This window comes from Thermus sp. 2.9 (genome assembly GCF_000794385.1).
Taxonomy (GTDB): Bacteria; Deinococcota; Deinococci; order Deinococcales; family Thermaceae; genus Thermus; species Thermus thalpophilus.
In genome coordinates, this window is sequence record NZ_JTJB01000036.1 from 106,109 (window position 1) to 149,723 (window position 43,615).

General features: G+C 67.2%; 51 protein-coding genes, 1 tRNA gene, 1 rRNA gene and 6 pseudogenes (2 of these 59 cut by a window edge). 34 read left to right on the forward strand and 25 right to left on the reverse strand.

Annotated features, from left to right (window positions below; all coding sequences use genetic code 11):
* Window positions 1-25: the final stretch of a type 1 glutamine amidotransferase domain-containing protein gene (locus QT17_RS09950; protein WP_039459629.1), read on the forward strand. 473 nt of this gene lie to the left of the window's left edge; the window shows 25 of its 498 coding nt (coding positions 474-498); its start codon lies beyond the left edge, outside the window; the stop codon is at window positions 23-25.
* Here QT17_RS09950 and argB read toward each other — a convergent pair.
* Window positions 1-761 carry the 5' portion of an acetylglutamate kinase gene (gene argB, locus QT17_RS09955; RefSeq protein WP_039459632.1) on the reverse strand. 7 nt of this gene lie to the left of the window's left edge, so only the first 761 of its 768 coding nucleotides appear in the window; it begins with the start codon at window positions 759-761; the stop codon falls past the left edge of the window. The genes QT17_RS09950 and argB overlap by 32 nt on opposite strands.
* Complete coding sequence (locus QT17_RS09960) at window positions 754-1,245, reverse strand: hypothetical protein (RefSeq protein WP_152607377.1); 492 nt, start codon at window positions 1,243-1,245, stop codon at window positions 754-756. The genes argB and QT17_RS09960 overlap by 8 nt, the downstream gene beginning before the upstream one ends.
* Here QT17_RS09960 and dnaX point away from each other — a divergent pair.
* The 7 genes and pseudogenes from dnaX to QT17_RS09985 form a co-directional block, all read left to right on the forward strand.
* Window positions 1,134-2,276, forward strand: a pseudogene (gene dnaX / locus QT17_RS13085) (DNA polymerase III subunit gamma/tau); the annotation flags it as partial. The gene QT17_RS09960 and the pseudogene dnaX overlap by 112 nt on opposite strands.
* A gap of 164 nt (window positions 2,277-2,440) precedes the next feature.
* Window positions 2,441-2,644, forward strand: a pseudogene (locus QT17_RS15040) (DNA polymerase III subunit gamma/tau); the annotation flags it as partial.
* A gap of 90 nt (window positions 2,645-2,734) precedes the next feature.
* Window positions 2,735-2,872, forward strand: coding sequence for a hypothetical protein (locus tag QT17_RS14540; RefSeq protein WP_235283898.1), 138 nt, complete (start codon window positions 2,735-2,737; stop codon window positions 2,870-2,872).
* Between the two features lie 7 nt (window positions 2,873-2,879).
* On the forward strand, window positions 2,880-3,161 hold the full coding sequence (locus tag QT17_RS09970) for a metal-sensitive transcriptional regulator (RefSeq protein ID WP_039459634.1): 282 nt from the start codon (window positions 2,880-2,882) through the stop codon (window positions 3,159-3,161).
* A 1-nt stretch (window position 3,162) separates the two neighbouring features.
* A complete protein-coding gene (locus tag QT17_RS09975) occupies window positions 3,163-3,645 on the forward strand; it encodes an HD domain-containing protein (protein WP_152607378.1) in 483 nt (160 codons plus the stop codon).
* A 67-nt stretch (window positions 3,646-3,712) separates the two neighbouring features.
* Window positions 3,713-5,563, forward strand: a complete 1,851-nt coding sequence (locus QT17_RS09980; RefSeq protein WP_039459637.1) for a 2-oxoacid:acceptor oxidoreductase subunit alpha — start codon at window positions 3,713-3,715, stop codon at window positions 5,561-5,563.
* A 1-nt stretch (window position 5,564) separates the two neighbouring features.
* Window positions 5,565-6,479: a 2-oxoacid:ferredoxin oxidoreductase subunit beta gene (locus tag QT17_RS09985; RefSeq protein ID WP_039459639.1), complete on the forward strand. Its 915-nt coding sequence runs from the start codon at window positions 5,565-5,567 to the stop codon at window positions 6,477-6,479.
* Here QT17_RS09985 and QT17_RS09990 read toward each other — a convergent pair.
* Window positions 6,476-7,744 (reverse strand): FAD-binding oxidoreductase, encoded by a 1,269-nt coding sequence (locus tag QT17_RS09990; RefSeq protein WP_039459642.1) that lies wholly within the window; start codon window positions 7,742-7,744, stop codon window positions 6,476-6,478. The genes QT17_RS09985 and QT17_RS09990 overlap by 4 nt on opposite strands.
* 26 nt (window positions 7,745-7,770) lie before the next feature.
* Here QT17_RS09990 and moaC point away from each other — a divergent pair.
* Together moaC and QT17_RS10000 are read left to right on the forward strand one after the other, a co-directional pair.
* Window positions 7,771-8,243: pseudogene (gene moaC / locus QT17_RS09995) on the forward strand (cyclic pyranopterin monophosphate synthase MoaC).
* A 29-nt stretch (window positions 8,244-8,272) separates the two neighbouring features.
* Window positions 8,273-8,602, forward strand: a complete 330-nt coding sequence (locus QT17_RS10000) for a NifB/NifX family molybdenum-iron cluster-binding protein (RefSeq protein WP_039459645.1) — start codon at window positions 8,273-8,275, stop codon at window positions 8,600-8,602.
* Here the strand turns inward: QT17_RS10000 and QT17_RS10005 are convergent.
* From QT17_RS10005 to rtcB, 3 genes are read right to left on the reverse strand one after another with little or no spacing between them, the layout of a single operon-like run.
* The gene (locus QT17_RS10005; RefSeq protein WP_039459647.1) at window positions 8,574-9,479 is read right to left on the reverse strand and encodes a hypothetical protein; all 906 of its coding nucleotides are present in this window, start codon (window positions 9,477-9,479) and stop codon (window positions 8,574-8,576) included. The two genes, QT17_RS10000 and QT17_RS10005, sit on opposite strands and share 29 nt — an antisense overlap.
* Window positions 9,480-9,486: 7 nt before the next feature.
* Window positions 9,487-10,944, reverse strand: coding sequence for a phosphodiester glycosidase family protein (locus QT17_RS10010; RefSeq protein ID WP_039459648.1), 1,458 nt, complete (start codon window positions 10,942-10,944; stop codon window positions 9,487-9,489).
* Window positions 10,945-10,978: 34 nt separating this feature from the next.
* Window positions 10,979-12,409, reverse strand: coding sequence for an RNA ligase RtcB (gene rtcB, locus QT17_RS10015; RefSeq protein ID WP_039459650.1), 1,431 nt, complete (start codon window positions 12,407-12,409; stop codon window positions 10,979-10,981).
* A 103-nt stretch (window positions 12,410-12,512) separates the two neighbouring features.
* Between rtcB and QT17_RS10020 the strand changes: the two genes are divergently transcribed.
* Complete coding sequence (locus QT17_RS10020; RefSeq protein WP_039459652.1) at window positions 12,513-13,442, forward strand: PP2C family serine/threonine-protein phosphatase; 930 nt, start codon at window positions 12,513-12,515, stop codon at window positions 13,440-13,442.
* Between the two features lie 23 nt (window positions 13,443-13,465).
* Window positions 13,466-13,879, forward strand: coding sequence for a nucleoside-diphosphate kinase (gene ndk / locus QT17_RS10025; RefSeq protein ID WP_018110318.1), 414 nt, complete (start codon window positions 13,466-13,468; stop codon window positions 13,877-13,879).
* Here the strand turns inward: ndk and QT17_RS10030 are convergent.
* Window positions 13,876-14,424 (reverse strand): NYN domain-containing protein, encoded by a 549-nt coding sequence (locus tag QT17_RS10030; protein WP_039459654.1) that lies wholly within the window; start codon window positions 14,422-14,424, stop codon window positions 13,876-13,878. The genes ndk and QT17_RS10030 overlap by 4 nt on opposite strands.
* 194 nt (window positions 14,425-14,618) lie before the next feature.
* Window positions 14,619-14,864 carry a hypothetical protein gene (locus tag QT17_RS14075; protein ID WP_052155199.1) on the reverse strand — a complete coding sequence of 82 codons (246 nt, stop codon included), beginning with the start codon at window positions 14,862-14,864 and terminating at the stop codon, window positions 14,619-14,621.
* Window positions 14,865-15,126: 262 nt separating this feature from the next.
* Here QT17_RS14075 and QT17_RS14545 point away from each other — a divergent pair, with 262 nt between their 5' ends.
* From QT17_RS14545 to QT17_RS13890, 3 genes are read left to right on the forward strand one after another with little or no spacing between them, the layout of a single operon-like run.
* Window positions 15,127-15,249, forward strand: coding sequence for a transposase (locus QT17_RS14545; RefSeq protein ID WP_235283900.1), 123 nt, complete (start codon window positions 15,127-15,129; stop codon window positions 15,247-15,249).
* A gap of 8 nt (window positions 15,250-15,257) precedes the next feature.
* A complete protein-coding gene (locus QT17_RS15045) occupies window positions 15,258-15,437 on the forward strand; it encodes a transposase (protein WP_369792388.1) in 180 nt (59 codons plus the stop codon).
* Window positions 15,365-15,601, forward strand: a complete 237-nt coding sequence (locus QT17_RS13890) for a transposase (protein WP_255347465.1) — start codon at window positions 15,365-15,367, stop codon at window positions 15,599-15,601. The genes QT17_RS15045 and QT17_RS13890 overlap by 73 nt, the downstream gene beginning before the upstream one ends.
* Before the next feature lie 275 nt (window positions 15,602-15,876).
* On the opposite strand, the gene QT17_RS10045 is transcribed toward QT17_RS13890, so the two are convergent.
* The 4 genes and pseudogenes from QT17_RS10045 to QT17_RS14080 all read right to left on the reverse strand — a co-directional run bounded on the left by QT17_RS10045 (window position 15,877) and on the right by QT17_RS14080 (window position 16,660).
* A tRNA-Val gene (locus tag QT17_RS10045) sits at window positions 15,877-15,951 on the reverse strand.
* 58 nt (window positions 15,952-16,009) lie between these two features.
* Window positions 16,010-16,333: pseudogene (locus QT17_RS10050) on the reverse strand (hypothetical protein); the annotation flags it as partial.
* Window positions 16,261-16,428: a hypothetical protein gene (locus tag QT17_RS15050; protein ID WP_369792390.1), complete on the reverse strand. Its 168-nt coding sequence runs from the start codon at window positions 16,426-16,428 to the stop codon at window positions 16,261-16,263. The gene QT17_RS15050 and the pseudogene QT17_RS10050, both read right to left, overlap by 73 nt.
* A gap of 55 nt (window positions 16,429-16,483) precedes the next feature.
* Entirely contained in the window at window positions 16,484-16,660 is a 177-nt protein-coding gene (locus tag QT17_RS14080; protein ID WP_200883394.1) for a hypothetical protein, read from the reverse strand.
* 102 nt (window positions 16,661-16,762) lie between these two features.
* Here QT17_RS14080 and QT17_RS10060 point away from each other — a divergent pair, with 102 nt between their 5' ends.
* The 4 genes from QT17_RS10060 to QT17_RS10075 are packed head-to-tail and all read left to right on the forward strand — an operon-like array spanning window position 16,763 to window position 19,333.
* Complete coding sequence (locus tag QT17_RS10060) at window positions 16,763-17,425, forward strand: response regulator transcription factor (protein WP_039459656.1); 663 nt, start codon at window positions 16,763-16,765, stop codon at window positions 17,423-17,425.
* Complete coding sequence (locus tag QT17_RS10065) at window positions 17,422-18,312, forward strand: ATP-binding protein (protein ID WP_039459658.1); 891 nt, start codon at window positions 17,422-17,424, stop codon at window positions 18,310-18,312. Before QT17_RS10060 ends, QT17_RS10065 begins: the two co-directional genes overlap by 4 nt.
* A 15-nt stretch (window positions 18,313-18,327) precedes the next feature.
* Window positions 18,328-18,990 (forward strand): phosphate signaling complex protein PhoU, encoded by a 663-nt coding sequence (gene phoU / locus QT17_RS10070; RefSeq protein ID WP_039459660.1) that lies wholly within the window; start codon window positions 18,328-18,330, stop codon window positions 18,988-18,990.
* A gap of 1 nt (window position 18,991) precedes the next feature.
* Window positions 18,992-19,333, forward strand: coding sequence for an iron chaperone (locus QT17_RS10075; protein ID WP_039459662.1), 342 nt, complete (start codon window positions 18,992-18,994; stop codon window positions 19,331-19,333).
* Here QT17_RS10075 and prfB read toward each other — a convergent pair.
* A protein-coding gene (prfB, locus tag QT17_RS10080; RefSeq protein WP_152607380.1) for a peptide chain release factor 2 occupies window positions 19,330-20,428 on the reverse strand; the annotation gives its coding sequence in 2 pieces (ribosomal slippage) (window positions 19,330-20,376 and window positions 20,378-20,428; 1,098 coding nt in all). The two genes, QT17_RS10075 and prfB, sit on opposite strands and share 4 nt — an antisense overlap.
* Before the next feature lie 78 nt (window positions 20,429-20,506).
* On the opposite strand from prfB, the gene QT17_RS10085 reads away from it, so the two are divergent.
* Window positions 20,507-20,953, forward strand: a complete 447-nt coding sequence (locus QT17_RS10085; protein ID WP_039459664.1) for a hypothetical protein — start codon at window positions 20,507-20,509, stop codon at window positions 20,951-20,953.
* On the opposite strand, the gene murA is transcribed toward QT17_RS10085, so the two are convergent.
* On the reverse strand, window positions 20,950-22,242 hold the full coding sequence (gene murA / locus QT17_RS10090; RefSeq protein ID WP_039459665.1) for a UDP-N-acetylglucosamine 1-carboxyvinyltransferase: 1,293 nt from the start codon (window positions 22,240-22,242) through the stop codon (window positions 20,950-20,952). The genes QT17_RS10085 and murA overlap by 4 nt on opposite strands.
* 88 nt (window positions 22,243-22,330) lie before the next feature.
* On the opposite strand from murA, the gene QT17_RS10095 reads away from it, so the two are divergent.
* The 4 genes from QT17_RS10095 to meaB are packed head-to-tail and all read left to right on the forward strand — an operon-like array spanning window position 22,331 to window position 25,727.
* Window positions 22,331-22,552: a hypothetical protein gene (locus tag QT17_RS10095; protein ID WP_039459667.1), complete on the forward strand. Its 222-nt coding sequence runs from the start codon at window positions 22,331-22,333 to the stop codon at window positions 22,550-22,552.
* 1 nt (window position 22,553) lies between these two features.
* Window positions 22,554-24,371, forward strand: coding sequence for a PQQ-binding-like beta-propeller repeat protein (locus QT17_RS10100; RefSeq protein ID WP_039459669.1), 1,818 nt, complete (start codon window positions 22,554-22,556; stop codon window positions 24,369-24,371).
* A gap of 4 nt (window positions 24,372-24,375) precedes the next feature.
* Window positions 24,376-24,750, forward strand: coding sequence for a RidA family protein (locus tag QT17_RS10105; RefSeq protein WP_039459670.1), 375 nt, complete (start codon window positions 24,376-24,378; stop codon window positions 24,748-24,750).
* Window positions 24,751-24,782: 32 nt separating this feature from the next.
* Window positions 24,783-25,727, forward strand: a complete 945-nt coding sequence (gene meaB, locus QT17_RS10110; RefSeq protein WP_039459672.1) for a methylmalonyl Co-A mutase-associated GTPase MeaB — start codon at window positions 24,783-24,785, stop codon at window positions 25,725-25,727.
* On the opposite strand, the gene QT17_RS10115 is transcribed toward meaB, so the two are convergent.
* The 4 genes from QT17_RS10115 to QT17_RS10130 form a co-directional block, all read right to left on the reverse strand.
* Window positions 25,724-26,119: an NUDIX hydrolase gene (locus QT17_RS10115; RefSeq protein ID WP_052155202.1), complete on the reverse strand. Its 396-nt coding sequence runs from the start codon at window positions 26,117-26,119 to the stop codon at window positions 25,724-25,726. The genes meaB and QT17_RS10115 overlap by 4 nt on opposite strands.
* A gap of 142 nt (window positions 26,120-26,261) precedes the next feature.
* Window positions 26,262-27,784: ribosomal RNA gene (locus QT17_RS10120) — 16S ribosomal RNA — on the reverse strand.
* A gap of 104 nt (window positions 27,785-27,888) precedes the next feature.
* On the reverse strand, window positions 27,889-28,350 hold the full coding sequence (gene nrdR, locus QT17_RS10125) for a transcriptional regulator NrdR (protein ID WP_039459674.1): 462 nt from the start codon (window positions 28,348-28,350) through the stop codon (window positions 27,889-27,891).
* Window positions 28,347-29,054: an SDR family NAD(P)-dependent oxidoreductase gene (locus QT17_RS10130; RefSeq protein ID WP_152607381.1), complete on the reverse strand. Its 708-nt coding sequence runs from the start codon at window positions 29,052-29,054 to the stop codon at window positions 28,347-28,349. Before QT17_RS10130 ends, nrdR begins: the two co-directional genes overlap by 4 nt.
* A 28-nt stretch (window positions 29,055-29,082) precedes the next feature.
* Here QT17_RS10130 and QT17_RS10135 point away from each other — a divergent pair, with 28 nt between their 5' ends.
* Entirely contained in the window at window positions 29,083-29,562 is a 480-nt protein-coding gene (locus QT17_RS10135; RefSeq protein ID WP_039459675.1) for a macro domain-containing protein, read from the forward strand.
* A gap of 68 nt (window positions 29,563-29,630) precedes the next feature.
* Here QT17_RS10135 and QT17_RS10140 read toward each other — a convergent pair whose 3' ends face one another.
* Window positions 29,631-30,488, reverse strand: coding sequence for a putative Ig domain-containing protein (locus QT17_RS10140; RefSeq protein ID WP_039459677.1), 858 nt, complete (start codon window positions 30,486-30,488; stop codon window positions 29,631-29,633).
* A gap of 30 nt (window positions 30,489-30,518) precedes the next feature.
* Here QT17_RS10140 and dcd point away from each other — a divergent pair, with 30 nt between their 5' ends.
* The 5 genes from dcd to trmH are packed head-to-tail and all read left to right on the forward strand — an operon-like array spanning window position 30,519 to window position 33,925.
* Window positions 30,519-31,064, forward strand: a complete 546-nt coding sequence (dcd, locus tag QT17_RS10145) for a dCTP deaminase (RefSeq protein ID WP_039459679.1) — start codon at window positions 30,519-30,521, stop codon at window positions 31,062-31,064.
* A gap of 3 nt (window positions 31,065-31,067) precedes the next feature.
* Complete coding sequence (locus tag QT17_RS10150) at window positions 31,068-31,670, forward strand: peptidylprolyl isomerase (protein ID WP_039459681.1); 603 nt, start codon at window positions 31,068-31,070, stop codon at window positions 31,668-31,670.
* Window positions 31,667-32,746 carry an ATP phosphoribosyltransferase regulatory subunit gene (locus QT17_RS10155; RefSeq protein ID WP_039459682.1) on the forward strand — a complete coding sequence of 360 codons (1,080 nt, stop codon included), beginning with the start codon at window positions 31,667-31,669 and terminating at the stop codon, window positions 32,744-32,746. Before QT17_RS10150 ends, QT17_RS10155 begins: the two co-directional genes overlap by 4 nt.
* Window positions 32,743-33,366 (forward strand): ATP phosphoribosyltransferase, encoded by a 624-nt coding sequence (gene hisG, locus QT17_RS10160; protein WP_039459684.1) that lies wholly within the window; start codon window positions 32,743-32,745, stop codon window positions 33,364-33,366. Before QT17_RS10155 ends, hisG begins: the two co-directional genes overlap by 4 nt.
* A complete protein-coding gene (trmH, locus tag QT17_RS10165) occupies window positions 33,350-33,925 on the forward strand; it encodes a tRNA (guanosine(18)-2'-O)-methyltransferase TrmH (RefSeq protein ID WP_039459686.1) in 576 nt (191 codons plus the stop codon). The genes hisG and trmH overlap by 17 nt, the downstream gene beginning before the upstream one ends.
* On the opposite strand, the gene QT17_RS10170 is transcribed toward trmH, so the two are convergent.
* Both QT17_RS10170 and QT17_RS10175 read right to left on the reverse strand, forming a co-directional pair.
* Window positions 33,915-34,868, reverse strand: coding sequence for a branched-chain amino acid transaminase (locus tag QT17_RS10170; protein WP_039459687.1), 954 nt, complete (start codon window positions 34,866-34,868; stop codon window positions 33,915-33,917). The genes trmH and QT17_RS10170 overlap by 11 nt on opposite strands.
* Window positions 34,855-35,803: pseudogene (locus QT17_RS10175) on the reverse strand (LysR family transcriptional regulator). The gene QT17_RS10170 and the pseudogene QT17_RS10175 overlap by 14 nt, the downstream one beginning before the upstream one ends.
* Before the next feature lie 107 nt (window positions 35,804-35,910).
* Between QT17_RS10175 and QT17_RS10180 the strand changes: the two are divergent.
* Window positions 35,911-36,819, forward strand: coding sequence for a manganese catalase family protein (locus QT17_RS10180; protein ID WP_039459689.1), 909 nt, complete (start codon window positions 35,911-35,913; stop codon window positions 36,817-36,819).
* A 3-nt stretch (window positions 36,820-36,822) separates the two neighbouring features.
* On the opposite strand, the gene dprA is transcribed toward QT17_RS10180, so the two are convergent.
* Complete coding sequence (gene dprA, locus QT17_RS10185) at window positions 36,823-37,824, reverse strand: DNA-processing protein DprA (RefSeq protein WP_039459690.1); 1,002 nt, start codon at window positions 37,822-37,824, stop codon at window positions 36,823-36,825.
* 82 nt (window positions 37,825-37,906) lie between these two features.
* Here dprA and era point away from each other — a divergent pair, with 82 nt between their 5' ends.
* The 3 genes from era to QT17_RS10200 are packed head-to-tail and all read left to right on the forward strand — an operon-like array spanning window position 37,907 to window position 40,548.
* A complete protein-coding gene (gene era, locus QT17_RS10190) occupies window positions 37,907-38,812 on the forward strand; it encodes a GTPase Era (RefSeq protein ID WP_039459692.1) in 906 nt (301 codons plus the stop codon).
* A 44-nt stretch (window positions 38,813-38,856) separates the two neighbouring features.
* Window positions 38,857-39,738, forward strand: coding sequence for an acyltransferase (locus QT17_RS10195; RefSeq protein ID WP_039459693.1), 882 nt, complete (start codon window positions 38,857-38,859; stop codon window positions 39,736-39,738).
* Complete coding sequence (locus QT17_RS10200) at window positions 39,739-40,548, forward strand: molybdopterin-synthase adenylyltransferase MoeB (protein ID WP_039459695.1); 810 nt, start codon at window positions 39,739-39,741, stop codon at window positions 40,546-40,548.
* Window positions 40,549-40,587: 39 nt separating this feature from the next.
* On the opposite strand, the gene QT17_RS10205 is transcribed toward QT17_RS10200, so the two are convergent.
* The 3 genes and pseudogenes from QT17_RS10205 to QT17_RS13895 all read right to left on the reverse strand — a co-directional run.
* Window positions 40,588-41,718: a citrate synthase/methylcitrate synthase gene (locus QT17_RS10205; RefSeq protein ID WP_039459696.1), complete on the reverse strand. Its 1,131-nt coding sequence runs from the start codon at window positions 41,716-41,718 to the stop codon at window positions 40,588-40,590.
* Between the two features lie 52 nt (window positions 41,719-41,770).
* On the reverse strand, window positions 41,771-42,916 hold the full coding sequence (locus tag QT17_RS10210; RefSeq protein ID WP_039459698.1) for a class I SAM-dependent rRNA methyltransferase: 1,146 nt from the start codon (window positions 42,914-42,916) through the stop codon (window positions 41,771-41,773).
* A gap of 252 nt (window positions 42,917-43,168) precedes the next feature.
* Window positions 43,169-43,615, reverse strand: a pseudogene (locus tag QT17_RS13895) (transposase); the annotation flags it as partial.

Genomic DNA, 43,615 nt, shown 5'->3' on the forward strand with positions numbered 1-43,615 from the left:
GGCTTTTCTCCGGCTCCTAGGGTGAAGCGGGTCCCCGCCTGGCCCAGGCGGACCCCCTCCAAGACCCCAGGCCCCCCCTTGGCGATGGCCGCCCAAGGAGCCCCGGCCCGAAGGGCCGCCAGGGCCGCTTCCACCTTGGGGATCATCCCCCCTTGGATGACCCCTTGCCGCTTTAGGGCCTCCACCTCTTCCGGGGTGAGGTGGGGAAGGCGGGTCTTGGGGTCCGTGGGGTCGCGGTACACCCCTTCCACGTCGGTGAGGAAAAGGGCGGGCCAGCCCAAGGCCCCAGCCACCGCCGCGGCGGCGGTGTCGGCGTTGACGTTTAGGGGGCCCTCCTCGTCCAGGGCGATGGGGGCGAGGAGGGGGGTGTAGCCCTTTTCCAGAAGGTCCAAGAGGAGCCCCGCCTCCACCCCCACCACCTCCCCCACCCGGCCCAGCTCCGGCAAGGCCCGGCCCCGAAGGCACAAGGCGTCCCGGCCGGAAAGGGCGATGGCCTTCCTGCCCCTTCTGGAAAGCCCCTCCGCCAGGCGCTTGCCCGTGAGGTAAAGGGCCATCTCCACCGCCTCCACCTGCTCCTTGGGGGTTACGCGGAGGCCCCCCACGAAGCGGCTCTCGTACCCCAGCCGGGCGAGGAGGGCCCCGATCTCGGGGCCGCCCCCGTGAACCAAAACCAGGGGCCCGGGGTAAGCGGCGAGCTCGTTCAAAAGGGCCTCAGCCCCCCTTAGGCTTCCTCCCACCTTCACCAGCAAGGCCTCACTCAAGGTAGACCACCTCCTCGGGCAAGCCTCCTTCCTCCTCCGCCTCCAGAAGGTCCAAGAATCCCAGAAGGGCGTGGTCGGGGTGGAGGCCGAAGTGGGCGGCCAGGGCCTGAACGGCGTTTAGGGGGGGCATCCGCGCCGCCCCTTGCAGAAGGGGAAGGAGGGCCTCGGGGGCCAGGAGAGCCTCCCCCAGCTCCGGGCCCCGCCGGAGCTCCGCCACCCCCTTGCCCTCTTCCGCCAGGAGGAAGAGGAGGTCCTCCTCGTTTAGGACCATAAAGGCCAGGGCGGGCCCCAGATGGGAAAGCGCCTCCAGGAAGGCCCTTATGGCCTTTGGATCTTCGTCGGCCTCGAGGGCCTCGTGATAGAGGCTCACCCATGGGCTGTCGGGCACCACGTAGACCCCGGCCCCCCGGGTTTCGCTTTGGGCCCAGGCCACCACCCGCTCTGGGGGGGCCTCCACATGGAAGGAGAGGAAGCTCCGCACCACGCCCTATACTAGCCCTTGTGAGCGCCCTCTACCGCCGGGTGCGCCCCCTCACCTTCGCCGAGGTGGTGGGCCAAGAGCACGTGAAGGAACCCCTCACCCGGGCCATCCGGGAAGGGCGGCTGGCCCAGGCCTACCTCTTCTCCGGCCCCCGGGGCGTGGGGAAGACCACCACCGCCCGCCTCCTGGCCATGGGTGTGGGCTGCCAAGGGGAGGAGCGCCCCTGCGGGGCCTGCGCCCACTGCCAGGCGGTGCAAAAAGGAGCCCACCCCGACGTGGTGGAGATTGACGCCGCCAGCAACAACTCGGTGGAGGACGTGCGGGAGCTTAGGGAAAGGATCCTCCTCGCCCCCCTTGTCGCCCCCAAGAAGGTCTTCATCCTGGACGAGGCCCACATGCTCTCCAAAAGCGCCTTCAACGCCCTCCTCAAGACCCTGGAGGAGCCCCCGCCCCACGTCCTCTTCGTCTTCGCCACCACGGAGCCGGAAAGGATGCCCCCCACCATCCTCTCCCGCACGCAGCATTACCGCTTCCGCCGCCTCACGGAGGAGGAGATCGCCGCCAAGCTCACGCGCATCCTCGAGGACCTGGGCCGGCGGGCGGAACGGGAAGCCCTTCTCCTGGTGGCCCGCCTGGCGGACGGGGCCATGCGGGATGCGGAAAGCCTCCTGGACCGCCTCCTCCTCCTGGAGGACCCCCTCACCCGGGCCAAGGTGGAGGAGGCCTTGGGCCTTCCCCCCAAGGAGGCCCTTTTCAGCCTCGCCCAGGCCCTGGGAGAGGGCCGGATGAAGGAGGCCCTGGAGGAAGCCCGCAGGCTCTACGGCCAGGGCTTCGCCCCCAGGAGCCTGGTGGGGGGGCTCATGGAAGCCTTGCGGGAAGCGCTCTACGCCGCCTACGGCCTTCCGGGAAGGTCCCTTTCCCTTCCCCCCGAGGCCCTCCTCGCCGCCCTCACCCGGCTGGACGAGGCCCTGGAGCGCCTGGCTCGGCGCTCCGACCTCCTGGCCCTGGAGGCGGCCCTCCTCGCCGCCTTCGCCCCCACCCCCAAGGCCCCGGCGGAACCCGCCCAGGCCCCGCCCCCGGAACCCCCCTTGCCCGAGTTTGACCCCTTGGCCCCCCCACCCCGCCGCGCCGGGGTGAGGGCGAGGCCCAACCGAAGCCCAGTGGGGAAGAAGCCTTGGCTCCCCGCTTCCGCGCCTTTTTGGAGGCCCTTCGGCCCACCCTGCGGGCCTTCGTGCGGGAGGCCAGGCCCGAGGTGGTGGGGTCCGCCCTCTACCTCCGCTTCCCCGAAGGCAAGGCCTTCCACCACAAGCGGGCGGTGGAGCAAAAGGCGGCCCTTTTGCCCTTGGCCCAAGCCCACTTCGGGGTGGAGGAGGTCCATTTCGTTCTGGAAAAAAAAACCCCTGAGCCGGTAAGCCCCAAGCCTAAACCCCCTCCCCCGGCCCCGGAACCTCCCCCTCCGGCCCCGCGGGAGGCTCGGCCTCCGGAAGGAGAGATGGGAAAAGACCCCGAAACCCGCCTTCACCAGATCGCCCGCCTCCTGGGGGGGAAGCTCCTTTGGGTGCGCAAACCCAAGGCCCCGGAGCCCGAGGAACCCGTGAGCGAGGACAACATAGGGGGTAGTGGTATATAATGCCCCCATGACCAAGACCACCGAGCTGGGACAAGACACCGTGGAAAACATCCTGAAGCGTCTTCGGCGCATTGAGGGCCAGGTTCGGGGCCTGCAGAAGATGGTGGCGGAAGGCCGCCCCTGCGACGAGGTCCTCACCCAGATGACCGCCACCAAGAAGGCCATGGAGGCGGCGGCCACCCTAATCCTCCACGAGTTCCTAAACGTCTGCGCCACCGAGGTTTCCGAGGGCAAGGTGGACCCCAAGAAGCCCGAAGAAATCGCCAACATGCTGAAGAAGTTCATCTAGGATGGCAGGCCGGCTCGCCCGGCTGAAAAAGCGGCTTTTTCGCCTTTTCCTGGCCTTCTTCCCCCAAAGGGCGGCGCCGGAGGATGGCTTCGCCTTGGCCTTCTTGAAGGAAGGCGAAAGGGCCCTTTACCTGGCCATGGACCCCCGGGACCGGGCCCACGCGGTGCGGGTGGCCCGCCGCCTCCTCCAAGCCCACCCGGAGGCCCCACCGGAGGCGGTGCGGGCCGCCCTCCTTCACGACGCCGGCAAGGCCCTAAGGCCCTACCGCCCCCTGGAACGCATCCTCACGGGGCTTTTCGCCCCGCCCCTTCCCCCCTACCCCTTGCGCTCAGGGCTTCTTGGGGCCTTCCAGGTGCGCCGCCACCACGCCCTCTACGCCGCCGAGCGCATAGAAGACCCCCTCGTGCGGGCCCTGGTCCTGGAGCACCACGCCCCCAAGACCCTCTGGGGCAAAAGGCTCCACCAAGCGGACCAGGAGGAGTGATTCGGGCAAATGCCCCTAGCCAACCCGAGGCATAAGGAGTAGCGTAGTCCTGGACCAAGGAGGGCTTATGGAGGAGTTCACTTGGCGCGTGGGCGGCCCCCAAGGGGGCGGGATAGAGACGGCGGCCACCCTTTTCGCCCGGGCCGTGGCCAAGGGGGGGTGGTGGGTGGCCACCAAGCGGGAGTACCACTCCAACATCATGGGGCGGCACTCCTACCTGGACGTACGCCTGGGGCGAAAACCCGTGGGGGCCTTCCGGGACAGGGTGGACTTCCTGGTGGCCCTGGACGGGGAAACCCTAGCCCGCCACCTGGGCGAGGTGCGGCCTGGGGGGGTGCTCCTTTACGACCCCAAGGTGCTGGACCTTTCGGTGCACAAGCTCCCCATGTTGGACCACCGGGTGCAGGAGGCCCTGGCCGAGCGCTTTGGCAAGGGCGACCCAAGCCTTAAGGAGATCCTCGCCGCTTACGCCGAGGCGGGCGTCCAACCCCTCCCCTACCCCTATGAGGAGGTGGCGGACCGCATTGGGGCGGAGCTCGGGGTGCCCTCGTTGCAGACCCGGCGCACCCTGAACACCATCGCCGTGGCGGCGAGCCTCCACCTCCTGGGCTTTCCCCTAGAACCCCTGCTGGAGGCCTTGGCCCTGCAGTTTAGGGGGAAGGTGCTGGAGCTCAACGAGAAGGTGGCCCAGGCAGTCTACCGGGAGGAGGTGCCGAGGCTTTCCCTTTCCCTCCGCCTAAACGGCTACGAGCCGGGCCGGGTCTACCTCACCGGGGCCCAGGCCGCCGCCCTTGGCAAGCTCGCCGGGGGGCTTCGCTTCCAGACCTACTACCCCATCAGCCCGGCCACGGACGAAAGCGTTTACCTCGAGGCCCACACCAACTTCCAAGGAGCGGACGTGGCCGTGGTGCAGACGGAGGACGAAATCGCCGCGGTGACCATGGCCATTGGCGCCGCCCTCACCGGGGCCAGGGCGGCCACCGCCACCAGCGGCCCCGGCTTCAGCCTCATGGCCGAGGGGATGGGCTTCGCCGGGATGATTGAGGCCCCCTTGGTGGTGACCCTCTACCAGCGGGGCGGGCCCTCCACGGGGCTTCCCACCCGCACGGAGCAGGGGGACCTCCTCTTCGCCATCCGGGGCGGGCACGGGGAGTATCCCAGGCTCGTCCTCGCCTCCGGCGACATCCTGGACGCCTTCTTGGACGCCCAGAAAGCCCTGGCCTGGGCCTGGCGGTACCAGACGGTGGTGGTCCACCTCCTGGACAAGTTCCTGGCCTCCATGGCGCAAAGCCTCCCCAAGGAGGCCCTCACGCCCCTTCCCCAAAACGGGGAGAAACGGCTGGCGCCCCGGGAGGGCTTTGGCCCTTACGAGCGCTACGCCCCCGCGGAAGACGGCATCTCCCCCTTCATCCCCCTCGGGACCCCAGGGGGCTTCTACTGGATGACCTCGGACGAGCACGACCTCGAGGGGCACATCACGGAAGACCCCGTCCTCCGGGAGTACCAGATGGAAAAGCGCATGGAAAAGCTCCGCACCGCCCGGCGGGAAATCCCCCTGGAGGACCAGTACACCCTTTACCGGGATGGGGACGTTTTGGTCCTGGGCTTCGGCACGGTGAAGGGAACCCTCCTGGAAGCCTTGGACCACCTCCCCGGGGTGGGGTACCTGCACCTAAAGCTCCTTTGGCCCTTCCCCGAGATCGGCCCCCTCCTGGAGGGGAAGCGGCTCGTCACCGTGGAGCACAACTACTCCGGGCAGCTCGCCGATCTGGTGCAGCAGGAAACCCTGAAGAAGGTCCACCACCGGGTGGTGAAGTACAACGGCCGTCCCATCACCCTGGACGAGGCGGTGGAGGCGCTCAAAGCGGTGCTCGCGGGGACGGCCCCCGAGCGCCTGGTCTTGAGGAAGGGAGTCTAGCATGGTGGAGCTTAAGCTTCAGGACTACAAGGCGGAGAAGCAGCCCGACTGGTGCCCGGGCTGCGGGGACTACGGCATCCTCTCCGCCCTCCAGATGGCCCTCTTTGAGCTGAAGAAGAACCCGAGCCAGACCGTGGTCTTCTCCGGCATCGGCTGCTCGGCCAAGACCCCCCACTACCTGAACGTCTACGGCGTCCACACCCTCCACGGGCGCGTCCTGCCCGTGGCCCAGGGGGCCAAGCTGGCCAACCCCCACCTCACCGTGGTGGCGGTGGGAGGGGACGGGGACGGCCTGGGCATCGGGGCCGGGCACTTCGTGGCCTCGGGCCGGAGGAACGTGGACATGCTCTACATCCTCTACGACAACGAGGTCTACGGCCTCACCAAGGGGCAGGCGGGGCCCACCTTGGGCCTGGGGGAGAAGACCAAGAGCCTGCCCAAGCCCAACCCCCAAGGGCGCATTAACCCCCTCCTCCTGGCCTTCGCCGCGGGGTACACCTGGATCGCCCGGGGCTACGCCTACGACGTGAAGGGCCTAAAAGAGCTCATCAAGGAGGGCATAACCCACAAGGGCCTCGCCTTCCTCCACGTCCTGCAGCCCTGCCCCACCTACAACGACCTGCACACCAAGGAGTGGTTCGCCCTCAGGCTCTACAAGCTCCAGGAGGAGGGCTACGACCCCTATGTTCCCGAAGGGCTCTCCCCCGAGGAGCTAGACCAAAAAATGGCCAAGTTCCAGGAAAAGGCGGCGGAGTGGGGGGAAAGGATCCCCACCGGGGTCTTCTGGAAGGCGGAGGTGCCCACCTTTGAGGAGCGCCTTAAGGCCTACCTCCCCCGCTACCCCGAGGTCTACCCCGCCCTGGGGCAGAAGGAGGCCTTGGACCTGGAAGGGCTCCTCAAGGAGTTCGCCCTCTAAAGCTGGGCCCGGGCCGCCGCCCCCTGGGGGCGGTAGCCGGGGTCGCGGTAGCGGGCAGGCAGGAAGGAATAGGCCCAGGGGGGAAGCGCCTCCCCCAGGACCATCCGGGCCAGTACCTCCCCCGCCCCCAAGGCGGCCATGACCCCATAGCCGGAAAAGGCGGCGAGGAGGTAGACCCCTTCGGCCACGGGGCCCAAAAGGGGCAGGTTCTCCGGGGTGCGCACGTAGTACCCCCCGTCCACCCGGGGCCGCACCCCCAGGTAGGCCCTAAGGCCCGGCAAGATGGGGAACAGGCCCCGCAGGGCCACCTCCCCCGCCCAAGAAGGCGGGGTGGGGCCGCAGGCCCGGGGTTCCTCCGCCCGGGGCCAGGGGTTATAGAGGGCGAGGAAGCCTTCCCCCTCGGGCCGCCCGTGGGCCCCCGGGGGCAAGGGGCCGAGGAGGGGGGCGAGGTCCTCCGCCTCCGCCAGGAGGGCCCGCTCCTCGGGGGAGAAGATCTCCCCGGGCTCGTTCCAGATGAGGAGGGGGGCCTCCCGGGGGAAGAGGCGCAAGGGATCGGGAAACCAGGCCTTGAAGTGGGGCTCGGCCGCCACGGGAAGGCCAGGGTCTAGCCCCCGCAGGAGGGGAAGAAGGCCGGGCCCGGGGGCCAGGACCAGGGCGAGGAAGGACCAGACCTCTTCCTTCCCCTCAAGCCGCACCCAGGCGGAGCCTTTCCCCTCCAAGCCCAAAAACTCCCCCCGCACCACCCTTCCCCCCGCCGCCCGCAAGGCCTCCAATAGGGCCATCCCCAGGCCTTGGGCGGAAAGCCAGCCCGCCCTGCGCACGTGGAGCCCCGCCCTGGCCTTCAGGTGGGCCAGGTAGGGGAAAACCTCCCCCAGGGCCCCGGGCAGGAGGAGGTCCATCCCCTCTTCCGCCCCTTCGGGGTAGGTGGCGGCCTTGCGGTGGACCCGCAAGGGCCCGGCGTGGGGAGCGGCCTGGGCCAGGGCGAGGAGGTCCTCCGCCCGGCCCAGGTAGAGGTAGCCCCGGGGCTTCATCCGGGCCGCCTCCGCAAAGGGGCCCAGGTGCTCCAGGCCATGGGCCACCAAGGCGGCCAAGGACTCCTCCCCGGGCCAAAAGACCCGGTAGCACTCCGTGGACTTGTCGCTGGTGCAGGAAAGGGGGGCTTCCCGCTCCAAAACGAGGACCGGAAGCCCCTTCTGGGCCAAGAAGTGGGCGGCGGATAGCCCCAGGATCCCCGCCCCCACCACCAAGACGCTCTCCCTGGGCACCCCCCTTAGGGTACTACACTGGGACCATGGACCTCACCCACTTCAAGGACGGCAAGCCCCAGATGGTGGACGTGACGGAAAAGCCAAAGACCTTCCGCGCCGCCACCGCCGAGGCCTTCGTGGAGCTCACGGAGGAGGCCCTCTTGGCCTTGGAAAAGGGGGGGTGGGCAAGGGGGACCCCTTGACGGTGGCCCAACTCGCCGGCATTCAGGGGGCCAAGAAGACGGCGGACCTCATCCCCCTCTGCCACCCACTTCCCCTCACAGGGGTGGAGGTGAAGGTGGAGCTCTTGCGGGAGGAAAAGCAGGTGCGCATAGAGGCCACGGCCCGCACCAAGGCGGAAACCGGGGTGGAGATGGAGGCCCTAACCGCCTGCGCCGTGGCGGCCCTCACGGTGTACGACATGCTCAAGGCGGCTTCCAAGGGGCTCGTGATCTCCCAGGTGCGCCTCCTCCACAAGGCGGGAGGGAAAAGCGGGGAGTGGCGGCGGGAGGGATAGCGTTTACCCCAGGGGTGTATCCTAAAGCCATGCGCGTCGCCATCGCTTTGGGCAAGGAGGAGGGCCGGGTCTACCCGGGGCCCTTCGGCCACGCTCCCCGCTACGCCATCTACGAGGCGGCAGAGGAAGGGCTAAGGCTTGTGGAGGTGCGGGAAAACCCCCACGCCAACGAGCACGGGGAGGAGAAGCACGCCAAGATGCGGGCCCTCCTCCAGGACGTGGACCTCAAGGTGGGGGCCCGCTTCGGCCACGGGGGGTCCTTGGGGGCCTTTCCCGTGGCGGGGCGCCTCGAGGTGGGCCCCGTTTCCCTGGAAGAGGCCCTAGCCCTCCTCATGGAGCGGCGAAATAGCGCCGGATGAGCTCCTGGGCCTCGGGGGCCAGGAGGGTCTTCTCCAGGTAGACCTCCACCCCCCGCCGCACCCTTTCCGGGGGCCTCCCCCCAGGCCAAGGGGAAGGAAGGGCGGCGCCTCCCCCTTCCCCCGGGGCGAGAAGCCCCGCCTCCTCCCCCTGGGGCGTCAGGGGAAGGACGGGAGGGCCCTTTTGGGCATCCCCGGTGCCCGCCCTTCCCTCGGAAGCCGGGGAAGCCCTCTCCCCCCTGGCCCCGGGCGAGGCTGGGGGGCCTTCTCCCTTCCCCTGCAGCGTACCGCCCCCTGGGGAAGGCGGGGGGGTTTCCCCTTGGGGCGTCCCGCTCCCCGAGATTCCTTCCCCCTCTTGTGTTCCATTCCCTTTGGCCCCGCCCCCGTGGGCCGGGGAGCCTTCCTCTTCCTGGGGTGCGCCGTTTCCTTGGACCCCACCCCCAGGGACCCTGGAGCCTTCCCCTTGCCCTTCCCTTCCAGAAGCCCCTTGGGGCGGGGCAGGCCGCTCCAGGCCGGGCAGGGTCCAAGGGGCCCCACCCCCTTCCGCCCGCCAAGCGGCGAGGAGAAGGGCCAAGAGCAAGGCCAGAAGGTAGAGGAAAAGAAGCCCATTGGGAAAGGGTGGAAGTTTCAGGGGGGCTTTCCTCGCCTCCGCCCAAAGCCTTTCCTCCCGTAGGCCAAGGCGGTGGGTAGGCGAGGTCACCCGGGCGATCTCCCTTAAGGCCCTTCCCTCCCAAAGGCGGCTTGGCAGGAGGAGGGCGAAGGGGGAAAGGAGGGCAAAAAGGGGGTGGAAAAAACCCAAGAGGGCGAGGCCCAGGGCCAAAAGGAGGCGGTGGCGCCAGGCCAGGCGGCTGGCGTAGGCGCGGTGGAAGCCGGGGCCCACAAGGCGATTATGGCGCAAAGAGGGCCAGGACGCTCACCACGGGGCGGGGGCTTCCCGAAGAGGGGCTTCGCAACGCTCCCTTCACCCAAAGCTGGGCCGAGCCGCCCCCGTCCATCCGAAGGGCGTTCCAGGCCCCGAGGGCGAGGAGGGCCCGGGCCAGGACCCCCGGGGTGGTGGGCTCGGAAACGAGGAGCCAAAGCCTTCCCTCCTTGGTCCAGGCCACGGCGGCCTGGGGGGCCACGGCCAAGAGGGGCCTCGGGTCTTTAAAGTTCTCCTTGTCCGGGTCAAAGGCGTACCGGCCCTCCTGGAGGAGGAGGGGCCCCCCTTCCAGGGCGTAGCGGAAGGGGGGGTCCAGCCGCCCGTAAAGGCTCAGGCGGTCCCCCAGCGCCAAGGGGAAGGGCGGGGCCCCTTTGGGGAAGGTAAGGGCCCAAGCCCCCGGGGGAAGCTCCGCCGGGGCGGGGAGGAGGGCCACCACCCGGTCCTCCCGCACCAGGGCCACCTCCTCCCCTTCCCGCCCCACGGGGCCCGGCACGGTGTGGGCGGTGTAGCGGGCCCTCGAGGCGTTCACCCCCACCCGCACCCGCTCCCCCTTGGGCCCCGCCACCACCGCCTCAAAGCGGGGAAGGCCCAGAAAGAAGGCGAAATCGTCCCACATCAGGGCGGCCCGGCCAAAGGGGTAGGCAACCGTGACCCCGTCCTGGACCCAAAGCCCGATGGGGGTGGCGGTCTTGGGGTCAAAGTAGCCCCCGTTGAGCACCACCAAGGCCCCCGGGGCCAGGTCCTTGGGGAGGGCCCTTTTCCCCGGGGTGCCTACGGGAAGAAGCCTTCCCCTTTCCGCCTCCACCAGGTAAAGCCTGAGGGGCTCCGGGGTGAAGGCCCAGACCTCGCGGTAGCGCACCCCCGGGGCCAAAGCCTCCTCCACCTCCGGAGCCAGGAGGTAGAGGTCCAAAACGAGGCGGGGCGGGTTTTCCAGGGGAAAAAGCCGATAGCGGAGGAGCTTCCCGGGGGCGGAAAGGGTTAGCTCGGTACCCTCGGGAAGGAGCCGCACCGAGGCGGAAAGGCCCTGGGGCCAGGGGACCTCCAGGGCTTGGGGCGCCAGGTAGGGAAGGAGGAGGCGGGCGCTTCCCCGCCCCGTCCCCTCCTTTGGCGCATGGGGGGAGGAGGTGGGAAGGTCCAGGACCAGGCGGAAGGCCCGCCCTTGGTTGCCGAAGCGCACCCCCACCTCCGGCACCTGGAAGTAGCCCAGGGCCTTTAGGACTTCCAGGGGAAGCCTCTCCCCTTCCGGGGCGGGCCAGTTCCCCAAGGGCTCGGCCCAGCCCACCCCGGGCACGTACACAAAGCGCTTCCCACTCCCCTCGTACACCCAAGCCCCCCCCTCCTCCCGAAAGGCGAGGCCGAAGACCTGGGCGGGAAGGCTTTGGCCGAAGGCGAACCCCAAGGCGAGGAAGAGGGCAAAAAGCCTCATCCCCCCATGAAAGCAAAGCCCGGTGAGAATGGCCTTAGCCCTTCACCACGATGAGGGGGCGCAGGCGGGCCACCTTCTTGCCGATCCCCGCCCCCTCCACCGCCTCCACCACCAGGGAGACGTCCTTGTAGGCCTCCGGCATCTCCTCGTCCACCGTGGCCCGGGTGGCGGCCCGCACCAGGATGCCCCGCTCCGCAAGTTCCTTGACGAGGTTGCGCTCCCGGGCCACCCGCTTGGCCTGGTGGCGGCTCATCTTCCGCCCCGCCCCGTGGCAGCTGGAGCCGAAGGAGACCTCCATGGCCTTGGCCGTGCCCGCCAGGACGTAGGAGTAGCGGCCCATGTCCCCCGGCACCAAAACGGGCTGGCCCACCCGGCGGTACTCCGGGGGGATCTCGGGGTTGCCGGGGCCAAAGGCCCGGGTGGCCCCCTTGCGGTGGACGAGAACCCGCCGCCCCTTGTGCTCCTCAAACTTGGCGTTGTTGTGGGCGAGGTCGTAAAGCACCCTCAGGCCATGGTCCCGGGGCGCGTAGCCCACCGCCTCAAAGGCCTCCCGCACGAAGTGGGCGATGAGCTGGCGGTTGGCGAAGGCGAAGTTGGCGGCGGCGGCCATGGCCTGGAGGTAGTCCTGGCCCTCGGGGCTCTGGATGGGGGCCGCCGCCAGCTGCTTGTCCACCAGCTCAATCCCGTAGCGGGGGGCCACCTTGAGGAAGCGCTCCACGTAGTCCTGGCAGACCTGGTGGCCCAGGCCCCGGCTTCCCGTGTGGATGAGGACGGTGATCTGGCCCCTAAAAAGCCCGTAGGCCTCCGCGGCCTCGAGGTCGTACACCTCGTCCACGTACTGCACCTCCAGGAAGTGGTTGCCGCTTCCCAAGGTGCCGATCTGGGGGGCTCCCCGCTCAAAGGCCCTTTCCGAGACCTTGTCGGGGTTGGCCCAAGGGAGGCGGCCCTCGGACTCCATGAAGCGCACGTCCTCGGGGTAGCCATAACCCCGCTTCACCAGCCACCCCGCCCCCTCCTTGAGGATTTCCTTGAGCTCGCGCTTGCTGAAGCGCACGTCCCGCCGCTCGCTCCCCACCCCCGAGGGGATGAGGCGGTAAAGGGCGTCAGCGAGCTCCCGCTGGCGGGGGAGGAGGTCTTGTAAAGTAAGATGAGAAACTAAGAGACGGACCCCACAATTTATATCAAAACCAACTCCACCCGGGCTCACCACCCCGCCCTCCTCCGGGTCAAAGGCCGCCACCCCGCCGATGGGAAAGCCATACCCCCAGTGAATGTCGGGCATGGCCAGGGCCGGCTCCACGATGCCGGGCAAGGTGGCCACGTTCATGAGCTGTTGCAAGGAGGCGAAGTTTTCCGCCTCCAGGTCCTTCAGGATCTCCTCCGAGGCGAAGAAGACGGCGTCCACCCGCATCTTGCCCTGCTTGGGAATGCGGTAGGTGTAGGGGGCGATTTTCTCAAAGTGCATAGCGCCCTCCCAAAACAAAACCGCCGGGCTCTTGGGGCCCGGGCTCACCTTCAAGCTACCGCCATATGCGGTATGCGTCAAGGATATGCGGTAAAATCCCCCCGTGCCGGAGCTCTCCTTCGCCCTGGAAACCCACCCCGGCCGCAAGCGCCCCAAGAACGAGGACGCCGTGGGCCACGCCCTCACCCCTTGGGGCGGCGTGTTCGTGGTGGCGGACGGGATGGGGGGGCACCGCACGGGGGAGGTGGCGGCCAGGCTGGCGGTGGACACCATCCTGGAACACCTGAAGGACAAGGAGCCCTCCCCCAAAGCCCTCCTCGAGGCCTTTGAACGGGCCAACGAGCGCATCTTCCAGGAGGCGCAGCGCCCGGAGAACCGGGGCATGGGGACCACCGCCACCTCCTTGGTCCTGGACCTCCCCTACGCCCTCATCGCCCACGTGGGGGACTCGAGGGCCTACCTCCTCCGCCAAGGGGAGCTTTCCCTCCTCACCGAGGACCACTCCTGGGTGGCGGAACGGGTGCGCCAGGGCCTCCTCACCCCCGAGGAGGCCCGGACCCACCGCTGGCGCAACGTGATCACCAACGCCCTGGGCTCCTTCCCCCAGGCCCGGGTGGACCTCCTGGGCCTCAAGCTGGAACCAGGTGATGCGTTTCTCCTCTGCACCGACGGGCTTTCCGGGGTGCTGGACGAGCGCACCCTAAAGGAAGTCCTGAAAACCTTCCCCCCCGAGGAGGCCGCCCGGCGCCTGGTGGCCCTGGCCAACGAGTGGGGCGGCCCCGACAACGTGAGCGCCATCGTGGTGCGGGTGCCGGAGGAATTGCCCAGCGGCAACCGCCCCTACGCCCTGCCCCTGGAGGCCGCCCGAGGCGCCCCGGTGCGGCTGAAGCTGGGGGAGGAGCCCGACGCGCTCCCCACCCAGGTGATGGAACCGCCCAAGCGCCCCCGCATCGGCTGGCGGGACGTGCTCCTCATCGCCCTTTGGATCCTGGTGGTGGGCTACATCCTCCTGGGCTACTTCAAAGGCCCCTGAGGACCTGCTAGACTCCTAAGGGTATGGAGCGCACCTTCGTCATGGTCAAACCCGACGGCTTCCGGCGCGGCCTGGTGGGGGAGATCCTCGCCCGGTTTGAGCGCAAGGGCTTCCGCATCGTGGGGCTAAAGGCCCTCAGACTCTCCCAGGAACTGGCGGAAAAGCACTACGCCGAACACCGGGAAAAACCCTTTTTTCCCGGCCTGGTGGGCTTCATCACCTCGGGGCCGGTGGTGGCCATGGTCCTGGAAGGCCCCAACGCCATCGCCGAGGTGCGCAAGATGATGGGGGCCACCCACCCCAAGGACGCCCTCCCGGGCACCATCCGCGGGGACTTCGCCACCACCATTGACGAAAACGTGATCCACGGCTCCGCCACCCCGGAGGACGCCCAGAGGGAGATCGCCCTCTTCTTCCGCCCCGAGGAGCTCCTCTAGCCCTCCCCGCCCTCCGGGGCCTGGGGGAGGCTGGGCGCCCGAAGCCTCTCCCAGGGAAAGTCGTCCAGGGGGTAGAAGCGGTCCGCCTGCTGGGCCAGGCGGTGGGAGGAAAGGGCGTGGAAGGTGGTGTTCTCCACCTGCTTGCCCATGTCCTGCACCACCCGCACCACCTCGGCGAAGTCCCCATCCCCCGACACCAGCACCGCCACGTCGTAAGCGTCGGCGTAAGCCAGGCGCAGGATGTCAATGGCGATCTGGATGTCCACCCCCTTTTCCACGAAGCCGTCCGCCCGGCGCTCCAGCCGCCCCAGGCGCACCGCCACGTAGGGCACCCGCTTCAGGTAGTTGAGGAAGCTCTGGTGGGCCTTGGCCGCGGGGTCTTCCGGGGGAAGGGGGGCGTTGTAGTAGTAGGCGCGCAGAAGCCGCCTCCCGGCGGTGAGGAGGGTGATGAACTCCACGAAGTTCAGCCGATAGTCCGAGCCCAGGTGCTGCACCAACCCCTTGTAGAGGTTGGAGCCGTCAATAAATATGGCCACCCTTTCCATAATCGGCCCGCCCCTTTCCGGGCACCCTCAGTTTAGCCCCGGGGCGTGAGAAAGTTTATAGCCCACCGCTCCATGAGCGGTGGGGGAGGCATACCAGCTTCGGCTTAGCCCTTTCGGGCGAGACCATCCTATCATGGATTTCTCAAAATGTGCAAGATTCTGTAGTCGGTCAAGACATTCCTTCGTGTGCTACCTCAAATCCCCACCCCTGCCATCCTGAGAAGGATCCGGCTCCGGATGAGGTTGTGAGCTAAGGTCACGCGATAGCGTACCTTGCGGATGAGGTTCACCCCCGCCAAAAGACCCCAAAAGGACCTGACCCCTACCCGAGGAAGCCCCAAAGAGCGCACCATCACGCTGAAGCGGGTTTCTATCCAGTTCCTCACCTCCCGGACCCAGCGAAACCCCCGGTCCCCCAGGACGGCGGGAAGCCCAAGCAAAAGCGCTTCCCCCCAAGTCTCCCCGAGCGTTGCCGGGCGGGAGGCCAAAGGGGAAAAACAGGCCTTTGGCCAGGGAGATGGGTTTGAGGTCCACCACCTGGGTCACGGGCGAAGCCCGTAGATTGCGCAAGCCTTCTCCCCCGGCGAAGGTTTGGGCGGGTAGCGTAGCGTATTTTGTGGGTTAATCTGGAGGTGTCCGATGACCCAAGAGAAGCTCCAGCGGTTGACCAAGGAGGAGATCCGCCGGCGCACTCGGTAAGGGGTGAAAGCGGTCCGTGAGCGGGCGCTGGAGGAGGAGATGACCGAGCACCTGGCCGCCGGCTACCAGGAGCGCACATCCAGCCGGCGGGTGGAGAAGGGAAGGAGGCGTGGAGGAACCTTCTGAAGGGTTTGGTGGAGCGGGGGCTTCGGGGGATGAAGGTGGTGATTTCCGACGACCACCCATCCATCCGTGGGGCGGTGATGGCGGAGCTACCTGGGGCGAGGTGGCGGCGCTTGGCGTGCGACGTGTTGGCCCATGTACTGGGCGGATCAAGCGCGCGAACGTGCGGGAGCGGCTATTCAGGGAGGTGAAGCGGAGGACCGGGGTGGTGGGGGTGTTTCCGAGCGAGAGGAGCCTGGGCAACCTGGCCACGGTGGTGATGCTGAGGGCGAGGGAGGACTGGGCGTTCAGGCGCTACAGGGACATGGGCCCCCTCTGGGCCGTGGAGGAGAAACCCACAAAAAAGGCTACTTGACCAACCGGGAAGCTTTCCTCTGGGAAAACGGCGGCGGCAAGAACGGCTACTACCTAAGGAAGTTCTTGATCGCCCTTACAGAACAGATGGGTTACCCAAGGGTTGCGGGGCTTCGCTGAAGTAGAGGGAGTGCTGGGGAGGATGCTTTGGGAGCGGTGTGCTCCCCGTACGCAGATTCCTACACACAACACCTAACTCGACCGGCCAAATCCCTTATCGCCATAAAAGGGCCTCCCCGCCTCACTATCAAGGCGGGGAGTTTTGCCTTTCCATCGTGGTGGGCGGCGTAGGACTTGAACCTACGACCTCTCGCGTGTGAGGCGAGCGCTCTTCCGCTGAGCTAGCCGCCCTCAGCCTTTTGAAGGTTAGCACGGGCCGGGAAAGCCTGTCAAGCAAAGGGGGGCTTGCCTAGTAAATCGCCTTGTACCCCGGCGGAGGGGGGAGGAGGGAAAAGAGAACCCTGAGGCCATAAGCCAAAAGCTCCAAGAACACCCGCACCATCGCCGTCTTGGGCTTCCTTTCCGCCAAATACCCACCCCTAAGCCCCGTCTTCATCCCCCGCTCCCACCGCACCAGGGCCAGGAGCCGGCTATGCCCCCGCACCCGCCGCACCTCCTCCCCCCTGCGGTACCGCAGTACCTGGTCCTTGCTCCAGTAGCTCAGGCCGGTGGTGTCCATGAGGTAAAGGGGGGGTCGGGGTCTTGGGGTGCGAGGTGGGCCTCCACCTCCTGGGCCAGGCGGTGGAGGAGGTCCTCCAGGAGGCTTGGGTCCAGGTGGTGGAGGGCGTAGCGGGCCAGGGACGGGTGGGAGGGGAAGGGGTCTTCCATCAGGTCTTGGATACGGCTTCGGTTTTCCGGTAGGTGAGCTTGTAGAAGGCGCGGGTCACGCGAAGCGTAACTTGCCTAGGAGGAGGGCGAGGTAGAGGGCGTGGGAGTAGCGCCAGGGTCTCCCCCTTCGGCCCGTGGGGGTGGGAGGGGCCACCTCCTGGGCGAGGCGGAGGCAGTGGGTGAGGACCTCTTTGGGGCTCGGTTCTCGCCGGGGAAAGCCGCGCTTGCCCATGGGGTTAGGATGCATAGACCTAACGGATTTTGCAAGGCAAGCCCAGCAAAGGGCTTGACCATGCCCTGACAAAGGGGAGGCTAGACTGAAGGCGTTGCCACGGTGCTCCTGGTGGAGGACGAGCCGGCGGTGCGGCTTGGGGTTCGCCTCGCCTTGGAGCGGGCCGGGCACCGGGTCCTCGAGGCGGAAAGCGCCCAGGGGGCTTGGCCCCTCCTCAAGGAGGCGGAGGCGGTGATCCTAGACTGGATGCTCCCCGACGAACCCGGGATCAAGCTCCTAGAAAGGATGCGGCAGGGCCCTTTCCCCGAGCTTCCCGTCCTCCTCCTCACCGCCCGGGCCGAGGTGCGGGACCGGGTGGAGGGCCTGAGCCGGGGGGCGGACGATTATCTGGCCAAACCCTTCGCCACGGAGGAGCTTCTGGCCCGCCTCGAGGCCCTGTTGCGCCGGGCGGGAAAGCGCAAGCTCCTCAGGCGGGGCCCCCTCCTCCTGGACCTGGAGCGCATGGAGGCGAGCCTGGGGGGCAGGCCCCTCCCCCTCACCCGGCGGGAGTTCGCCCTCTTGGCCTTCTTGGCCCAGCGCCCGGGCCGGGTCTACACCCGGGAGGAGCTCCTGGAGGCGGTCTGGGGCCAAGACTACCTCGGCACCCCCAGGACCGTGGACCAGCACGTGCTGCAACTCCGGGAAAAGCTCGGGGAAGACCCCAAAGCGCCCCGCTTTTTGGAAACGGTGCGGGGCATAGGCTACCGCTTCCGGGAGGCGGGGTGAAGGAGCTTCTGGCCGCCTGGGAGGAGGCCCTGGAGGGGCTGGTCCTCCACCGCAACCGGGAGGTGGTCTACCTGAACCCCAAGGCGGAGGAGCTCCTGGAGGTGAGCCGGGACAAGGTGGTGGGCCGTCCCCTCCTCCTGGCCCTGCGGGACCACCGCCTCGAGGCCCTGGCCCTCCACGGGGGGGAAAGAACCTTAGAGGTGCGGGGCCGCCTCCTTCGGGCCAAGGCCCTTCCGGGGAGGCTCTACCTCCTGGACGAAACCGAGGTGAGGCGGCGGCTAGAGGCCTTGGAGGAGGCCACCCTCACCCTGGCCCACGAGCTCAGGACCCCCCTGGCGGGGATGGGCCCCCTCCTGGAGGCCCTGACCCCCAGGACCCGGCAGGAAAAAGAGGTCCTGGACCTCCTTAAAGGGGAGGTGGCCCGCTTGGGCCGCCTGGCGCAAAGCCTTTCCTTCACCCAGCCCGGCCCCAAGCGAACCTTTCCCCTGGAGGAGCTCTGGCCCCGCCTGGAAAGGCTCCTTCAGGAAAGGCTTCGGGGAAGGCGGGTGGAGGTCCACCTCCCCTACACCGTCCACACCGACCCCGACGCCCTCTTCCAGATCCTCCTGAACCTTCTGGAGAATGCCCTCAAGTACGGCCAAGACCCCATCCACCTCTGCGCGCGGGTGGAAGACGGCCACCTCCACCTGGAGGTGCGGGACCAAGGCCCTCCCTTACCCGACTACGAGACCCTCTTCCTCCCCGGGCGCCGGGGGTTCCAGGGGGGCTTGGGGCAGGGGCTTGGCCTTTACCTGGTGCGCCGTCTGGCTCGAGGCCTGGGAGGCGAGGCCTACGCCAAGCGGGAAGGGGCGGAGAACGTTTTCGGCATCCGCCTTCCCCTAGACTAAAGCAAGGAGGAACCCATGCGGGAAGCCCTTGACCGAGCGCTCAACCAGCTATTGGAAGAAACCCTAAGGATGCTCTCCCTGGTGCGGGAGATGACCCAGGAGGCCACGGAGGCCCTCGTCCAGCAAGACGCCGCCCGGGCCCAGGAGGTCATCGCCAAGGACAAGGAGGTGGACGCCCTGGAGCTTAAGGTTGAAAACCAGGCCATCGCCGTCATCGCCCGCCACCAGCCCGTGGCCACGGACCTCCGGCTCATCTTCACCGTCATCAAGGCCCTCACCGATCTGGAGCGGGCGGGGGACTACGCCATGCACGTGGCGGAAGACACCCTCCTCCTGAGCAAGGAACCCCCCTTGAAGCGCTACGTGACCCTGCCGGAGATGGGCCGGCGCCTTCTGGAGATGACGGACACCCTAGGGAGGAGCGTGGCCGAGCGGGACGCCGCCCTCGCCCGTAAGGTCCTGGAACTGGACGACCAGGTGGACGGCCTCTACGAGGAGGTGACCCGGGAGCTCATCACCTACATGATGGAAGACCCCAGGACCATCACCAAGGCCCTCACCCTGATGCGGGTGGCCCGCAGCTACGAGCGGCTCGGGGACCACCTGGAAAACGTGGCGGAGCGGGTCATCTACTGGCTTACCGGGGAGGTTTACAAGGCCCCGGAGGACGTCTACTAGCATGGCCCGCCCCCAAGACCCCGAGGCGGTGTTGGCGGCCATAGAAGGCTGGCCCGAGCCCGACCGCTCCTTGGCCCTCCGCCTCCACGCCCTGGTGCAAAAGACCGCCCCCGCCCTCACCTTGCGCCTTTGGTACGGCATGCCCGCCTACGCCCTAAAGGGCAAGGTCCTCTGCTTCTTCCAGCCCGCCCACCGCTTCAAGACCCGCTACGCCACCTTGGGCTTCACCGACCAGGCCCGGTTGGACCAGGGAAGGATGTGGCCCGTGGCTTTTGCCCTAAAAGATCTAGGCCCGGAGGAGGAGGCCCAGATCCAAGCCCTCCTGCGCCGGGCCGTGGGCTAGTCCGCCTCCACCTCTTCCGCCGCTTGGCGGCGGCCTGCCTTCCACTCCAGCCCCGCCCAGATGAAGTCCATGAGGTCCCCGTCCAGGACGTTTTGCGGGTCAAAGCGCATGAGCCCCGTGCGGTGGTCCTTCACGTACTGCTTGTCCAAGACGTAGCTGCGGATCTGGCTTCCCCACTCAATGGGCCGCACCTCGCCCTTGAGCTTCCTCAGCTCCTCCTGCTTCTTCTTCCACTCCAGCTCAAAAAGCCGGGAGCGGAGGACCTTTAGGGCCAGCTCCTTGTTCTTGATCTGGCTCCGGGTGGTCTGGCAGGTGACGGTGATCCCCGTGGGCAGGTGGACGATGCGCACCGCGGAGTCCGTGGTGTTCACCCCCTGCCCCCCGTGGCCTTGGGAGCGGAAGACGTCAATGCGCAGATCCTCGGGGCGGATCACCACCTCCACACTCTCGTCCACCTCCGGCACCACCTCCACCCCGGCGAAGGAGGTGTGGCGGCGGCCCGAGGCGTCAAAGGGGGAAGGCCGCACCAGGCGGTGCACCCCCGCCTCGGGGGAAAGAAGGCCGTAGGCGTTTTCCCCCTTCACCAGGATCTGGGCGTAGTCAATCCCCGCCTCCGCCCCCGGCGTGAGGTCCACCACCTCCACCTGGAAGCCTTGGCGCTCGGCGAAGCGGGTGTACATGCGGAAAAGCATCTCCGCCCAGTCGCAGGCCTCCGTGCCCCCCGCCCCGGGTTGGATGGTGAGGATGGCGTTTTTCTCGGCGTGGGGGAAGCTGAGGAGGGTTTCGTGGTAGAGGTCGTCCAGCTTCTTGGCCGCCTCCTCCAGCTCGGGCCTCAAGGCCTCCCGCTCCTCGGCGGGAAGCTCCTCCCAAAGCTCAAGGAGGCCCTGGAGGTCTCCCTCTAGGGAGCGGAAGGTGTCCACCACCCGCCTGAGGCGGGCCGCCTCCTGGCTCACCCGCCTTGCCTCCTCCGGGTTTTGCCAGAGGGTGGGGTCCTCGAGGCGCCGGTTTAGCTCCTGCAGCCGGGCTTCCTTTCCGGGGATGTCAAAGATACCCCCGGAGGCTCTCTAAGCGTTTGGCGAGAAGGTCCAAGTCCATACCGCCTTCAGTATAGCGCAAAACCTTGCCTTGATAACATCACGCGCAAGATTTATTATAGCTCTAGGAGGTGATGGTATGGACCTCAAAGACCTGGCCCAAGCCCTGCGCCAAGGCCACCCCGAAGGGCTTCCCGGGGAGCGGGACGCCTTGGTGACCCTTCTGGTCCAGCGGGGCTACCCCCACCCCGAGGCGGTGCGCCTGGCCCAAGCCCTCGAGGCCCAAGGCTACGCCCACTTCCTCCCCGGGGCCAAAAGCCGCTGGTTCTTCACGGAAAGGCCTGTGGACCTTCAGGCCCTGATGCAGGCCCTGGACCAGGAGTACCGGGAGTTCGTGGGCGAGGGGGACGAGGAGGAAGAAGCCCTCACCTTCCTCACCGGCAGGCTGGAGGGGGACCGGGCGGTGGCCAAGGAGGTGCTGGAAGCCCTCCGCCTCGCAGGCTACGTGGAGGCTGCCTATAGCCCCGAGCTGGAGCGGAACCGGCTTTTCTTCCGCTTCCCCGAGGCCTTGGGGCTATTGGGCTAGTCCGCCGCCTGGGCCAAAGCCACCTCCGCCACGCCCACCCGGGCCCCCAGGGCCTTCAGGCGCTCCTCCAGGTCCTCGTACCCCCGTTCCAGGAAGTAGACCCCCTCAATCTCGGAAACTCCCTCGGCGCTCAAGGCCGCCACCACCAAGGCGCCGCCGGCGCGGATGTCCAAGGCCTTCACCTGGGCCCCGTGGAGGCGTCGGCCCTGGACCAAAAGCGTCCGGTCCCGCAGGTAAAGCTCCGCTCCCATGCGGGCCAGCTCCCCCACGTGGGTGAAGCGGTCGGGGTAGACGCGGTCGCTCACGGCGCTTTGCCCGGGCACCGTGGCCAAATAGGCGGTCACGATGGGCTGGAGGTCCGTGGGGAAGCCGGGGTACTCCCGGGCCTCCACAAAAAGGGGAAGGGGGTCCTTGGTGGCGGTGAAGTGGATCCAGTCAGGCCCCACCTCCAAGCGGTGCCCCGCCTGGCGGAGCTTGTCCAAAAGGGCGTCCAGGTGGTCGGGGCGCACCTCGCGCAGGGTGATGGCCCCCCGGGTGGCCGCCGCCGCCAGGAGGTAGGTGCCCGCCTCAATGCGGTCGGGGATGATGCGGTACGTCCCCCCGCCCAGGCGCTTGGCACCGCGGACGTGCACCATGGCGCTCCCCAAGCCCTCCACCTTCACCCCCAGCATGCGGAGGAAACGCCCCAGGTCCTCAATCTCCGGCTCCATGGCCGCTTGGACCAAGGTGGCCTCGCCGCCCAAGGCCACGGCCAGCATGGCCTGTTCCGTCCCCCCCACCGTGGGTAGGTCAAAGACCACCCGCCCGGAAAGGGGGCGGACGCGCCGGGCGTAGAAGGTCCCCTCCTCCTCCACCACCTCGGCCCCCAAGGCCCGGAGGGCCTTCACGTGCTGGTCCACGGGGCGGGCGCCGAAGGCGCACCCCCCGGGCAGGGAGATGCGCCCCTCCCCCACCCGGGCCAAAAGGGCCCCCCAAACGATGAAGCTGGCCCGCATCTGCCCCACCAGCTCGTAGGGGGCGTGGGTGTTGCGGATCTCGGGGGTGTGGAGGTGGAGGGTGCGCCCTTCCCACTGGTAATGGGTCCCCAGGTGGGCCAGGAGCTCCAGCATCACCTCCACGTCCCGAAGCCGCGGCACCTCCACCAAGGTGATGGGCTCCGGGGTGAGGAGGCTTGCCGCCAGGATGGGCAAGGCGGCGTTCTTGGCCGGGTAGACGCGAAGCTCGCCGGACAGGGGAGAGCCCCCTTCAATCCGCAGGATCTTGCTCCGCCCCGAGTCCGTGAGCATCATACTCACCTTACTCACCGTGAGGATATACAGGAAGGTGTGCATTGTCAAGGCCATGCGGTTTTTGCTACACTACCCGCCAAGGAGCGGTATGCCCAAGAAGGAGAAAAAGCGGCTGCAGGTGGTCATCTCCGAGGAGCAGGACGCCCTCCTCACCCGGGCGGCCTACGCCCTCTCCAGCCCCGAGCGGCTGGTGTCCAAGTCGGAGGTGGTGCGCCTGGCCATCGCCAAAATTGTCCAGGAACTGGAAGAGGGCAAGGAGGAATTGGCCGAGCTCTTGAAGCGCTTGGAGCCCGAGGAAGAAACCCCCTAAAATGACCCGGATGCTCCTGGCCGGGCGGTACCGCCTCGAGGCCCCCCTGGGCTCCGGGGGCATGGCCGAGGTGTGGCAAGCGGTGGACGAGCGCCTGGGGCGGAAAGTGGCGGTGAAGCTCCTCCACCCCAGGGCCCTGCCCCCTGAGCGGGAGCGGTTCCTTTTGGAGGTCCGGGCCCTTTCCCGCCTCTTCCATCCCGGCATCGTCCAGGTCCTGGACCTGGGGGAGGAGGAGGGGCGGCCCTATTTCGTCATGGAGCTGGTGGAGGGGGGCACCTTTGACCGCCTGGGCCCGTTTGAGGAGGGACCGGAAGGGGACAGGATCCTCCTGGCGGCAGCCCAGGTCATGGAAGCCTTGGCCCACCTCCACGCCCAAGGCATCCTCCACCGGGACCTGACCCCCAAGAACATCCTCCTCACCAAGGAAGGCCACCCCAAGGTGATGGACTTCGGCCTGGCCTACCTGCTCCAGGAAAGCCGCCACCTGACCCGCACGGGCTACACCCTGGGCACCCCCACCTACATGGCCCCGGAGCAAGCCAAGGGTCTCCCCCTCACCCCCAAAGCCGACCTCTACAGCCTGGGAGCGGTCCTCTACCGCACCCTCACCGGCCGCCCTCCCTTTGAGGGGGAAAACGACCAAGCGGTCCTCTACCAGCATGTGTACGAGGAGCCAAGGCCCCCGGAAGCCCTGAACCCCGCCATCCCCAAGGGAGTGGGGCAGGCGGTGCTGGGGCTTCTGGCCAAGCACCCCGAGGAGCGCCCCGCCCACCCCGACCTCTTCTATAGCGCCCTAAGGGAGTTCCAGGCCCTGCGCCTTTCCACCCCCCGGGCGGGGGCGGGCCGCTCTGGCCACTACCCCCTGGCCCCGGACCCCAGACGGCTCGCCCTCAAGGGCAAGGTGGACCTGGGGGGAGAGGCGGCCTGGCCCGGGGAGATAGTCTACGCCGGGGGGCGGGTGTACCTGGGGGTGGGCCGGGGTTGGGTGGAGGTGGACCTCCTTAGCGGGGAGGTGCGCCGGGAGGCCCTGCCCGAGGAGGCCACCGCCCCCCCGGTGGTGCGGGGCGGGGTGTATGTGGGAAGCTTTGACGGCAAGGTGCGGCGTTTCCGCGGCCGCCACCTGGAGTGGAGCGTGGAAACCGGGGCGGAGGTCACCGCCGCTCCCTTGGTCTTGGGAGAGCGGGTCTACGTGGCGAGCCGCGACGGCACCCTGTACGCCTTCCACAAGGACGCTCCCCTCTTCCGCTTCCGGGCCGGGGGGCACCTCTCCGCAAGCCCCACCTTTTACCGGGGGCTCCTCTTCGTGGGCTCGGAGGACGGGTGGCTCTACGCCCTGGACCCGGAAACGGGCGTCCTTCGCTACAAGGTGCGCACCGGGTCCATCCACGCCCCCGTGGCCGCGGGGCGGGGGCTGCTTTTCATCCCCACCTGGGAAGGGGAGGTCTACGCCTTTGACCCCTTGAGCCGGGAAACCCTTTGGAACGCCGCGGTGGAGGGCGAGATATGGGGCGGGCTTGCCCTGGACGGGGAGCGGGTCTATGTGGCCGCATGGGATGGGGTCCTTCGGGCCCTGGACGCCGCCACGGGGGAGGAGGTGTGGAGCCTGGAGGTGGGCAAGGTAACGGCGGGGCTCTCCTACGCCTCGGGGCACGTTTTCGCCGCCACGGAGGAGGGCCGCTTCCTGGCGGTGGACCGGCGGGGCCAGGTGGTCTTTGAGGCCACGGGCCTGGGGGCGGTGCAGGTGCCCCCCTTGCCCCTGCCGGGAGAGGTGCTGGTGGCGAGCCTTTCGGGCAAACTCTACCGCTTCGCCGTAGGATAGGGGCATGGAAGCCGTTCAGACCGAAAAAGCCCCCCAGGCCATCGGCCCCTATAGCCAAGCGGTGCGGGCCGGAGGGCTCGTCTTCGTTTCCGGCCAGATCCCCCTGACCCCGGAGGGCGCCGTGGTGGAGGGGGACATCCGCCAGCAGGCCGAGCGGGTGATGGAAAACCTCAAGGCCATCCTCGAGGCGGCGGGCTCCGGGCTGGACCGGGTAGTGCAGACCACCTGCTTCTTGGCGGACATGGAGGACTTTCCCGGCTTCAATGAGGTCTACGCCCGCTACTTCTCCCCTCCCTACCCCGCCCGGGCCACGGTGGCGGTCAAGGCCCTGCCCCGAGGGGTGCGGGTGGAGGTGGCCTGCGTGGCCCTGGCGGAATGATACGCTCCTGCAAAAAAGCGTAGAATAGCCCTATGGCGCAGGAAGCCCACCTGGAGGAGCTGGAAAGCCGCTTTCGGGCGGGGGACGTGCGGGCTTTGGCCCGGGCCCTCACCTTGGTGGAAGCCGGCCACCCCCTGGGCCAGGCTCTCCTCAAGCGGGTGCGGGGCCAAGGAAGGGCCAAGGTGGTGGGCATCACCGGAAGCCCAGGGGCGGGGAAGAGTACCCTCACGGACCGCCTCATCCTCGAGGCCCGCAAGCAGGGCGAAAGGGTGGGGGTGCTGGCGGTGGACCCCAGCAGCCCCTTCACCGGGGGGGCCATACTGGGCGACCGGATCCGCATGATGCGCCACCACCAAGACCCCGGGGTCTACATCCGCTCCCTGGCTTCCCGGGGCGCCCTAGGAGGGCTTGCCGGGGCCACGGTGGCGGCCTTGGCCCTCCTGGAAGCCTTCGGCTTTGACCGCATCTTCGTGGAAACCGTGGGGGTGGGCCAAAGCGAGGTGGACATCGCCCGGGTGGCGGACACCACCCTCCTCGTCCTCACCCCCGCGGCGGGGGATGCGGTGCAGGCCTTCAAGGCGGGGGTTATGGAGATCGCCGACCTCTTCGCCGTGAACAAGTTTGACCTGCCGGGCGGGGAGCGCCTCATCCAGGAGCTGAAAAGCGCCCTAGAGCTCTCGCCCCCAAGGCCTGGGGGTTGGCGCCCCCCCATCTACCCCACGGTGGCGGCCACAGGGGAGGGGGTAGAGGCGCTTTTTGAGGGGCTGGAAGCCCACCACCGCCACCTCGAGGCCCACGGCCTCCTGGAGGGCCACCGCCTGGAGCGGGCCCGGTTTGAGGTGGAAAGCGTCATCCAGGAATGGGGCCGCCGCCGCACCCAACAGGCCGGGGAACTGGTCCGGCGCGTGGCCCAAGGCGAGGTCTCCCCAGAGGAAGCCGCTTTCACCCTGCTCAACCCCAGCGCCCAGCCCGCTTAACCCCGCCTGTACCGCATAAGGGCCTTGCGGAGCATGTCCCGCTCGTTGGGGTAGGAAAGCCGGTTTAAGGCCTCAGCCACCGGCAAGAAGTAGGCCGCCTCCACCTCGGAAAGCTGGGGTCTGGGCTCCCCGCCCCGGTAGGCCATGAGGAAGTAGTGCACCTCCTTGCTCACCGTCACCGGGACCTCCCCGTCCTTCACCGTGAAGTAGTAGCGCACCTTGCCCACGGGAGAGAGTACCGCCGCCTCTACCCCGGTCTCCTCCCGCACCTCCCGCACGGCGGTCTCAGGGTAACGCTCTCCCGGCTCCACCTGGCCTTTGGGCAAGGTGACCACCCTCCCCCCTTTCAGGGACACCACCAGGACCTCGGGCGGGTCCCCACGGAGGACCACCCCCCCGGCGGAACCACCCGCTTCCTGGCTGCCCGCACCTGACGCTTCCTGCGCAAGACTCCGCTCCTCGGCAATAAAAAAGGGCGCCCGAAGGCGCCCCCAAGGATCCAAAAGGGGAGAGCAGAGGCCTTAAGCTCCTTAGAAAGGAGGTGATCCAGCCGCACCTTCCGGTACAGCTACCTTGTTACGACTTCGCCCCAGTCACGGGCCCTACCCTCGGCGCCTGCCCTCAGGCTCCCGGCGACTTCGGGTAGAACCCGCTCCCATGGCGTGACGGGCGGTGTGTACAAGGCCCGGGAACGTATTCACCGCGGCATGGCTGATCCGCGATTACTAGCGATTCCGGCTTCATGGGGTCGGGTTGCAGACCCCAATCCGAACTACGCCCACCTTTCCGCGATTCGCTCCCCGTCACCAGGTCGCAACGCTCTGTAGTGGGCATTGTAGCACGTGTGTCGCCCAGGCCGTAAGGGCCATGATGACCAGACGTCGTCCCCGCCTTCCTCCTGCTTTCGCAGGCAGTCCCGTTAGAGTGCCCGGCTTCACCCGCTGGCAACTAACGGCAGGGGTTGCGCTCGTTGCGGGACTTAACCCAACATCTCACGACACGAGCTGACGACGGCCATGCAGCACCTGTGCTAGGGCTCCCCTCGCAGGGCACCCCACCCTTTCAGGTAGGTCCCCTAGCATGTCAAGGCCTGGTAAGGTTCTTCGCGTTGCTTCGAATTAAACCACATGCTCCACCGCTTGTGCGGGCCCCCGTCAATTCCTTTGAGTTTCAGCCTTGCGGCCGTACTCCCCAGGCGGCGCGCTTAACGCGTTGGCTTCGGCCCCCAGAAAACCCAGAGACCTAGCGCGCATCGTTTAGGGCGTGGACTACCCGGGTATCTAATCCGGTTTGCTCCCCACGCTTTCGCGCCTCAGCGTCACGAACGAGCCAGGTGGCTGCCTTCGCCATCGGCGTTCCTCCCGGTATCTGCGCATTTCACCGCTACTCCGGGAATTCCACCACCCCCTCCCGCCGTCTAGCCTGAGCGTATCCCACGCTCCCCCACGGTTGAGCCGTGGTCTTTCACATGGGACGCCCCAAGCCGCCTACACGCCCTTTACGCCCAGTAAATCCGGGTAACGCTCGCGCCCTCCGTATTACCGCGGCTGCTGGCACGGAGTTGGCCGGCGCTATTACCTGGGTACCGTCATCCCCCTCATCAGGGCTTTCGTCCCCAGTTCAGGAGTTTACACCCCGAAGGGCTTCCTCCTCCAAGCGGCGTCGCTCCGTCAGGCTTGCGCCCATTGCGGAAGATTCCTAACTGCTGCCTCCCGTAGGAGTGGGGCCCGTGTCTCAGTGCCCCTGTGGCCGGCCATCCTCTCAGACCGGCTACCCGTCGTCGCCTTGGTGGGCCTTTACCCCACCAACTAGCTGATGGGACGCGGGCCCATCCGGAAGCAGACCCCTCGGCCCTTTAATCATGCCCCACAGGACATGACCACATGCGGGATTAGCCCGAGTTTCCCCGGGTTGTCCCACACTTCCGGGTAGGTCACCCACGCGTTACTCACCCGTCCGCCGCTGACCACAGAGTAAAACCCCGTGGCCCGCCCGACTTGCATGTCTTAGGCACGCCGCCAGCGTTCACCCTGAGCCAGGATCAAACTCTCCACAAAAAAGACGCCATGATGGCGTTAGATGCGTGTTTGCGTTGACCTCTGCTCTCCCCTTTTCAAGATCCCCCTGCTTGGGCTTCGCCCGCGCAGCAAAAGCTATGCTATCAACCTCCTTCCTTCTTGTCAACACCCTCTAGCCGGCGGATCTCCTCAATGAAGCGCTCCACGGAGTCAAACTCCCGGTAGACGGAGGCGAAGCGGATGTAGGCCACGTGGTCTAGGTCGCGCAAAAAGGCCATGGCCTTGAGGCCGATCTCCTCCGAGGTGATCTCCGGGCCCGCCACCTGGTCTTCAAAGGTGTAGGCGAAGCGCCGCAGGGCCTCCTGGTCCACGGGCCGCTTTTCGCAGGCCAAGAGGAGCCCCCGGAGGAGCTTGTCCGGGTTGAAGGGCTCCTTGCGCCCATCCCGCTTGACCACCATCAAGGGCTCCAGCTGCGTGCGCTCGTAGGTGGTGAAGCGGCGGCCACAAGCGGGGCACTCCCTGCGGCGGCGGATGGCCGCCCCCTCGTCGGAGGGGCGAGAGTCCACCACCCGGGTGTCGGGATGGCCGCAGTACGGGCACTTCATGGGACTTCCCGCAGGAGCTCGTAGACCTCGGGCGGAGCGGGGGGCTCGGGAAGCTGCACCTCCAGCACCACCCCCCGGATGCCCTCCGAAACCATGGAGCCGAGGCCCAAGGCGGCCCGCACCAGGGCCTGGTCGTACGCCTCCCCCACGGGATCGCGGGAAGGCACCACCCCGTTCACCCGCACCCCGGGGAAGGTGCGGCTCGCCCCCTCAATGAGCCCTTCCACCGCCTTGCGCACGGAAAGGGTGTGGGGCTCAATCCGGGCCGCGGGCGGCAGGACCAAGGTGACGAAGCCGCCCCCCGCCAGGTGGCGGAGGCCGTGCTGCAGGACGTACAAGCTACTCTTCACGTCCTGGCTCATGAGGTCGTACCACTCCCCTTCCAGGAGTTCCACGAAGGGAGTCTTGCTTTCGGCGGTGGTGACGTGGACGATGCCGTCCAGGAGGCCAAAGAGCTCCTCCACCTTCTCAAAGGTGCTGGTCACGTCCAAGACCACGCTCATATCCCCGCGGATGGGGATGGCGGTGGCCCCCAAGGCCTCCACCTCGGAGGCCACGGAGGTGGCCAGCTCCACGTCCGGGTCCACGGCGATGACCGTGGCCCCGTTGCGCCCGTAGCCGTGGGCGATGGCCCGCCCGAAGCCCCGGCCGGCCCCGGTCACCATGACGATCCGCCCCTCGAGGCCCAGAAGATCCCGTGACATCAGGCCCATTGTAAGGGAAAATAAGGGCATGGCCCGAATCCGCGTGGCCCAAGGGGACATCACCGAGTTCCGGGGGGACGCCATCGTCAACGCCGCCAACAACTACCTGAGACTGGGGGCGGGGGTGGCGGGGGCCATCTTGCGCAAGGGGGGGCCCTCCATCCAGGAGGAGTGCGACCGGATTGGCAAGATCCGGGTGGGGGAAGCGGCGGTCACGGGGGCGGGAAGCCTGCCCGTGCGCCATGTGATCCACGCCGCCGTCTTAGGGGACGAGCCGGCGAGCCTGGAGACGGTACGCCAAGCCACCCGAAGCGCCTTGGAGAAGGCGGTGGCGCTGGGCCTGAAAACCGTGGCCTTCCCCCTCTTGGGCACAGGGGTAGGCGGGCTTCCCGTGGCGGAGGTGGCCCGGGTGATGCTGGAAGAGATCAAGCGGGCGCCGGACACCCTCGAGGTCACCCTCTACGGCTACCGGGAAGAGGACGCCGAGGCCATCCGCCGGGCCCTTTAACAAGACCCCCGGCTCGCTTTCCCCCGCTCGGGCCACCCCCTCATGGAAGTGGGGGGGCGCCACCCCCTTTACGGTGCCTTCTCCTCCCCTTCCGGGCTGGCGGGAGCCTGTTTGGAAAAGTACCCCTCGCCCAGGGCCTTTAGGTCCTCGCCATCCACCTTGCCGTCCCCGTTTACATCCCCCTTGAGCCCCTGGCCCTCCTTGCCCAGGTTCTGCGCCACCTCCCAAAGCGAGGCGAAGGGCTTGCCCCGAGGCAGGGCCTGGCCCACGGGCTTCCCCTCCTTGTCGTAGAGGACCACCTTGGGGGAAAGCCGGGGGGTGAGGGGCTTTGCGGGGGTGAGGAGGAGGCGGAAGACCTCCTGGTCCTTCACGGGCTTGGCGAAGGCCATATCCAGGCGGAGGAGGCCCGTCCCCGGGTCGTAGTCCAGAAGGTGGGCGGGGCTCGCCGCCTTCAGGCTTTCCAAGGCGGGGGTGAGGTCCTTTAGGGGAAGCTCCAGTTGAAAGCCCACCGCCTCCCGCACCTCCACCCGGGCCAGGAGGAGGAAGGGGGCCTCCACCTGGGCCTGGGGGGCCACCAAGGTGAGCCTGGGGGGTGGCGGATCGGAAACGCTGAGGGTGAGCTTTTGGGCCCGGCTGTTCTTGGCCCCGTCCTCCACGGTGAGGATGAGGGGGAACTGGCCCTTCTCCTTGGGCACGCCGCCAAGCCGCCCCCCCTGGAAGGTGAGGCCCTGGGGGAGCTTGCCCTCCAGGCTGAAGGTGTAGGGCCTCACCCCCCCTTCGGCGCTGAAGGTGGCGCTGTAGGGCTCGCCCAGGTAGGCGGGAGGCAAGGAGGTGGCGGTGAGGCGGAGGGCCTCGAGGCCCGTCCCCGTGGGGTCTTGGGTGCCGCAGGCGGCCAAGAGGATGAGAAGGGCCCAGGCCTTGCGCATAAGGAAAGTCTAGCCGCTATAGTTGAAGGCATGATTAAGCCGGACTGGTGGATCCGGGAGATGGCCAAAAAGGGAATGATTGAGCCCTTTGAGGAAAGGCTCGTGCGGGAAGGGGTCATAAGCTACGGCCTTTCCTCCTTCGGCTACGACCTGAGGGCCGCCCCGGAGTGGAAGATCTTCACCAACGTCTTCTCCACGGTGGTGGACCCCAAGGGGTTTGACGAGCGGAGCTTCGTGGAGTACGAGGGGGAGGAAGTCATCATCCCCCCCAACTCCTTCGCCCTCACCCGAAGCATAGAGTACATCCGCATGCCCGAGAACGTGATCGCCATCGCCCTGGGCAAGAGCACCTACGCCCGCTGCGGCATCGTGGCCAACGTCACCCCCTTGGAGCCTGGCTGGGAAGGGCACGTGACCTTGGAAATCTCCAACACCACCCCCCTTCCCGCCAAGGTCTACGCCGGGGAAGGGATTGTGCAGATCGTCTTCCTGGAAGGCCCAAGGCCCGAGGTGACCTACAAGGACCGCAAGGGGAAGTACCAGGGGCAAAAGGGCATCACCCTGCCCCGGGTGTAGGCTATGGGGGTGCGCATCCTCCTTTTACTCCTCGCTTTCCTTAGCGCCTGCAAGGGTGAGAGCATGAAACCCCTTCCCTACCTTTCGGAAAAACCGGTGCGTTCCTTCCAAGCCCCCGAGCCGGTGCTGGAACCCGGCAAGGACTACTACGCCCGCTTGAAGACCACCAAGGGGGAAATCCTCCTAGACCTCCTGGAAAAAGAGGCGCCCAACACGGTGAACTCCTTCGTCTTCCTGGCCCTCCACCGCTACTTTGACGGGGTGGTCTGGCACCGGGTCATCCCCGGGTTCGTGGCCCAGACCGGGGACCCCACGGGCACGGGCCGGGGTGGGCCTGGCTACACCTTCGGCCTGGAGATCGCCCCGGGCCTAGCCTTTGACCGGGAGGGCATGGTGGGCATGGCCCGCACCCAAGACCCCAACTCCAACGGGAGCCAGTTCTTCATCACCTTGGCCCCCACCCCCCACCTCACGGGCCAGTACACCCTCTTCGCCAAAGTGGTGGAGGGGATGGAGGTGGTGCGCCGCCTCGCCTCCACAGAGGGCCCGGGAGCAGGAGGGGAGCGGGACCAGATCCTGGGCGTGGAAATCCTTGTGAAGGAATGATCCCCGAGGGCACCCGCTTCCTCCTCCCCCCCGAGGCCAGGCTGAAGGCCGAGCTCCAGGGGCGGCTTCAGGCGCTCTTCCTGCGCCACGGGTACGAGCCCGTGGAGCTTCCCGCCCTGGAGGTCTACGACCCCCACCACCCCCTGGCGGCACGGGCCTTCAAGCTGGTGGACAAGACGGGGGAGGTCTTGGCCCTAAGGAGCGAGTTCACCACCCTTTTGGCCAAGCTCCTAAGGCCCCACCTGGGGGAGGGGGTCCACCGCTTCCAGTACGCCGGAGCCCTGTGGCTTCGGGAAGGGGACGCGGAGCTGGGGCGGCTTCGCGAGTACACCCAGGTGGGGCTAGAGCTCATCGGCGTCACGGGGCCCAAGGCGGACGCGGAGGTGTTGCACCTGGCCTTCGCCGCCCTCGAGGCCTTGGGCATAGAAGGGGTGGTGGAGGTGGGGCTTCCGAGCCTGGTGGGCGAGGTGCTCCGGGCCTCGGGACTGCCGCCAGGGGCCAAGAAGGCGGCGCAGGCAGCCATCCACCGCAAGAACCTCCCCGAGCTCACCGCCCTCCTCGCCCGCCACCCGGTGCCGGAGGAGATCAAAAAGGCGCTTCTGGCCCTCCCCGACCTCTACGGGGAGCCCGAGGTCCTCCAGGAGGCCCAAGCCCTCCCCCTTCCCCCGCGGGCCCAGGCGGCCTTGGCGGGGCTGGAAGCCACCTTGGCCCTTCTGGATAGGCCCGTCCTCCTGGACCTGGGCATGGCCCGGCGCTACGAGTACTACTCGGGCATCTTCTTCCGGGCCTACACCCCGAGCTTCGGCCTCCCCCTTTTGGGAGGCGGGCGGTACGACGGGGCCCTTTTGCCCCAGGCGGCGGGCTTCGCCCTGGGGGTGGAACGGGTCTTGGAGGCGCTCAAGCCCCCCCAGGTGGAAGCGCCCCCCGAGGTCTTGGCCCTGGACCTCAAAGCCCTCCGCCGCTTCGCCCGGGAAAAGCGGGTGGAGCTTTTCCACGGGGACAACCCCGTGGCCTACGCTAAAGCCAAGGGCATCCCCTTCCTGGCGGAAGGGGAACGCATCTGGGAGGTGCCGTGAAGCGCTACGCCCTCACCGTGGCCCTGCCCAAGGGGCGGATGTTCCAGGAAGCCTACGAGGCCCTGCGGCGAGCGGGCCTTCCCCTTCCCCCCATCCGGGACGCCCGGGCCCTCCTCCACGGGGAAGAAGGCGGCGTGGCCCTTCTGGAACTCCGCAACAAGGATGTGCCCGTCTACGTGGACCTAGGCATCGCCGAGATTGGGGTGGTGGGGAAGGACATCCTCCTGGACTCGGGGCGGGACCTCTACGAGCCCGTGGACCTGGGGTTTGGCGCCTGCCGTCTTTCCCTCATCCGGCGCCCCGGGGACACCTCCCCCATCCGCCGCATCGCCACCAAGTACCCGAGCTTCACCGCCCGGCTCCTGCGGGAGCGGGGCTGGGTGGCGGACGTGGTGGAGCTTACCGGCAACATTGAGCTGGCCGCGGTCACGGGCCTGGCGGACGCCGTGGTGGACGTGGTGCAGACTGGGGCCACCCTAAAGGCGGCGGGGCTTGTGGAGGTGGAGGTCCTGGCCCACTCCACCGCCCGGCTCGTGGTGAACCGCCAGTCCCTGAAGCTCAAGCGCTCGCTTATAAAGCCCCTGATCGCTAAGCTTAGAGAGCGTGACGGAGGCCCGTAGAAGGCGCATAGAAGAAGTCCTCAAGCGGCGGCAACCCGACCTCACGGTGCTCCTGGAAAACGTGCACAAGCCCCACAACCTCTCCGCCATCCTCCGCTCCTGCGACGCCGTGGGGGTGCTGGAGGCCCATGCGGTGAACCCCACGGGGGGCGTGCCCACCTTCAACGAAACCAGCGGGGGAAGCCACAAGTGGGTCTACCTCCGGGTCCACCCGGACATCCAAACGGCTTTCCGCTTCCTCCGGGAGCGGGGCTTTAGCGTCTACGCCACCGCCCTAAGGGAGGACGCCCAGGACTTCCGGGAGGTGGACTACACCAAGCCCACCGCCATCCTCCTGGGGGCGGAGAAGTGGGGGGTTTCCGAGGAGGCCCTGGCCTTGGCGGACGGGGCCATCCAGATCCCCATGTTCGGCATGGTGCAGAGCCTCAACGTGAGCGTGGCTGGGGCGGTCATCCTCTTTGAGGCGCAACGGCAACGCCTAAAGGCGGGGCTATACGAGAAGCCCCGCCTAGACTCCGAGCTTTACGAGAGGGTGCTCCAGGATTGGCTCAGGAAGTGACGTAGGTGAGCCACCCCTCGTACTCCGGCCGCCTCCCCGTGACCGCCTCCAAGTAAACCTCCCGCAGGCGCAGGGCGATGGGGCCCGCCGTGCCGGAGCCGATGGGCCGCCAGTCAATCATGGACACCGGGGTCACCTCGGCGGCGGTGCCGGTCATGAAGACCTCGTCCGCCATGTAGAGCTGGTCGCGGGTGGCCCGCACCACCTGCACCTCGTAGCCCAGGTCCTTGGCGATGCGGATCACCGAGTCCCGGGTGATGCCCTCGAGGTTCACCGAGTGCTCCAAGGCGTAGATAACCCCGTCCCGCACGAAGAAGAGGTTCTCGCCGCTCCCCTCGGCCACGTAGCCCTCCTCGTCCAGCAAAAGGGCCTCGTCGGCCCCCGCGGCCACCGCCTCCATCTTGGCCAAGGCGGAGTTCACGTAGTTGCCCCCCACCTTGGCCTTGCCTGGCATCACGTTGGCGGGGAAGCGGGCCCAGGAGCTGGTGATGAGCTTAGCCCCTTTGCGCACCGCCTCCTCCCCCAAATAGGCCCCCCACTCCCAGGCGGCCACCATAACCTCCGCCGGGTTGTTGGGCAGGGGGTTCACCCCGAGGGCCTTGGCCCCCATCCAGGCTAGGGGGCGGATGTAGCAGCTTTTGTAGCCGTTTTTCCGCACCACCTCCCTGATGGCCTCCTCCAGCTCCTCGGGGGTGAAGGGGATTTCCATGCGGAGCACCTTGGCGGAGTTATAAAAGCGCCGCACATGCTCCTTTAGGCGGAAAATGGCGGGGCCTTTGGGGGTTTCATAGGCCCGGATGCCCTCAAAGACACTGGTCCCGTAGTGCAAGGCGTGGCTTAGAACGCTGGTCTTGGCCTCCTCTTGGGGTACCAAAGCCCCGTTCATCCAGATAAGCCCGGCTTTGATGTGCACGTCCCCGCCTTTGGCCTCAGGCTTGGTCATGGCGAACCTCCGCCCCCATCATAACGCCTTCTTCCTTCGGGGAAAAAAGGCGTAGCGCGGGGAAGACCTCTTGGGCCTCCTGCGCCAGGGCTTGGGCCACAGGGGCCTTGAGGCTTCCTTCCCGCAGAAGGAGGTACACCGTGCGCCCCGCCCCCGGGGGCAGAAGGGGCCTCAGGTGGACCCGCTTCTCTGGAGGTAACGTCCAAAGGGCCACCTCTGGTAGAAGGGTAAGCCCGCCCACCTCCTCCACCAAGCGGACCAGGGTTTCCAAATCCCCGCTTTGGAACTCCACCGCCCGCTTGGACAGGCTAGGGCGGCACACGGAGAGTACCTGGTCCCGGAAACAAAAACCCTCGGAAAGAATCCAGGTATCCTCCAAGGGGATCTCCAAGGGGTGCAAGGCCTCCCTGGCGTAAAGGGGGTGGCGCGGCGAAACATAGCCAAAAAGCTTTCGGAAAAAATGGGCAGGGCTTGGAGGCCCGGCGCCCGTTCTTCGGTACCCACCAGCCCTGCATCCAACCGCCCTTCCAGAATGCCCGCCACAATCCCCGGGTGAGCTCCTCCCGGATGGAAAAGGTCAGGCCGGTACCGCGCCACCCACCGGGAAGGAGCCGAGGAAGGAGATAGGGGGCTAAGGTGGGGATGACGCCCACGCGAAAGGGACCTTGGAACACCCCTTCCTGGCCTCGAGCCAGGGCTACAAGGCGCTCCACCTCCTCCAGCACCCGCCGCGCCTGAGCCACCACCGCCTGCCCCACCTCCGTGGGCGATCCCTTCCTGCGGTCAAAAAGCCGCACCCCTAAAGCCTCTTCCAGCTTGCGGATCTGCACGCTTAAAGCGGGTTGGGTGAGGTACACGCGTTCCGCCGCCCGAGTGAAGCTTCCCTCCTCGGCCAAGACCACCAAGTAGCGCAACTGATCCAAGGTGGGTCCCATAGCAATATTTTATGGTAAGAGGAACCATAATCTATTGGACTTATAGATCCCGCCCGTCTAAGGTGGAAAGTGCCAGGCGGGAAAACCCCCTGGCAAAGGAGGTGGGTATGTTTCTGAGGATAGATCGGTTGCAGATTGAGTTGCCCATGCCCAAGGAGCAGGACCCCAACGCCGCCGCGGCGGTGCAGGCCCTTCTGGGCGGGCGGTTCGGGGAGATGTCCACCCTGATGAACTACATGTACCAGTCCTTCAACTTCCGGGGGAAGAAGGCGCTCAAGCCCTACTACGACCTCATCGCCAACATCGCCACGGAGGAGCTCGGGCACATTGAGCTCGTCTCCGCCACCATCAACAGCCTCCTGGCCAAGAACCCCGGCAAGGACCTGGAGGAAGGGGTGGACCCCGTAAGCGCCCCCTTGGGCTTCGCCAAGGATGCCCGCAACGCCGCCCACTTCATCGCCGGGGGGGCCAACACCCTGGTGATGGGGGCCATGGGCGAGCACTGGAACGGGGAGTACGTCTTCACCAGCGGCAACCTCATCCTGGACCTTCTGCACAACTTCTTCCTGGAGGTGGCGGCCCGCACCCACAAGCTCCGGGTCTACGAGATGACGGACAACCCTGTGGCCCGGGAGATGATCGGCTACCTCCTGGTGCGGGGCGGGGTCCACGCCGCCGCCTACGGCAAGGCCCTGGAAACCCTCACCGGGGTGGAGATGACCAAGATGCTCCCCATCCCCCGCCTAGAGAACAGCAAGATCCCCGAGGCCAAGAAGTACATGGACCTGGGCTTCCACCGCAACCTCTACCGCTTTAGCCCCTCCGATTACCAAGACCTGGGCCTCATCTGGAAGGGCGCCTCCCCCGAGGACGGAACCGAGGTGGTGGTGGTGGACGGCCCCCCCACGGGCGGCCCGGTGTTTGACGCCGGCCACGATGCCGCGGAGTTCGCCCCCGAGTTCCACCCGGGTGAGCTCTACGAGATCGCCAAGAAGCTCTACGAGAAGGCAAAGTAAGGCTTAGCCTGGCCCGTAGCGCCCGCCCGGCAGGGCCCGGGCCAGGCCTTTTAGCTCTAGTAGGGTGAGGAGGGAAAGCACCCGCTCCGCAGGCATCCCCAAGGCCTGGGCCAGGTCCTCAGGAAGGGCTTCCCCCTGGCGGAGAAGGACGCAAAGGGCCTCCTCCTCCGGGGAAAGCCCGGGGGGAGCCTTGGGCTTTGGGGCGAAACCCAGGTAGGAGAGAACGTCCTCGGCGGAAAGCACCGGGTACGCCCCGTCCTGGATGAGGCGGTTGGCGCCCAAGGAAGCGTCGTCCGTGGGGCGGCCTGGCACCGCCATCACCTCCTTGCCCAGTTCCAGGGCGTAGCGGGCGGTGATGAGGGCCCCGGAGTCCAGAGGGGCTTCCACCACCAAAACCGCCCGGGCAAGCCCGGCGATGAGGCGGTTCCGCCGGGGGAAGAACTCCGGCTTCGGCCCCGTTCCCAATGGAAACTCGGAAACCAGGTCCATACGCCCCGCCAAGGCGCGGTGTTCCGGGGGATAAACCCGGTCCAAGGCGCTCCCCAAAACCCCTAGGGTCCGCCCGCCCCCTTCCAAGGCCCCCAGGTGGGCCTCCCGGTCCACGCCCCGGGCGAGGCCCGAAACCACCCATACCCCCGCCTCGGCCAGCTCCCGGGCGAGCCTCCGGGTGAAGCCCAAGGCCCAGGCCGAGGCCCGGCGGGTGCCCACCACGGCCACCGCCTTTTCCTCCTCAGGAATCTCCCCCTGGAGGTAGAGGTGGGTGGGAGGCTGGGGAAGCCGCTTTAGGCCTTCGGGAAACCCTTCTTCCCAGAGGCCAAGGATGCGCACCCCCAGGGCCTCCGCCCGCCTTCGTTCCCCTTTTGCCCGCCCTTCTGCCTCCCGGTAAAGGGCCGCCGCTTGGGGAAAGCGCTCCCGCAGAAAGCCAAGGGGGTCTTCCTGGGCCAGCACTTCCAAAAGCCGCTTGGGCCCAATCCCGGGAAGGAAGGCCAAGGCCAAGGGGTCCACGGCCTGGAGTATACTGGAAAGCCTAGAAGGTCCGGCTTCCGCCCCTTGAGGGCAATCCCAGGGAGCCGGGATCACCTGAACCATGAGCGAGAAGACCTATTCCGGATTTGTGGCCATCGTGGGTAAGCCCAATGTGGGCAAGTCCACCCTGCTCAACAACCTCCTGGGGGTCAAGGTGGCCCCCATCAGCCCCAAGCCCCAAACCACGAGGAAGCGCCTTCGGGGCATCCTCACGGAGGGGAAGCGGCAGATCGTCTTCGTGGACACCCCCGGCCTGCACAAGCCCATGGACGCCCTGGGGGAGTTCATGGACCAGGAGGTCTACGAGGCCTTGGCGGACGTGAACGCCGTGGTCTGGGTGGTGGACCTGCGCCACCCCCCCACCCCGGAGGACGAGCTGGTGGCCAAGGCCCTCAAGTCCCTGGCGGGCAAGGTGCCCATCCTCCTGGTGGGGAACAAGCTGGACGCCGCCAAGTACCCCGAGGAAGCCCTAAAGGCCTACCACGCCCTCCTGCCCGAGGCTGAGCCCCGGACGCTTTCCGCTTTGGACGAAAGGCAGGTGGCGGAGCTCAAGGCGGAGCTTTTGGCCCTTTTACCCGAAGGTCCTTTCTTTTACCCGGAGGACTTCGCCAAAAGCGACCAGGAGTTTGGAGAATGGGTGGCGGAGATCATCCGGGAAGAAGCCATGAAGCGGCTTTGGCACGAGGTGCCCTACGCCATCGCCGTGAAGACGGAGGAGGTGGCGGAGCGAGAGAACGGGGTGCTCTACATCAAGGCGCTCCTCTATGTGGAGCGCCCCTCGCAAAAGGGCATCGTCATCGGGGAAGGGGGAAGGAAGCTCAAGGAGATCGGCCAGGCGGCGAGGAAGCAGCTGGAGGTTTTCCTGAACCGGAAGGTGTATCTGGACCTCGAGGTCAAGGTCTACCCCGACTGGCGCAAGGACCCCGAGGCCCTGAGGGAGCTGGGCTACCGCTCCTCCGTAGGGTGAGCCCAGGGGTTTTCCCTGGGGCAAGGGAGGGTTAGCATAACCCTATGCCTTGGCTCCTTCCCCGCGAAATCGCCCCCCTGCACGAAAAGGCTCTGGAGCGCTATTTGGGAAGCCTAACGGAACGCCTTTCCGACCCCAACGTGGACCGGAGCGTCCTGGTGCGGGAGGAACTCGCCCGCCTCCTCTACGGTCAGCCCTACGCCGAGCTCCTGGAGACAAACCCCTTGGCCGCCTTAGGGCTGGACCCAGAGGGGATCACCTTTGAGGCGGAGTACTACGCCGCCACCGACCTAGAGAAGTTTCGCAAGGTGAAGCCCCTCCTTTGGTTCTGGAAGGTGCTGGACCTCACTCCCCTCGGCCAGTCCGTCCACTCCGGGGTGGCCATCAGGCGGGCCCTAGCTCCTTTCATCTTCAAGCGGGTGGGGAAAAACCCCAAGTTCTTCCAGAACGTGGAGTTCTCCGTGGGCTACAACCTGGAACTCGGGGATGACGTGGTGGTCCACCGCTATGTCCTTTTGGACGACATCGGGGGAATCAAGATCGGCGACAGAACCTCCCTTTCAGACTACGTGAATGTCTACAGCCACACCCACCACGTCCTGGCCTCGCCCGACGTGACGCTCAAGGAGACCATCATCGGCGCCGGGGTGCGCATCACCTACCACGCCACCATCCTGGCCGGGGTGCGCATCGGGGACGACGCCATGGTGGGCACGGGGGCCGTGGTCACCCGAGACGTTCCACCCCACGCCATCGCCTTGGGCATCCCCGCCCGCCCCGTGCGCTACAAGGTGCGCCACGACTGCCCCTACTGCCGCAAGGGGGAGCCCCACCCCTCGGACCTCATCCCGAAGCTCCCCGACCGCAAGGGCAACCCCGACTACCCCGACTTCCTTCCCCCCGGCTTCGGCACCCGGGAGGCCTAGATGTGGACCAAGGAGGAGCTGGACCGCTACCACCGGCAGATGATCCTGCCCCAGGTGGGTCCCGAGGGGCAGGCGCGACTTAAGGAGGCCTCCGTGGCCGTGGTGGGGGCCGGGGGGCTGGGGGTGCCGGTCCTCCAGTACCTGGTGGCGGCGGGGGTGGGCCGGGTGGGGATCGTGGAGATGGACCGGGTGGAGCTCTCCAACCTCCACCGCCAGGTCCTCTACGCCACGGAGGATGTGGGCAAGCCCAAGGCCCTGGCGGCCAAGGAACGCCTCCTAGCCCTAAACCCCTTGGTACGGATTGAGGCCCACCCGGTCCGCCTCACCTCGGAAAACGCCCTGGAGATCCTGAAGGACTACGAGGTCTTGGTGGACGCCTCGGACAACTTCCCCACCCGCTACCTGGTGAACGACGCCGCCGTCCTGCTGGGAAAGCCCCTGGTCTTCGGGGCCGTTTACCAGTTTGACGGCCAGGTGGCGGTCTTCCATCACCCCACGGCGGAGGGCGAGATGGGCCCCTGCTACCGTTGCCTCTTTCCTAAACCCCCGCCTCCCGGCTCCGTGCCCTCCTGCGCCGAGGCCGGGGTGTTCGGGGTACTGCCGGGCGTGGTGGGGGCGCTCATGGCGGCGGAGGTCCTAAAGATCCTCTTGGGCCTCGGCAAGCCCCTTGCGGGCTCCCTCCTCCTCTACGACGCCCTGGAGGTTGGCTTCCGCAAGCTTAAGGTGCGCCGCAACCCCACCTGCCCCGTGTGCGGGGACCACCCCACGCAACGGGAACTCATTGACTACGAGGTCTTCTGCGGCCTGTAAAAAGGGCTTGGGGCCTAACGCCCCAAGCCCGCAAAAACCTCAGCGCTCCTCCAAGGGAATATAGGGCCTATCCAACTCGCCGATGTACTTGGCGTCGGGGCGCAGGAGGCGGTTGTCCAGTTCCTTGTACTCCAGGATGTGCCCCACCCAACCCGAGATGCGGGCCACGGCGAAGATGGGGGTGAAGAACTCCAGGCCAAAGCCCAGGTCAGAGTAGACCACCCCCGAGTAGAAGTCCACGTTGGGGTAGATGCCCCGGGGGTTTAGGACCTTCCCCGCTTCTTCCTCCACGATCTTGAGGATCTGGTACTCCTGGGAGTGGCCGTGCTTTTCCGCCACCAACCGGGCTAAGCGTTCCAGGACCCCGGCCCGCGGATCAAAGGCCTTGTAAACCCGGTGGCCCATGCCCATGATGCGCTCCTTCTTGGCCAGCTTCTCCTGGACCCACTCCCGGGCCCTTTCCGGGGTACCGATCTCCCGGATCATCTTCATCACCGCCTCGTTGGCCCCGCCATGCCGGGGACCCTTCAGGGAAGCCACGGCGGCGGTGATGGCGGAGTAGAGGTCGGTTTCCGTGGAAAAGGCGGCGATGGCGGTGAAGGTGCTGGCGTTGAAGCCGTGCTCCGCGTGCAGGATGAGAGCGGCGTCCATGAGCCGCTCCTGCTCGGGGGAGGGCTCCACCCCGTTCGCCATGTAGAGGAAGTTGGCGGCGTGGGAGAGGTCCTCCCGGGGCGGGATGGGCTCTTTACCTTCCTTAAGCCGCTTGTTGGCGGCCACGATGGTGGCGAACTTGGCGATGAGGTCCAGCCCCTTTTGGTACAAGGCCTCCTTGGAGATATCCCCCTCCGTGGGGTCCAGCATCCCCAGCTCGGACACGGCGGTGCGCAGGAAGCTCATGGGATGGGCGGAGGTGGGGTAGCGGCGGAAGGAGAAGAGGAGGTGCTCCGGCAAGCCCCGGCGGGAAGCCAAGTCCCGCTTGAACGCCTCCAGCTCTTCTCGCTTGGGAAGTCTGCCGTGGAGGAGGAGAAATGTGGTTTCCTCAAAGGTGCTCTTCTCGGCGAGCTCCTGGATGGGGATGCCGTAGTAGTAAAGCTTTCCCGCCTCCCCGTCAATGAAGCACATCCGGCTTTCCGTGAACAGGACACCTTCTAGACCCCGTGCTACTTCCATACTGGCCTCCTTTTCCGCACCCCCAGGGTGCTTCGCCTTCCATCATACCCCCTTAAAGGGCGTCTTCCTGCAGGATGAGCGTCTTGAGGTAGAGGCTTTCCGGCACATGGAGGCTCCAGGGGTGGTCCTTGGGCTGGTAGGTGACGGCGTGCACCCGCAGGCGCAGGCCCAGGTCCCCGGCCGCGCGGCGGGCCACCTCCAGGAGGTCCTCTACCTTGAGGTAGTAGCTGCAGGCGGAAAGCCAAAGGTAGCCCCCGGGGGCGAGGAGCCGTAAGGCCTCCCGGGTGAGGTCCACCAGGTGGCGCTTCATGGCGGGGAGCTCCTCCGGGCGCTTCACCAGGGTGGGCGGGTCCAGGAGGACGTGATGGAAGGACCCCTGCAGGCCCCGCAGGACCTCGAGGGCCTCCCCAGCCCGGATATCCACCCGTAGCCCCGCCCGTAGGGCCGCCCGGTCCAAGACGGAAAGGGCCTGTAGGTCCTTGTCCACCGCCAGGGCGTAGGCTCCTTTGCGGGCCGCCCGAAGGGCGAAGCCCCCCACGTAGCTGAACACGTCCAGCACCCGCTCCCCCGGCCGCACCATGGCCTCAAAGAGGCGGCGGTTTTCCCGCTGGTCCAGGTAAAAACCGGTCTTTTGGGCTAGGGCCAGGGGGATGGAAAAGAGGAGGCCATCCTCCTCCACCTCCAAGACCTCGGGCACCTCCCCGTAGACCACCCCCACCCGCTCCGGGAGGCCCTCCTGCCGCCTGTTCTCCACGTCGCTCCGCTCGTAGACCCCCTTGGGGAGGGTGGCCTCGAGGAGGGCCGGGAACCACACCTCCCTTAAGGCCTCCATCCCTCGGACGCGCACCTGGAGGACCAAAACCTCGCCAAAGCGGTCCACCACCAGCCCCGGAAGCCCGTCCGCCTCCCCGTGGACGAGGCGAAGGAAGGTCCCAAGCCCCTCCCGCTTCGCTAGGGCCTTTTGGAAGCGAGCAAGGAAGAAGCGCCGGTCCAAGGGCCCCGGGTCAAAGCGGAAGGCGCGGAAGGGGGCTTTGGAGCGGGGATCATAGTACCCCACTGCCAGGAAGCTCCCGTCCTGGGCCACCGCCTCCGCCACCCCTGCCCCGGGGGGAGCCTCTTGGATCTCGTCCCGGTAGAGGTTGGGGTAGAAGTTCTTGAGCTTCCGCTCCTTGCCTGGCCGGACCACCACCCGCAGCACGGCCTAAGAATAGCATTTACCCAAGTTGCCACCTATTTTCTGCCTTGGGATGCAAAAATAGAGGCCGCTAGGCTCAGAGAAACGATAGCGGCCTTCTGCATTCTCCTTCGTGTGCTACCTCAAATCCCCCACCCCCGCCATCCTGAGAAGGATCCGGCTCCGGATGAGGTTGTGGGCTAAGGTCACGCGATAGCGTACCTTGCGGATGAGGTTCACCCGCGCCAAAAGACCCCGTCAGGGGAACACCTTGGAAAACAGGCCTCTCTCGTTCATCACCGCCACCAAGCCCGCGAAGGCGCCCAAGGGCCCCACCCCCGCGGCGGACTCGGGAAGGGAGAAGCGGTGGACGCGGTGGCCGTGGGCTAAGGGGATGGGTTTGAGGTCCACCACCTGGGTCACGGGCGAAGCCCCTAGCTTGCGCAAGCCTTCTCCCCCGGCCAGGGTTTGGGCGAGGTGGGCCAAAAGGGAACGCGCGTTTTTGAGCACCCGGTGGAAGCGGGAGAGGTGGGGGAGAGAGGGGAAGTAAGCGCGGAGGGTGACCTTAGCGGCGAGGTAGCCTTTGGCGAGGTCTTGGCCCTGAAGGAGGATGAAGAGGGCGAGGGTGAGGAGTTCGGCCAGGGTGGCCTTTTGATGTTTCTGCCTCTTGGGGAGTTTGATGCCTTGGGCTTGGAGGGCCTTTAAGGCGTCGTCTACCCAGCG

Excerpts from the sequence above, each read along its gene's own strand:
- QT17_RS14540 (WP_235283898.1), top strand. The coding sequence starts at position 2,735 with ATGGGAAAAGACCCCGAAACCCGCCTTCACCAGATCGCCCGCCTCCTG.
- QT17_RS09970 (WP_039459634.1), top strand. The coding sequence starts at position 2,880 with ATGACCAAGACCACCGAGCTGGGACAAGACACCGTGGAAAACATCCTG.
- QT17_RS09975 (WP_152607378.1), top strand. The coding sequence starts at position 3,163 with ATGGCAGGCCGGCTCGCCCGGCTGAAAAAGCGGCTTTTTCGCCTTTTC.
- QT17_RS09980 (WP_039459637.1), top strand. The coding sequence starts at position 3,713 with ATGGAGGAGTTCACTTGGCGCGTGGGCGGCCCCCAAGGGGGCGGGATA.
- QT17_RS09985 (WP_039459639.1), top strand. The coding sequence starts at position 5,565 with ATGGTGGAGCTTAAGCTTCAGGACTACAAGGCGGAGAAGCAGCCCGAC.
- QT17_RS10000 (WP_039459645.1), top strand. The coding sequence starts at position 8,273 with ATGCGCGTCGCCATCGCTTTGGGCAAGGAGGAGGGCCGGGTCTACCCG.
- QT17_RS10010 (WP_039459648.1), bottom strand. The coding sequence starts at position 10,944 with ATGAGGCTTTTTGCCCTCTTCCTCGCCTTGGGGTTCGCCTTCGGCCAA.
- rtcB (WP_039459650.1), bottom strand. The coding sequence starts at position 12,409 with ATGCACTTTGAGAAAATCGCCCCCTACACCTACCGCATTCCCAAGCAG.
- ndk (WP_018110318.1), top strand. The coding sequence starts at position 13,466 with ATGGAGCGCACCTTCGTCATGGTCAAACCCGACGGCTTCCGGCGCGGC.
- QT17_RS10030 (WP_039459654.1), bottom strand. The coding sequence starts at position 14,424 with ATGGAAAGGGTGGCCATATTTATTGACGGCTCCAACCTCTACAAGGGG.
- QT17_RS15050 (WP_369792390.1), bottom strand. The coding sequence starts at position 16,428 with ATGGAAGACCCCTTCCCCTCCCACCCGTCCCTGGCCCGCTACGCCCTC.
- QT17_RS14080 (WP_200883394.1), bottom strand. The coding sequence starts at position 16,660 with ATGGGCAAGCGCGGCTTTCCCCGGCGAGAACCGAGCCCCAAAGAGGTC.
- phoU (WP_039459660.1), top strand. The coding sequence starts at position 18,328 with ATGCGGGAAGCCCTTGACCGAGCGCTCAACCAGCTATTGGAAGAAACC.
- QT17_RS10075 (WP_039459662.1), top strand. The coding sequence starts at position 18,992 with ATGGCCCGCCCCCAAGACCCCGAGGCGGTGTTGGCGGCCATAGAAGGC.
- QT17_RS10085 (WP_039459664.1), top strand. The coding sequence starts at position 20,507 with ATGGACCTCAAAGACCTGGCCCAAGCCCTGCGCCAAGGCCACCCCGAA.
- murA (WP_039459665.1), bottom strand. The coding sequence starts at position 22,242 with ATGATGCTCACGGACTCGGGGCGGAGCAAGATCCTGCGGATTGAAGGG.
- QT17_RS10095 (WP_039459667.1), top strand. The coding sequence starts at position 22,331 with ATGCCCAAGAAGGAGAAAAAGCGGCTGCAGGTGGTCATCTCCGAGGAG.
- QT17_RS10100 (WP_039459669.1), top strand. The coding sequence starts at position 22,554 with ATGACCCGGATGCTCCTGGCCGGGCGGTACCGCCTCGAGGCCCCCCTG.
- QT17_RS10105 (WP_039459670.1), top strand. The coding sequence starts at position 24,376 with ATGGAAGCCGTTCAGACCGAAAAAGCCCCCCAGGCCATCGGCCCCTAT.
- meaB (WP_039459672.1), top strand. The coding sequence starts at position 24,783 with ATGGCGCAGGAAGCCCACCTGGAGGAGCTGGAAAGCCGCTTTCGGGCG.
- nrdR (WP_039459674.1), bottom strand. The coding sequence starts at position 28,350 with ATGAAGTGCCCGTACTGCGGCCATCCCGACACCCGGGTGGTGGACTCT.
- QT17_RS10130 (WP_152607381.1), bottom strand. The coding sequence starts at position 29,054 with ATGTCACGGGATCTTCTGGGCCTCGAGGGGCGGATCGTCATGGTGACC.
- QT17_RS10135 (WP_039459675.1), top strand. The coding sequence starts at position 29,083 with ATGGCCCGAATCCGCGTGGCCCAAGGGGACATCACCGAGTTCCGGGGG.
- QT17_RS10140 (WP_039459677.1), bottom strand. The coding sequence starts at position 30,488 with ATGCGCAAGGCCTGGGCCCTTCTCATCCTCTTGGCCGCCTGCGGCACC.
- dcd (WP_039459679.1), top strand. The coding sequence starts at position 30,519 with ATGATTAAGCCGGACTGGTGGATCCGGGAGATGGCCAAAAAGGGAATG.
- QT17_RS10150 (WP_039459681.1), top strand. The coding sequence starts at position 31,068 with ATGGGGGTGCGCATCCTCCTTTTACTCCTCGCTTTCCTTAGCGCCTGC.
- QT17_RS10155 (WP_039459682.1), top strand. The coding sequence starts at position 31,667 with ATGATCCCCGAGGGCACCCGCTTCCTCCTCCCCCCCGAGGCCAGGCTG.
- QT17_RS10170 (WP_039459687.1), bottom strand. The coding sequence starts at position 34,868 with ATGACCAAGCCTGAGGCCAAAGGCGGGGACGTGCACATCAAAGCCGGG.
- QT17_RS10180 (WP_039459689.1), top strand. The coding sequence starts at position 35,911 with ATGTTTCTGAGGATAGATCGGTTGCAGATTGAGTTGCCCATGCCCAAG.
- era (WP_039459692.1), top strand. The coding sequence starts at position 37,907 with ATGAGCGAGAAGACCTATTCCGGATTTGTGGCCATCGTGGGTAAGCCC.
- QT17_RS10195 (WP_039459693.1), top strand. The coding sequence starts at position 38,857 with ATGCCTTGGCTCCTTCCCCGCGAAATCGCCCCCCTGCACGAAAAGGCT.
- QT17_RS10200 (WP_039459695.1), top strand. The coding sequence starts at position 39,739 with ATGTGGACCAAGGAGGAGCTGGACCGCTACCACCGGCAGATGATCCTG.
- QT17_RS10205 (WP_039459696.1), bottom strand. The coding sequence starts at position 41,718 with ATGGAAGTAGCACGGGGTCTAGAAGGTGTCCTGTTCACGGAAAGCCGG.